This is a genomic window from uncultured Cellulomonas sp. (assembly GCF_947494015.1).
GTDB lineage: Bacteria > Actinomycetota > Actinomycetes > Actinomycetales > Cellulomonadaceae > Pengzhenrongella.
On record NZ_CANLTL010000021.1, the window covers coordinates 1 to 51,205 of the forward strand.

Genomic DNA, 51,205 nt, shown 5'->3' on the forward strand with positions numbered 1-51,205 from the left:
GTCACCAACACCACCAACACCTTCACCGACGGCACCGGCGTCACCATCTCCCGCGGCTGGTGACCACCCCGCCACCGCCTGCTGGCACGGACCCCGGGTGGGCGACCTGTCCCGTCGGCTCGCACCCACCACGCAGCAGGGCCGGGACGCTCGTCGAGCGTCCCGGCCCTGCCGGCCGTCCGGGGCCGATGGCCCCGGGGGTGATCAGTACGCCCCGGATCCCGCGAACACCGCACGACCCGTCTTCCACAGGATCATCAGGTCCATCGCGACCGACCAGTTGTCCACGTAGCGCAGGTCGAGGCGCACGGCCTCGTCCCAGCTCAGGTCGGAGCGGCCGCTGACCTGCCACAGGCCGGTCAGGCCGGGCTTGACGTGCAGGCGGCGCTGCACCATGTCGGGGTACGCCTCGACCTCGGCGACGAGCGGCGGACGCGGGCCGACGAGCGACATGTCGCCGCGCACCACGTTGAACAGCTGGGGCAGCTCGTCGATGGAGTACCGGCGCAGCACGCGACCGACCGGGGTCACGCGGGGGTCGTGACGCATCTTGAACAGCAGGCCCTGGCCCTCGTTCTGCTCGAGCAGCAGGTCGCGCCGCGCGTCGGCGTCCAGGTACATGCTGCGCAGCTTCCAGATGGTGAACGTCGAGCCGTCGACGCCCACCCGGGTCTGGCGGTAGAACGCGGGTCCCTCGGAGGTCAACCGGACCGCCAGGGCAGCGGCCCCGATCAGCGGCGACAGCGCGAGCAGGCCGAGCGTGGCCACCGTCCGGTCCAGGACCGTCTTGGCGACCAGCCTGCGGCGCGGGGCGCCGATCTCGACCTCGAGCAGCGACAGGCCCGCCGTCGGGCGGACGGACAGGCGCGGGCCGGTGACCTCGATGAGGTCCGGCGCGACGACGAGCTGGGCCGGGGTGCGGCCGAGCGCCCAGGACAGCCGCCGCAGGGCGCCACCGCTGAGGTAGTGCCCGGCCACGATGACGACGTCGATCGCGTTGTCGACGACCACCTGCGGGACCTCGGAGATCGCGCCGAGCACCGGCTGACCGCCCATGGGCGCCTTGTTGTCCAGCGACGGCAGGCACACACCGGTGACCTGGTAGCCGTGGTGCGGGGCGAGCGACAGCTCCCCGACGACCTGCTCGACGGCGCTCGGCTCGCCGACCACGACCGTGCGCATCATGGCCTCGCCGGCGGCGCGACGGTGGTGCAGGTGGTGGCGGTGACCGTGCCGGGCCAGGCTCGCGGCGACCACGAGCGCGGGCACGCCGGCGAAGACGGCCAGCCGCGGGATGTCGATCTCGAAGGTGAACGCCGCGGCCATCAGCCCGACCGCGACCAGCGAGCCGCCGCGCAGCACGGCCTGGAACTCGGCCGGGCCGTCACCCATGCCGTCCGCGTCGTAGCCGCGGAACACCGCGACCATCAGCACGAACAGGGCGGCGGCTCCGAGCGTCCAGGCCACCGAGGTGACGGTCACGCCCATCAGCGGCACGAGCAGCGCGGCACCGACGAGCAGCGCCACGACGGCGTCCAGCACGATCGTGGTGCGGACGTAGCCGCGCGCCACGATCCGCCACCGTCGCTCGTTGGCGTCCCGCGGGAGCTCGCGGCTCTCGTCTGCGGGCGGGTCGAACGGCTGAGCGGAGGCCCAGGATCGGCGGACGCCTGCGGCCCGACCACGACGGTCGCCCGAAGAATCGATCCACTCGACATCCCGGCCTACGGTCAACGTCACGACAGATACCCATCCCTACATCGTCTTCGTGGGGCCTTTGGGAGCGTAACGGGGGTGCGGCGCCCTCGTCCGGCCACCGGGTGAGTTTTCACCCTCCCGGCGCGGGGGCGTCGGGCGAACTTCACCCGTTCGAACGCTCAGGCCTTCGGTTCCCGCGTGTGCAACACGAGCTGGGCGGCGTGCAGTCCCTGTGTGAGCAGCATCTCCACGGCGTCGGCCGCCGCATCCACCAGGAACGGCAGCTCCTTGCGCTCCGTGCCACCGAAGTCCTTGAGCACAAAGTCGGCCGCGTCCATCCGTCCCGGCGGGCGGCCGACGCCGACGCGCACCCGGACGTAGTCCTTGGTCCCCAGCGCCTTGGTGATGTCCCGCAGCCCGTTGTGCCCGCCCTCGCCGCCGCCCTTCTTCAGCCGGACGTCGGCGAACGGGATGTCCAGCTCGTCGTGCACGACGACGACCTGCTCGGGCGTGAGCCCGAAGTACTGCACCAGGCCGGCGACCGGCCCGCCGGACACGTTCATGTACGTCGACGGCTTGGCCAGCACCACGCGCGGCCCGGGCACACCACCGGGGCCGACGCCGAGCCGGGCCTCGGCCGTGGCCGCGCGCGCACCGCCGATGGAGCGGCTGGAGAAGCCTGCCCCGGCGCGGGTCGCGAGCTCGTCGAGCACCATCTGACCGACGTTGTGGCGGTTGCCCGCGTACGCCGGCCCGGGGTTGCCCAGACCGACCACGAGCCACAGGCCGTCGGTCATGTCACTCCTCGCGGGGACGTCGTGCGCTGGTGCGCGGATCGGGTCGGTCACGGTCGACCGGTGGTGTCACGCCGCAGCGCCCGGACCGGCGGCCGGTCCGGGCGCTGCGCGCGTCAGCCGGCGGGAGCCGCCGGTACCCTGCGGACGATCAGGACTCGTCGCCCGCGGCGGACTCGCCGGTCTCGCCCTCGCCGGCGGACGCGGCGGACTGCTCGGCGGCCAGCTCGGCGTCGGCGGCCGCGGCCGCCTCGTCCTCGGCGGTGGCGCGCGGCTCGGACACGGTCACGACGACCGTCTCCGGCGCGAGTGCGAGGGTCGCGTCGCCGGGCAGGGTGAGCTCACCGGCGGTGATCTGCGTGCCGTCGGTCAGGCCTTCGACGGAGACCTCGATGTACTCGGGCAGGTTGGTGGCGTCGGCCTCGAGGCTGATCTGCTGCGTCTCGACGACGTGGATGGTGCCCGCGGCGGACTCGCCGGTGACGTGCACCGGGACGTCCACGGAGATCTTCTCGCCGCGGTTCACGACCAGCAGGTCGAGGTGCTCGATGGCCTCGTTGCGCATGGGGTCGCGCTGCACGTCCTTGGCGATGGCGAGCTGGACGCCGCCGTCGAGCTGGATCTCGAACAGCGCGTTCGCCGAGTGCTTGAGCGCGAGGAACGTCTCGTGGCCCGGCAGCGAGACGTGCACGGGGTCGGTCCCGTGCCCGTACAGGACGGCGGGGATGAGGCCGGCGCGACGGGTGCGGCGGGCCGCACCCTTGCCGAAGTCGGTGCGGGCGATGGCGACCAGCTTGGTCTCGGACACGAAGATCTCCTCGAGGGCGATGGGGGACGGCACGGGCGGTGGCCTCGACGCGGGGCGCAGGACGGGCACGCGCGAGGGCGACCGCCAGGTCGATCACGGAGTCGTGGCCGGATGGACGCCCTGCGTCCGCCCGGTCGCGGCGGTCCGCACCTCACCGCTCACGCGGTGGGGGGCCCGTCCGACGTCCCTCGCCGAGGCAACCTGATGAGTCTACCCGGCGGGCGGGCGGGTGGGAAACGCCGGCCCGCCACGACGCGCGACGGCGGCCTCGGCACGGTGCCGCCGGCCGCCGTCGGGCGTCGCGGTGAGCGGAGCGGCCGGGTCGGGCCGACGCTCAGGCGTTGCCGTCGAAGAGCGAGGTCACCGAGCCGTCGTCGAACACCTGGCGGATGGCGCGGGCGATCAGCGGGGCGATCGACAGCGTCGTCAGCTGCGGGAACTGGCGGTCGTCCGGGATCGGCAGGGTGTCGGAGACGACGACCTCGGAGATCCGGGAGTTCTTGAGCCGGTCGACCGCGGGGCCGGAGAGGATCGCGTGCGTCGACGCCACGATGACGTCGGCCGCGCCGTGCTCGAACAGCGCCTCGGCCGCCTGCACGATCGTGCCGCCGGTGTCGATCATGTCGTCCACCAGCACGCAGGTGCGGCCGGTGACGTCACCGACGAGCTCGTGGACCTTGACCTGGTTCGGGACGCTGGGGTCGCGGCGCTTGTGGATGATCGCGAGCGGGGCGCCGAGGCGGTCCGACCACTGGTCGGCCAGCCGCACCCGGCCGGCGTCCGGCGAGACGACGGTCAGCTTGCTGACGTCCACCCGGCTGCGCACGTAGGACGCGAGCAGGGGCAGCGCCATGAGGTGGTCGACGGGGCCGTTGAAGAACCCCTGGATCTGCGAGGTGTGCAGGTCCACGCTCATCAGCCGGTCAGCGCCTGCGGTCTTGAACAGGTCGGCCATCAGCCGGGCCGAGATCGGCTCCCGGCCGCGGTGCTTCTTGTCCTGCCGGGAGTAGCCGTAGAACGGCATGATCACGGTGATCGTCTTGGCCGAGGCCCGCTTGAGCGCGTCGACCATGAGCAGCTGCTCCATGATCCACTCGTTGATCGGGGCGGTGTGGCTCTGCAGGACGAACGCGTCGGACCCGCGCACCGACTCACCGAACCGGACGTAGATCTCGCCGTTGGCGAAGTCGTACGCCGTCGTGGGCACGAGGTCGGTGCCCAGCTCGCGGGACACCGCGGCGGCGAGCGTGGGGTGGGCCCGGCCGGAGACGAGCACCAGCCGCTTCTCCCCGTCCATGCCGCTGGTCGTGCTGGTCGCTAGGGCGGTCATCGTGCGCTGTCCTTGCTGTCGGCGGGCGTGTGCGGAGCGGAAGCCGGGTGCGAGGTGTCGGCGGCCGCCGGCAGGGTGGGCGGCGCGCCGGGCACGGTGGCCTGCGCGGCCGCGCCGGCCCGGGCCCGCTCGGCACGCGCCTGCGGCGACAGCTCCTCGTCGTCACCCCGGTCGGCCAGGGCGCGGGCGGCGGCGTCGGCGGCGGGCGTGCCGGCACGGCTGCGCGTCACCCAGCCCTCGATGTTGCGCTGCGAGCCCGCGCTGACGGCGAGGGCGCCGGGCGGCACGTCGCGGCGGATCACGGATCCGGCGCCGGTGTAGGCGCCGTCGCCGACGGTGACCGGCGCGACGAACATGTTGTCCGAGCCGGTGCGGGCGTACGAGCCGATGGTCGTGTGGTGCTTGGCCACGCCGTCGTAGTTGACGAACACGCTGGCCGCGCCGATGTTGGTCTGCTCGCCGATGGTCGCGTCGCCGACGTAGGACAGGTGCGGGACCTTCGAGCCGCTGCCGATCCGCGCGTTCTTGGTCTCGACGAAGGTGCCGATCTTGGCGTCGTCGCCCAGCACGGTGCCCGGGCGCAGGTAGGCGAACGGGCCCACGGTCGCGCCGGCGCCGATCACCGCGTCCGACCCGTGCGTGCGGACCACGGAGGCGTGCTCGCCCACCGTGACGTCGGTCAGCGTGGTGTCCGGGCCGACCGTCGCGGCCGAGCCGACCACGGTGTGCCCGTGCAGCTGCGTGCCGGGCAGCAGGGTGACGTCCTGCTCGAGCACGACGTCGACGTCGACCCAGGTGGTGGCGGGGTCGACGACGGTCACCCCGGCGCGCATCCACCCGTCCAGCACCCGCCGGTTCAGCTCGGCACGCAGCACGGCGAGCTGGGCCCGGTCGTTGACGCCCTCGACGAGCTGCGGGTCGTCGGTCTGCACCGCGCGGACGGCGCCGCCGTCGGCGTGCGCGAGCGCGAGCACGTCGGTCAGGTACACCTCGCCCTGCGCGTTGTCCCGACCCAGCCGGCCGAGTGCGCCGCGCAGCACCCCGGAGTCGAAGACGTAGACCGAGGAGTTGATCTCGGTGATGGCGAGCTGGTCGGCGTCGGCGTCTTTCTGCTCGACGACGGCGACGACCTGGCCGGTCGCCGGGTCGCGCACGACGCGCCCGTAGCCGGTCGGGTCCGGCACCTGGGTGGTCAGGACCGTGACGGCGTTGCCGTCGGCCGCGTGCGCGGCGAGGAGCTGGTCGAGGGTCGCGCCGTCGAGCAGCGGGACGTCCCCGGCGACGACGACGACGGGGCCCTCGAGCTGGGGGGCGGACGCCGGCTCGGCGAGCCGCTGCTCGCGGTCGGCCTCGACGGCCAGACCGGCGTGGGCGGCGGCGTCCAGGGTGGACAGCGCGCACTGGACCGCACGGCCGGTGCCCGGGACGTCGTCCTGGTCGGCGATCAGGACGCCGGACTGCAGCTCGCGGGCGTGCGCGACCACCTGGTCGCGCGCGTGCCGGACGACGACCACGACGCGGCCGGGGCTGAGCTCGGCGGCCGCGGTCATGGCGTGCCCGAGCATCGAGCGCCCACCGAGCGTGTGCAGAACCTTGGGGGTGGCGGATCGCATGCGGGTGCCCTCACCAGCGGCGAGGACGATGACGGCGGCGGGCCGGGGGTGGGTCACGAGGTGAGACTCCGGTCGTCAGGTGCCCGAGGGGACCCGGGGTGCGGCGGGTGTGACGCGCGGCCACTCTACCGGGGCGCGGGTGCTGGCCCGGTCGGGCGGCCGGCGGCTCCGCCCCCAGGATTCGAACCCGGACTGCAAGGCACCAAAGGCCTGCGTGCTGCCGTTACACCAGGGCGGACCGGCCCCCGCGCGGCGGGGCGACCGTCGCCAAGTCTGCCAGCCGGCGCACCGCCGGCCGTCCGGCGCCGGCGGGGCACGGCATGATGGCCGGGTGGCCCCGGACAGCAAGCGCGCCCCGCGCGCCCGCATGACGGGCACCGAGCGCCGGGAGCAGCTGCTCGACGTGTCCCGGTCCCTGTTCGCCCAGAAGGGCTTCGAGGGGACCAGCGTCGAGGAGGTCGCCGCCCGCGCGAAGGTGTCCAAGCCCGTGGTGTACGAGCACTTCGGCGGCAAGGAGGGCATCTACGCCGTCGTCGTGGACCGGGAGATCCGTGCGCTGACCGGCGCGCTGACCGACGCCCTGACCGCCGGAGGTCACCCGAAGGCGTTGCTCGAGCGGACGACGCTGGCCCTGCTGACGTACATCGAGCAGAACACCGACGGCTTCCGGATCCTGGTGCGCGACTCCCCCGTGGCGCAGGCGACGGGCACCTTCTCCAGCCTGATCGGGGACGTCGCGACCCAGGTCGAGCACCTGCTCGCCGACCAGTTCACCAAGCAGGGCCTGGACCCGCGCACCGCACCCATCTACGCGCGGATGCTGGTCGGCATGGTTGCGCTGACCGGGCAGCACTGGCTCGACTCGCGCAGCCCCGCCAAGGCCGACGTCGCCGCGCACCTGGTGAACCTCGCCTGGAACGGCCTGAGCAGCCTCGAGCGGCGCCCCACGCTCACCCCGGTCACCGCGGCGGCCGCCGCCACGGCAGCACCGACGCACGGCTGACCACGCGGCCGGAGCACCGGCGGCGGTATCTCGACATCAAGGTAATGTCGCGGCATGGCACCGCCCAGCGACCGCGAGGACGAGGTCGACCGCATCGTGGCCGCCTGGCGGCGCGAGCGTCCGGACCTGGACGTGGAGCCGCTCACGGTGCTGTCCCGGGTGACCCGGCTGGCCCGGCACCTGGACCTGGCCCGGCGCGCGTCGTTCGCCCGGCACGACCTGGAGCCGTGGGAGTTCGACGTGCTGTCCGCGCTGCGTCGCGACGGCGCGCCGTACCAGCTGTCCCCCGGTGCCCTGCTGACCCAGACCCTGGTCACGTCCGGCACGATGACGAACCGCATCGACCGGCTCGCCGAGCGTGGGCTGGTGCGGCGCGAGCCGTCCCCGGCGGACCGGCGCGGGGTGCTGGTCCGGCTGACCGACGAGGGCCGGGCGCGCGTGGACGCGGCCATGTCCGACCTGCTCGACGTCGAGAGCTCGCTGCTGGCCGGGCTGGGCACCCCGGGCCGCGCCCAGCTCGCCGACCTGCTGCGCGACGTGGTCGCACCGTTCGACGCGGAGTAGCGCCCCGCGGGGCACGGCTCGCCGGCGGGCGTCAGCCCGCGGTCTCGGCGGCCTCGAGCCAGGCGTCCTCGAGCTCGGCGCGCTCGGTCGCGAGCGCGCGCAGCTCGGTGTCCAGGGCCAGCACGGCGCCGTGGTCCGTGGCCTGCTCGGCCATCGTCGTGTGCAGGCGGGCCTCGAGGTCGGCGATCTTCGTCAGCCGGCGCTCGATCCGGGTGACCTCCTTGCGGGCCGCGCGGGCGTCCGCCGCGCTCGGGGCGCCGTCGTCCGCGCCGGCCGACGCCCGGGACGTGGCCGACGACGACGCCCCGCCGCCGCCGTCGTCGGCGGCGGCGGCGGTGGGACGCCCCCCGACGTCGGCGCGGCGCAGCTCGAGGTACTGCTCGACGCCGCCGGGCAGGTCGCGGATCCGGGCGTCGCCGAGGAGCGCGACCTGCCGGTCGCAGACCCGCTCGAGCAGGTACCGGTCGTGCGAGACGACGACCAGGGTGCCGGGCCAGCCGTCGAGCAGGTCCTCCAGCGCGGCCAGCGTGTCGGTGTCCAGGTCGTTGGTGGGCTCGTCGAGCAGCAGCACGTTGGGCTCGCCGACCAGCAGCCGGAGCAGCTGCAACCGGCGCCGCTCGCCGCCGGACAGGTCCCGCACGAGCGTGCGGGCGCGTTCGTTGGTGAACCCGAGCCGCTCGACCAGCTGCGAGGCGGTGAGCTCCTTGCCGCCGACGCTGACCGTGCGCTTCTCGGACTCGATGAGCTCGACCACCCGCAGCCCGCCGACCTCGTCGAGGTCCTCGACGTCCTGGGTGAGCTCGGCGACCTGGATCGTCTTGCCGCGCTTGACCCGGCCGGACGTCGGCTCCAGACGGCCGGCCAGCAGCCGCAGCACCGAGGTCTTGCCGGCGCCGTTGACGCCGACGACGCCGTACCGGTCCCCCGGGCCCAGCCGCCACGTCACGTCGTCGAGCAGCACCGTGCGGTCCGCGCCCGCACCGAACGACAGCGAGACGTCCTCCAGGTCGAGCACGTCCTTGCCCAGCCGTGACGTGGCCATCCGGGTCAGCTCGAGCCCGTCACGCGGCGGCGGCTCGTCGGCGATCAGCGCGGCCGCGGCGTCGAGCCGGAACTTGGGCTTGGAGGTCCGCGCCGGCGCGCCGCGGCGCAGCCAGGCGAGCTCCTTGCGGAGCAGGTTGTTGCGCACGTCGGCGGCGCGAGCCGCCTGGCGCCACCGCTCGGCACGGGCGAGCACGTAGGCCGCGTACCCGCCCTCGTAGCCGTCGACGACGCCGTCGTGCACCTCCCACATGCGGGTGCACACGGCGTCCAGGAACCAGCGGTCGTGGGTGACGACGAGCAGCGCGCCCTTGGAGCCGCCGCGCGACCCGCGGCCGAACCGCTCGGCCAGGTGCTCGGCGAGCCACGCGACCCCCTCCACGTCGAGGTGGTTGGTCGGCTCGTCCAGCGCGATGACGTCGTGGTCGCCGACCAGCAGCGCGGCCAGGGCGGTGCGGCGGCGCTGCCCGCCGGACAGGGTCGCGACGTCGGCCTCGAGGTCGAGGTCGCCCAGCAGGCCCTCGTGCACGGAGCGCGACCGGGCGTCGGAGGCCCAGGTGTGGTCCGCCGCGGTGCCGTGCACGAGCTCACGGACGGTGGTGCCGGCGGGCAGCTCGTCGCGCTGGTCCAGCAGGGCCACCCGCGAGCCGCCGGCGCTGGTCACCCGGCCGGAGTCGGCGGTGGCGCGCCCTGCCAGCACCCGCAGCAGGGTCGACTTGCCGGCGCCGTTGGGGCCGACGATCCCGATCCGGTCGCCGTCGTCGACGCCGAGGCTCACCGCGTCGAGCAGGGTGCGGGTCCCCAGGGTGAGCGAGACGGAGTCGGCTCCGAGCAGGTGGGCCATCGGTACGTCCTCGTGGGTCGGTCGGTCGGTCGCGGCACCCCGCGCGGGCGGCGGGCCGCCGAGCAAGGGTAGGCGCCGCACCGGGCCGGGTCGCACCGGCCGGTCCGGGCCGGTCCGGTCCCGGCCGGTGCGACCCGCGCGCCCCACCGGGTCCGGCCGACCGTCGGCGCCCGACGCCGGGCGGTCGGACCGTGGGGTCAGACCGTGCGGTCCAGCCCCTCCGGGCCGGTCCCGCCCGGCACGCCCGGGCTCGGCACCCCGGGGCTGCCGGCCGGCACGAAGCGCGCGCCGGGCACGGGCCCGACGGCGGTCGCGACGTCGTCGGCGACCCCCGCGGCGGTGATCGCGGCGGCGATGACGACGGCGTGCTGGCGGCTGCGCGCCAGGGCGGCGACCGTCGGCCCGGAGCCGGACACCAGGACACCGAGCGCGCCTGCGTCCTCGGCGACGGCCAGCGGCTCGGCCAGTGACGGCGCGAGCTCGAGGGCGGCGTGCTGCAGGTCGTTGTGCAGGGCGCGGCCCAGCGCGGGCGCGTCGCCCGCGCGCAGCGCGTGCATGAGCGCGCGGTCGGCCTCCGCGTCGAGCCGGGTCCCGCCCGCGATGAGCTCGTCGAAGGTGGCGAACACGCGCGCGGTCGACAGCCCCTCGGCGCGGACCGCGAACGCCCAGTGGTACTCGCCGCGCACCATCGCCGGCGTGAGCAGGTGCCCGCGGCCGGTGCCCACGGCGGTGTGCCCGGCCAGCGGGAACGGCACGTCGGAGCCGAGCTCCGCGGCCAGGCCGCTGAGCTCCTCGCGGGACAGCCCGGTGCGCCACAGCGCGTCGCACGCCAGCAGGGCGGCGGCCGCGTCGGCCGAGCCACCGGCCATGCCGCCGGCGACGGGCACGCCCTTGTGCAGGTGCAGGTGCACCCCGGCGTCGACCCCGGTGCGCGCGGCGAGCAGCCGGGCCGCGAGCAGGGCCAGGTTGCTGTCGTCGGTCGGCACCCGGTCCGCCTGCGCACCGGACACGGTCAGGGTGAGCTCGTCCGACGGCCGGGCGGTGACGTCCTCGTACAGCGACACGGCCTGGAACACGGTCGCCAGCGGGTGGTACCCGTCGGGCTCACGGGCGCCGACGCGCAGGGACAGGTTGACCTTCCCCGGTGCGCGCACGCGGATCTCGCGGTCGGTGCGCAGGGATCCGGGCGAGGTCACACCCTCACCATGCCAGGTCTCAGCGGTCGGCGAGCGCCTGGGCCACGCGCGCGAAGTCGGTGATGTCCAGCCGCTCGCCCCGGGCCTGCGGGTCGACGCCCGCGGCCGCCAGCGCGCGGGCGGCGGCGTCGGGCGACCCGGCCACGCCCGCGAGCGCGGACCGCAGCATCTTGCGCCGCTGGGCGAAGGCGGCGTCGACCACGGCGAACACCTGCTCCCGCGACGCCGTGGTGGCCGGGGGGTCGCGGCGCTCGAGGGCGACCAGGGCGGAGTCCACGTTCGGCACCGGCCAGAACACCGACCGGGCGACCGTGGAGGTGCGCCGGGCGGCGGCGTACCAGGCGACCTTGGCGGACGGCACGCCGTAGGTGCGGCTGCCGGGCGGCGCGGCGAGCCGGTCGGCGACCTCGGCCTGCACCATGACGAGCACCCGCTCGAGGCTGCCGAACCGCTGCAGGAAGGTGAGCAGGACCGGCACCGAGACGTTGTAGGGCAGGTTCGCCACCAGCGCCGTCGGCGGCGGCCCGGGCAGCTCGGTGACCTCGAGCGCATCGGCGCCCACCACGGTGAGCCGGGCCGGTCCGTCCGCGGGGAAGGTGCCCGGCAGGTGCGCCGCGACGGTCTCGGGCAGCAGGCGGGCCAGTACCGGATCGATCTCGACCGCGACGACGGACGCCCCCGCGTCGAGCAGACCGAGCGTCAACGACCCCAGCCCCGGGCCGACCTCGACGACGCGCTCGCCGTCGCGCACCCCGGCGGACCGGACGATCTTGCGGACCGTGCCGCCGTCGATGACGAAGTTCTGGCCGAGGGTCTTGGTCGGGCGGATGCCGAGGCGCCCCGCCAGGTCCCGGATCTCGGCCGGTCCCAGCAGGGCGCCTGACGTCTCGCTCATGGGGTGGAGCCTAGGGCGCGGGGACGGCCATGCCGTGCTGCGGCCGCCACCGTGCCCCGGTCGCGCCTCAGCTGAACAGGCGCGGGCCGCAGTGCGGCCACTGGCCGGCCCCGGAGCGGTTGTAGAGCATCTGGGCACGCTGGGTCTGCTCGGCGGCCGAGGCCTGGGACGGCAGGCCGGACCCGCCGACGGCGTTCCAGGTGCTCACCGAGAACTGGTACAGGCCGTGATACCTGCCGGTCGCCGAGACGGCGTCCGCCCGGCCGCCGGACTCGCACGCGGCCAGCGCGGCCCAGTTCAGCCCGCTCGCGGCGCCGCCACCGGTGGCCGGGGTGCCCGAGCCACCGGAGCTGCCCGAGGAGCTCGCGGCCGGCGCCGGCCTGGGGGCGACCGGTCGCTTCTTGGTGCCGACGGCGACCACCTTGGTGACCGGCTCGGCGGTGACGGTGTCCGAGACCAGCTCGCGGGCGGTCTCCGCGCCGTCGACCGTGGTGACCCGGTGGACCAGGGTGCGCTGCCCCTCGGCGCCCGCGGTCACGACGTCGCTGGTGCCGACGTAGCGCTCGGGGTCGTCCTGCTCGACCGTCTCGAAGGCGATCGGCTGCACCTCGGTGACGTCCTGGACCAGCACGCGGGTGACCACGACGGTCACCGCGCCGGTGTCGGAGTGGCGCACCGAGACCCGGTCGAGCTCGTTCAGCGTGATGCCCAGGCCGTCCAGGACGGCCGCGACGCCACCGGACGCGTCCTGCACCGGGTGCACGGCGCCGTCGACGGCGACCTCTACCGGGCCCTGGAGGTCCAGGTCGATCTCGGCGCGACCGTTCGAGCGCGAGGCGACCAGCCGCACGTCGCCGCCGCGGGTGGCCAGCGTGGCCAGCGCCTCGTCGGCGCTCAGCGCGGTGGTCCACACCTGCGTCTCGGCGCCGTCGACGGTCACGGTGACCTGCCGCGCGTGCCGGACGACGATCTCCGCGCCGTCGGTCAGCGCCGCCGCCTCGGCGGGCGCCACGGTGTCGCGGCTGCCCAGGTCGACCCCCTGGTCGGTCAGCACGCCGTCGACCGAGCCGGCGAAGGTCGAGACCTCGGTGACCTCGCCGTCGACGTCGAGCGTCACGGTCTTGTGGGCGGCGCCGACGGCGGCCGTCCCGGCGGCCAGCACGGCCACGGTCGCGCCGGCCACGACGCGGGTGGTGCGGCGGCGGGGACGGTCCTCGGCGCCGGCGGGGCCGGTCCCGGTGGGGGCGGTGCCGATGGGGGCGGTGCCGTCGGTGCGGCGCAGGCGGGCGATCAGGCGGGAGGCGTTGAGCACGGAGTTCCAGACGTCGGTCGATCCGGGCACGGGGGCGACTGCGCCCGCGACGTCGACCCGGGCCGGCGGCGCCGAGCGCCGCGCAGCACCGTGACGCCAGGTGCGGGCTGTGGCGGATCCCCGATCCGGCCGTCGTGGTCGTCGGCAGCGAGCCGTCGACCCGTCGCACCGCCTCCCTGCGGCCGGATCAGATCCGGGCCGGGGCGGCTCGAGCGACACGCGACCGTAACCGACCTGTGACCTCCGATCCAAGGGGTCGTGAGGCGACTCACAGGGCGCGGGTCAGTACCAGTGCTTGGCCTGGGAGTGGCTCCAGGCACCGCACGGGGTGCCGTAGCGGCCGGCGATGTACCCCAGCCCCCAGGTGATCTGGGTGGCGGGGTTGGTGCGCCAGTCCGCGCCCGCGCTGGCCATCTTGGAGCCCGGCAGCGCCTGCGGGATGCCGTAGGCGCTGCTGCGCGGGTTGGCGGCGTCGACCCGCCAGCCGCTCTCCTTCTTCCACAGCTTGACCAGGCAGGAGAACTGGTCGTCGCCCCAGCCGCGCGCGAGCAGCATGTCGCGGGCGATGGCCTGGGCGCTGCCCGGGTCGACCGAGATGGGTGCGGAGGAGCCGGCCGAGCCTGCGGACCCCGACGAGCCCGAGCGAGCCGGAGCGGGCGGTGGGGCGACCGGGGCGGGCTTGGTCCCGACGTGGACCACCTGCTCGACCGGCTCGCCGACCAGGACCTCGGCGAGCACGGTCCGGCTCACCTCGACCCCGCCGACCGTCGAGACGGCGTAGGTCGTCCGGCGCTCGCCGGCCCTGCCCTGGGTCTGGACGACCCGCCGGCCCTCGAGCAGGGTCGGGTCCTGCACGACCGTCTCGGTGAACGGCAGCTCCTCGACGACCGTCGTGGTGGCGTGCACCGCGCGGGTCACCGCGACCGTCAGCCCGTCGACGACGGCGTCGTCCAGCGGCACGGACACCTGGTCGCCCTCGGCCAGGACGACGCCCGCCTCCTGCAGGACGTCGCGGACGGTCCGCGCGGTGGTGACGCTGTCCACGACCCGGTCGTCGACGGTGACCTGCACGGCCTTGCGGGTGGAGACCCGCAGGACGTCGCGGCCCAGCGCCGCGGAGCGGGACGCGGAGACCTGGGCGCCGTCGCCGCGGGTGCCGAGGTCCGCCATCGCCTCGCCGACGGTCAGGGCGGTCGTCCACACGGTGCGCTGCTCGCCGTCGACCTCGAAGGTCACCTCGCGGCCGTGGCGGACCACGATCTCGCCGCCGTCGCCGACGCGGGCGTCCAGCGCCGGGGCGACCAGGTCCCGCGGACCGGCCTCGATGCCCGCGTCGTCGAGCACGTCGCCGACCGTGGTGCCGAACGCGGTGACCTGGACCGGGGTGCCGTCGACGTCGACGGTCACGGACGTGTGCAGGACCGCGAAGGCCGTGGTGCCGCCCGCGACCAGCGCGAGGACGACTCCCTGGGCGCCGAGGCGGGCGACGCGCGCTCGGCCGAGCCGGGACGGACGCAGCACGGGCACGCCTCCTCGCATGATCGTTCGGCTGCTCGACACCGTGGACGTCGAGCCGGACGGCGCCGGTGCGCGGACCCCGCGCTCCCCTGCCGGCGCTCGACCGTAACCGATCCGTGACCGGGCCGTCACCCTCGCGTGGCCCCGGTGGACGACGCGCACCGTGGTTTCACCCGCCCCGGCGACGGGCTCGTGACGGCTCGTGGGGGCCCGTGGAGGCCCGTGGAGGCCCCGCGCGGCTCACCAGGGGCCGTACACGTCCTGCGAGGTCGCGGCGACGGTCCGGCAGGCGTCGGCCAGGTCGACCGCGTGCACGTCGGCGATGGTGCGCATCGTGAGCGGTACGAGGTAGGGGGCGTTGGGCCGGCCGCGGTACGGGTGCGGCGTCAGGTAGGGGGCGTCGGTCTCGACCAGCACCCGGCTCAGGGGCACGGCCGCGAGCGCCTCGCGCAGCCCGGCGTTCGCCGGGAAGGTCACCGGTCCCGCGAAGGACAGGTACCACCCGCGGTCCGCGCACAGCCGGGCCATCTCGGCGTCGCCGGAGAAGCAGTGGAACACCGTGCGCTCGGGGGCGCCGTCCTGCTCCAGGACGGCGATCACCTCGGCGTGCGCGTCCCGGTCGTGGATCTGCAGCGCGAGCCCGAGCTCCTTCGCGAGCGCGACGTGCGCCCGGAAGGAGTCGACCTGGGCCGCGCGACCGTCCTCCCCGGAGCGGAAGTGGTCCAGCCCGGTCTCCCCGACGACGCGGATCCGGTCGTTGCCGCGGGCCAGGTCGGCGATCTCGGTGATCGCGGCGTCCAGCCCGACGGCGTGCTCGGGGCGCGGGCGCGGCGTCAGGCCGTCCGGTCCGGGATCGGTCGCCCCGGCGAACAGGGTCGCCTCGTTGGGGTGGATCGCGACGCCGCCGAGCAGCTCGGGGTGCTCGCGGACGACCCGGTCCGTCCATCGGGCGGCGGGCAGGTCGCAGCCGATCTGCACCAGGCGCGGCACCCCCGCGGCGACCGCCCGGGCGATCTGCTCGGCGACGGGCGGGGGCGCGGCGCCCTCGTCGAGCTCGGCCGGGGTGTCCAGGTGCGTGTGGTTGTCCACGACGGCGACCGGCAGCGGCTCGGGCGCCGGCGGCCAGCTGCGGTCGCGGGGCCGGCGGCGGCTCACCGGCCGGTCACGGCGTCGCGTCCGCGGGGTCCTCCAGGCGCGGGAACAGCGACGCGCCCTTGGTGATGCGGGTGCCCGCGGGCAGGCCGCCGAGCGTCGCGGCGCTGGCGACCGGCTGCGCGGCCAGCTGCCCGAGGGGCACCTCCGCGCCCAGGGAGTCCCACAGCGCCTGCGCGGCGCGCGGGGTGACCGGGTGCAGCAGGACGGCGAGCGCCCGCAGGGCCTCGGCCGACGTGACGAGGATGGTGGCCAGGCGGCCACCGGACCGGTACACCCCGTCCTGCGACTCGGACGGGTCCTTCGCGACCTGCCACGGCGCCTGCTCGGTGAGGTAGCCGTTGGTGGCCTCGACCAGCGTCCACACCGCACCGATCGCCTCGTGCAGCGCGAGCCGGTCGATCGCCGCCTCGGCGTCCGCGACGGCCCGCGCGGCGACGTCGGCCAGGGCGAGCTCGGCCGGGCCGGGCTCGCCGGCCTCGGGCAGCAAGCCGTCGAAGTACTTGCCGACCATCGCCGCGACCCGTGAGGCGAGGTTCCCGAAGCCGTTGGCCAGCTCGGCGTTGTAGCGGGCGGACAGGTCCTCCCAGGAGAACGACCCGTCCTGGCCGAACGGGATCGCGCGCAGGAAGTAGTAGCGGAAGGCGTCGGACCCGAAGTGGTCGATGATCTGGCTCGGCGCGATCCCGGTGAGCTTGGACTTGCTCATCTTCTCCCCGCCCACGAGCAGCCACCCGTGCGCGAACACCTGCTTGGGCAGGTCCAGTCCCGCGGCCATCAGCATGGCGGGCCAGATGACGGCGTGGAACCGCAGGATGTCCTTGCCGACCAGGTGCACGTCCGCGGGCCAGGTCCGCTCGAAGCGTGCCTTGTCCTCCGGGTCGTCCGACCCGTAGCCGATCGCCGTGGCGTAGTTGAGCAGCGCGTCGATCCACACGTACAGCACGTGCTGGGGGTTCCACGGGATCGGGATGCCCCAGTCGAAGGTGCTGCGCGAGATCGACAGGTCCTGCAGGCCCTGCCGGACGAACGCGATGACCTCGTTGCGGGCGCTCTCGGGCTGCACGAAGGTCGGGTTGGCCTCGTAGTGCTCCAGCAGCCGGTCGGTGTAGGCGCTCATCCGGAAGAAGTAGTTCTGCTCGGTGAGCATCTCGACCGGGCGGCCGTGGATGGGGCACAGCTTCTGGCCCTCGAACTCGCCGGTGCCGTCCACGAGCTCGCCGGGGACCTTGTACTCCTCGCAGCCCACGCAGTACGGGCCCTCGTAGCCCCCCTCGTAGACCTCGCCGCGGTCGTGCAGCCCCTGCCAGAAGCGCTGGACCCGGGTGGTGTGGCGCTCCTCGGTGGTCCGGATGAAGTCGTCGTTGGCCGCGTCGATGGTGCCGAGCACCGGCTTCCAGGAGTCCTCGACGAGCCGGTCCGCCCACGCCTGCGGGCTGACCCCGTTGGCCTCGGCGGTGCGCAGCACCTTCTGACCGTGCTCGTCGGTGCCGGTGAGGAACCAGACGGGCTCCTGGCGCTGCCGGTGCCACCGGGTGACCATGTCGCCGGCCACCGTCGTGTACGCGTGCCCGATGTGCGGGGCGTCGTTCACGTAGTAGATCGGCGTGGTCAGGTAGAACGAGGTGGGCTCCGGCATGCCCACATCGTAGGACCGGCCGCTCGGGGCGCTGCTCAGGGCGCTGCCCGGGGCGGTGCTCAGCGCACGGCGACCCGCACGATCCGGTCGTCCCCCGCGCGCGGGTCGCCGCGGCCGTCGGTGTTGTTGGTGACGACCCAGAGCCGGCCCTGCTCGTCGGGCAGCACCGCGCGCAGCCGGCCGAGCTCGCCCTCGAGCAGCGCCTGCGGTGGTCCGACGACGGGTGGGTCGCCCGGGCCGCCGAGCGGCACGCGCCACAGCCGCGCCCCGCGCAGCCCGGCCAGGTACACGGCCTCGGCGGTGACGGCCAGGCCGCTCGGCGAGGCGTCCGCCGTCGGCCAGGTGGCGACCGGGGCGACGAGGTCGGCCGCGTCCCGGTCGACCCCGGGGGCGGCCCCCGCGGCACCCTCGTCGGTGCCCTCCACCAGCGGCCAGCCGTAGTTGCCACCGGCCTCGATCACGTTGAGCTCGTCCCAGGTGTTCTGACCGAACTCGCTGGCGAACATGGTGCCGTCCGGTCCCCACCCGAGACCCTGGACGTTGCGGTGACCCAGGCTCCACACCGGCGAGTCCGGGTCGGGGTTGCCGGGGGCGGGGTCGCCGTCGGGGGTCACGCGCAGGATCTTGCCGCCCAGGTCGTCGGGGTCCTGCGCCCGGGACGGCAGCCCGGCGTCGCCGGTGGCGATGTAGAGCATGCCGTCGGGGCCGAAGGCGATCCGGCCGCCGTTGTGGTTGCCCGAGGCGGGGATGCCGTCCAGGACGACGTCGAGCCCGGACAGCTCACCGTCCACCAGGCGGGCGCTGACCACCTCGTTGCCGCGCGGCGTCGTCCGGTAGAGGTGGACCGTCGGCGGGCCGGCGGGGTCCGGCGCGAGGGCGATGCCGAGCAGTCCGCCCTCGCCGCGCGAGCGGGTGCCCTCGACCAGCTCACGCGCGCCGGCGCCGCCGACCGGGGTCGCCGTGCCGTCACTGACCCGCACCACCTGGGCGCTGTCGCGCAGGGTGACCAGGGCGTCGCCGTCGGGCAGCAGGGCGACGCCCCACGGCGCGTCCAGGCCGGTGACCACGTCGGACATGCCCGTGACCTCGACCTCGGGGACCACCTCGCGCGCGTCGGTCGTGCCGGCTCCGGGGTCGGGGCTGCCGGTGGAGCTGGGGCGGGGCGGGACGACCGGCCCGCTGGTCGACGACGGAGCGGGCTCCGTGCAGGCCGCGAGCGCGAGCAGCACCGCGACGGTCAGGGCGTGCGGGGGTGCGGTGCGCATCCGGGGGTGCATGGGCCTCCGCCGTCGTGGGTGCCGGAGGTCCAGCATGCGCTGCTGGTGCGGTCGGGGCCAGTGGGGTGCCGGGGCGGCCGGCGGGGTGCGTGGGGCGCCGGAGGGCGCCCGCGCGGGTGGCGCGGTGGGCGGGCCGGGTGACTGCGCACGGTCCGGCGCGGCCTGCCAGGCTGAGGTCCGGGCGGTCCGTCGCCCACCGCACGGGGACCACCGGGAGGACGCCATGAGCACCAGCACCGCACCGATCAGCGAGCCGACCCACCGGGCGCTGCTCATCGTCGACGTGCAGCCGACGTTCTGCGAGGGCGGGTCGCTGCCGGTCGAGGGCGGCAACGACGTCGCGCACGCGGTCGCGTCGTTCGCGAGCGTGCACCGCGACAGCTACGACACGCTGGTCACGACCCAGGACTGGCACGTCGACCCGGGCGACCACTTCTCCGACCAGCCGGACTTCGTCGACAGCTGGCCGCCGCACGCGGTGGCCGGGTCGGCGGAGGCCGAGCTGCACCCGGCCCTGTCCGAGCTGTACCCCGAGGTCACGGTCAAGAAGGGTGAGAACCAGGCCGCGTACTCGGGGTTCGAGGGCCTGGACGGCGAGGGCCGCCCGCTCGCGTCGATCCTGGCCGACCTGCAGATCACCGACGTCGACGTCGTGGGCCTCGCGGAGTCGCACTGCGTCAAGGCGACCGCCCTGGACGCCGTCCGGGCCGGCCTGCGGGTGCGCGTGCTGACCGACCTGACCGCACCGGTGACCCCGGAGCAGGGTGAGGCGGCCCGGCGCGAGATGGCCGACGCCGGCGTCGAGCTCATCCCCTCCACCGCCCTCTGAATGCTGCCGAGCGCGACGTTGTGGACGGTTCGCGACTCCTGGACGGTCCGAGACGTCGCACTGGACGGGCTCGGCGAGCTGAGCGGGTCCGAGTCACCAGCCGAGTGAGACGTTGTGGACCCTTGGCGGCACCGGAACGGTCCGGAACGTCACGCTGAGCGGGCCGAGCGGGCCGAGCGGGCCGAGCGAGCCGAGCGAGCCGAGCGAGCCGAGCGAGCCGAGCGAGCCGAGCGGGCCGAGCGGGCCGAATGAGACGTTGTGGACCGTACGCGGGAGCTGAAGCGTCCCGAACGTCGCACTCCGCGGTGCGGGTCAGGGGGTGGGCGGCGGCGCGGGGGTGGGGCTGGAGCGCTGAGCGACGGCGGCGGCGTAGAGGTCACGCTTGGACGCGCCACCCGCCGCGGCGACGTCGGCGACGGCGTCCTTGAGCCGCTCACCGGCACCCACCCGGGTGAGCACCTCGCCGACGAGGTCCTCGACGGCGGTCGCCTCCCGCGGCGGGGCACCGGCGACGACGACGGAGATCTCCCCGCGGACCTCGCTCTCGCCGGCCCACCGGGCGAGCTCGCCGAGCGGCCGCCGGACGACCTCCTCGTAGGTCTTGGTCAGCTCCCGGCAGACCGCGGCCGCGCGGTCGGCGCCGAAGGCCTGGGCCATGTCGGCCAGGGTCGCGGCGATCCGGTGCGGTGACTCGAAGAACACCATCGTCCGGCGCTCGTCGGCGAGCTCGGTGAACCCGCGCAGCCGCTCGCCGCCCTTGCGGGGCGGGAAGCCCTCGAAGCAGAACCGGTCGGTCGGCAGCCCGGAGAGCGCGAGCGCGGTCAGCACCGCGCTCGGCCCGGGGGCCGCCGTGACGGGCAGCCCGGCCTCGACCGCGGCCGCGACGACCCGGAAGCCCGGGTCGGAGACGGCCGGCATGCCGGCGTCGGTGACGACCAGCACCGTGCCGCCGCCCGCGACGACGTCGAGCAGCTCCTGCGCCCGGTCGGCCTCGTTGTGCTCGTGGTAGCTGACGACGCGCCCGCCGATGTCGACGCCCATCCGCGCGGCCAGCGAGCGCAGCCGCCGGGTGTCCTCCGCAGCGACGACCTCGGCCTCGGTGATCAGGCGACGCAGCCGCGGCGAGGCGTCCTCGACGTCGCCGATGGGGGTGGCGGCGAGGACGAGGCGACCGGCAGTCATCCCCCGAGCCTGCCACGGGGTCACCCCTACGATGACCGCGTGACGCCCTCCCCCCCGGCCGGCGACCCGCACGGGTCCCGTCCCGCGGGGACCCCGCACTGGCCGCCGCTCGATCCGGACGGCCCGCAGCCGGCGGCGCACGTCGACGTCGACACCCGACCCGACACCGCGGCCGCCGCGGACGCCGGCCCCGCGGCCCGCACTCCCGACGCCGACCTGCGGCGTCGGCTGCTCGGACCCGCCGCGCTCCGGCTCGGCGTGACCCGGCGCGACCGCGTGCTGGGCTGGCTCGGACCGCTGCTGGTCACCGCGCTGGCCGCGGTGCTACGGCTGGTGCACCTGGACCGGCCACCGACGCTCGTGTTCGACGAGACCTACTACGTCAAGCAGGCGTACACGCTGCTGCGGGTCGGCTACGAGGCGCAGTGGCCGGAGGACCCGAACCCGGCCTTCGAGGCCGGTGACGTGGACACGTACCTGCCCGTGGCCGACTACGCCGTCCATCCTCAGGTCGGCAAGTGGCTGATCGCCCTGGGGATGCGGCTGGCGGGCACCGAGCCGGTCGGCTGGCGGCTGGCGTCGGCGGTGGCCGGCACGCTGACGGTCCTGCTGCTGGCCCGGATCGCGCGCCGGCTGTTCGCGTCCACCGCGCTCGGCACCCTCGCCGGTGGGCTGCTCGCGATCGACGGCCAGGCCATCGTCCACTCGCGCACCGGCCTGCTCGACGGCTTCCTCACGCTGTTCGTGGTCGCCGCCTTCGGCGCGCTCCTGCTGGACCGCGACCAGGCCCGACGACGCCTTGCCCACCGCTGCGCGCCGGTCGGCGCCGCTGCGCCGGGTGTCCGCGGCCTCGGGCCGCCGCTCGGCGCACGACCGTGGCGGATCGTGGCGGGCGTGCTGCTCGGCCTCGCCATCGGCACGAAGTGGTCGGGCCTGTACTTCCTCGCGGTGTTCGGCCTGCTCACCGTGGCGTGGGACCTCGCGGCGCGCCGGGCGGCCGGTGTGCGGCGCTGGCTCGCCGGCGGCGTCCTGCGCGACGGCGCCCCGGCGTTCGTGGCCATGGTGCCGGTGGCGGCGGTCACCTACCTCGCGTCCTGGGCGAGCTGGTTCCGCACGCCCGGGGCGTACGGGCGTGACTGGGCGGCCACCCACCCCGGCGAGGGCGTGAGCTGGCTGCCCGCGGACCTGCGCTCGTGGTGGCACTACCACCAGGACATGTGGACCTTCCACCGCGGCCTGACCGCCGAGCACTCCTACGCGGCGAACCCTTGGGGCTGGCCGGTGCAGTGGCGTCCGACGTCGTTCTTCTACGAGGCGCCGGTCCCGGCGCGGGCCGCGTGCGGGGCCGACCGCTGCTCGGCCGCCGTGACCGCCATCGGCAACCCCGTGCTGTGGTGGGCCGCGTCGCTCGCGGTCCTGGCAGCGGTCTGGTGGCTGGTGCGGCACCGTGACTGGCGCGCCGGAGCGGCCCTGTCCGGCGTCGTCGCCGGCTGGGTGCCGTGGCTCGGGTACGCCCACCGCACGGTGTTCACCTTCTACTCGATCGCCTTCGCGCCGTGGATGGTGCTCACCCTCACGTGGGCGGTCGGCCGCCTCCTGCGCGTGCCGGACGACGGCCCCGCCCCCCGCACCGGCGTCGTGCCCCGGAGCCGCGTCCCCGGTCTGACGCTCGCGGTGGCGCTGGTCACGGTGGTGGTCCTGGTGAGCGCGTTCTTCCTGCCGATGTGGACCGCGCAGACGGTGCCGTTCTGGTTCTGGCAGCTGCACATCTGGCTGCCGACCTGGGTCTGAGCCGGCGCAGGACGGCGGAGCAGGCGGCGGGTACGGGGGCGGACCGCGCCCCGCCGCCGGTCACCAGTCGACCTGCGGGCTCGGGTAGAACGGGTACCCCGCGCGGTCCCAGCCCGGGGCGAGCCCGGCGACCCGGACGCGGAAGCCCTCCCAGCCGCGCCGGTCCTGCGCGGACCAGGCGACCTCCGCGACCGCGGCCAGCCGCGGCAGCAGCATCACGAACAGGTCCTCCGCGGTCGGCAGGGTCTCGGTCCACACCGCGGCCTCGACGCCCACGACGGCGTCGGCGGGCAGTCCGGGGACGGTGCGGTCGGGGTCCCAGTCGTAGGAGTCGCGCAGCTCGACGTACCCGGCCCAGGCGAGGCCGAGCTCGGAGTCGGCGTCGTACTTCATGTCCAGGTACACCCGCGACCCGGGTGACATCAGCAGCCGCGCGCCGGCCGCCGCCGCGGCGACGAAGGGCTCCGGGTCGGCCCGCGGGTCCCAGTACTGCACGACGGTGCCGGGGTCGACGTCGGCGTGGGCGATCTCCTGCCAGCCCACCGGCGTCTTGCCGGCGGCGCGCACGACGTCCCGCGCCGTGCGGACGAACCACCGGTACTCCTCCGCTGCCATCGTCAGCACCTCGTCGCCGCCGATGTGCACGTACGGCCCGGGGGTCATCGCCGCCACGTCGCCCAGGACGTCCTGCAGGAAGGCGCGGGTCGCGGGGACGTCCCGGTGCAGCCGGCTGAACCCGACCTCGATGCCGGTGTACGTCGGCGGGGCGACGCCGTCGGGCGTGAGCTCCGGCAGGGCGTGCAGCGCGGCGTTGACGTGCCCGGGCAGGTCGATCTCCGGGACGACGGTGATGTGCCGGGCGGCGGCGAACGCGACGATGCGCGCGTAGTCGTCGGCGGAGTAGCACCCGCCCGCTCCCCCGCCGACGGCCGTCGAGGAGGACCGCAGCGCGAGCGGGGGACGTGACGGCACGTCCAGCCGCCAGCCCTGGTCGTCGGTGAGGTGCAGGTGCAGCACGTTGAGCTTCAGCTGCGCCATGACCCCGAGCACCGCGGCGACCTCCTCCACGGTGAAGAAGTGCCGCGCGACGTCCAGGCTCAGGCCGCGCCAGGCGTACCGCGGCGCGTCCTGCACGACGACGGCGGGCGCGCTCACGCGGCCGTCGCCGTCCCGGCCGAACAGCTGGCACAGCGTCGCGACGCCGCGCAGCAGCCCGGCGGGCCGCGGGGCGCGCAGGTCGACGCCGTCGGCGGTGACGGTCAGCGTGTAGCGCTCCGCAGGATCGGCATCCGCCGGGCCGGCGTCGTCGTGCAGGCCGAGCCGGACGGCGCCCGGGCCGACGTCGGGCCCGGTGACCAGGCCCAGCGGCACGTCCAGCAGGGCGCCGACGACCTCGGCCGTGAGCACGCCGGCGCTGATCTCGTCCGGGGTGTCGCCGACGACGACCCGCAGGTCGCCGTCCGGCACGAACGGCAGCCCCCCGGTGCGTCGCACGCTCAGCGGCGCCGGGACGAGGGGCAGCGGTCCGGGCGCGCCCGTGCCGGGCTCTCGTCGTCGAGTCACCTCGCCACGCTAGCGCCGCGTCGGGCGGCCGATGGTCCGGTTTCACCCGCTCGGCGCAGCCCGGTCGCTGCGGGTCCCGTCACCGCGGGGACGGCCCCGCCCACGACGAAGGCCCCGGCCCGGCGAACCGGGACGGGGCCTCTCGGGGTGGAGCTGAGGGGATTCGAACCCCTGACCTTCTCATTGCGAACGAGACGCGCTACCAACTGCGCCACAGCCCCTCGAGCGGGTTGAACTCTAGCACCGCACCCCGGGCAACCGAGAAATCGAGCGCCGCGCTGCGGTGCGCGTCACTCGCCGGCGGCGCGGCGGCGGGCGAGGATCGCGTCGAGGTCCAGCGGCGGCACGGCCGGGGCGTCGGCGTCCTCGGCGGAGGTGCGCGCGCTGACGTCGTCGGCGGCGACGGCGGCGGCCGGGGCGACCTCCTCGACCACGAGCGGCAGCGGCTCACGACGGGGCGCGGTCGCCTTGGTCGTGTAGGTGGGCCGGGGCACGGGCACCGGGGACCAGCCCGCGCCCGACTCGGACGACGTGGCGGCGTCGTCGCCGGCCTCGGCCTGGGAGGTCTCGGCGGGAGCGTCGGTGTCCGTCGCGGTGTCGGTCGGCCCGCCGGTCGGCCTGCCGGTCGGGGTGTCGGTGGCCGGCGTGGGAGCGGCGTCGGCCACCGGGGAGGCGACGGCCCTGGACCGGTCGGCGTCGTCGACGGCGGTGGCCGTGGGCGCCGCCTCGGCCGACGGCGCAGCGGCGGTGCGCGCCGTCCGGCTCCCGGCCGCCACCTGGGCGATGACCTCGGTGTGGCTGTCGGACGGGTGCTGGGCGCGGCCGGTGACCCGGGCGACCCGGGCACCCGGGGTGCGGCGGCGGGCCGCGGCGCGCTGCGCGCGCTCCCAGGCGGCGTCGGCGGCACGGCCCTGGACGGCGGCGCGGCGGCCGAGCACGAGCACCCCGGCCAGCAGCACCGTCGGCACGACGGCCGCGACGACGGCGAGCGCCGTCAGCCCCACCACGACCCACGCGACGACGGTCGCGACGAGCAGCACCGCGGTCAGCAGCGCCCGCCGCCGGGCCGCGGCGCCGCGGCGCGCGAGGGCCGCGGCGCGGCGGGCGCGCAGCTGGGCGGCACGCCGGGCGTCCTCCGCGCTGATTCTGTCCTGGGTCCCGTACGGTCGCTCCACGACGCCGCCTCTTCCTTCCGTCGTCACCGGCCGTCCCACCGGGACGCCCCTGGCCGGGCTGAGCAGTCCGGACCGCTTGGGGCTGTCCGGGCCGCACTCCGCTCGAGCGTCGGCGGTCCGCACGTCGCGGCGACGAGCATCCGCGACGACGAGCACACGCAACCCGCCGGAGAACCTGTCCTCCGCGCGGGACTCGAGCAGCTGCTGCCGGTACCGCAGCCGGTGCGGCACCAGGTACGCGATCCACAGGCCCATGACCGCGAGTGCGACCAGCCCTGCGATGTCGTGCACCCCCCGACGGTAGGTGAGGCACCGGGGTCGTCCGGGCACCGCGCGCGGCGTGTCGGCGGGAGAACTACAGCGGTGTGATTCTCGTGGGTCAGTCCCCCGGTGCGGGGCGGGAGGCGCGGGCGGCGTGCCAGCGCGCCAGCAGCCCGTCCGGGACGTCCTCCGTGGTCAGGGCGAAGGTCCGGTGGTCGCGCCAGTGCCCGCCGATGTGCAGGTACCGCTCGCGCAGTCCCTCGTCGCGGAAGCCGAGCTTGTCGACCACCCGCAGGCTCGGGGCGTTCTCGGGCCGGATGTTGACCTCGACCCGGTGCAGCCCCAGCTCGCCGAAGCAGTGGTCCGTGGCCAGCGCGACGGCGGTCGGGATGACCCCCCGGCCGGCCACGTGCTGGGACACCCAGTACCCGATCGACGCCGACCGCAGCGAGCCCAGGGTGATGCTGGAGACGGTGAGCTGGCCGACCAGTCGCTCGTCGAGGTCGACGGCGAACGGCAGCGCGGTCCCCTGCCGCGCCTGGGACGACAGCATCCGGACGAACTCCGCGAACGTCGGGGCCGGTCCCTCGACCGGCACCGGGGACGACGCCTCCCACGGCTCGAGCCAGCGCGCGTTCACCGCCCGCAGCGCGAGCCAGGTCTTGCCGTCGCGCCGGCGCAGCGGGCGCAGCCGGACGTCGCCATCGGTCAGCACCGCCGGCCATCCCGTCGCCACCGGTCAGCCCTCCAGCACGAGGCAGTGGACGTGGTCGCCGGCGCGCACCGAGGTGACGCCCTCGGGGACGACCGCCAGCGCGTTCGCCCGGGACAGCGCCGAGAGCGACACCTCGCCGGGGGCCCCGAGCGGCGTGACCTCGTACCCGGCCTCGGGGCTGCCCACCAGGAGCGCGGGGACGAACTGGCGGATACCGGCCGGTGACGCCCAGCCGTGCGTGGCAGCGGCCGGGACGGACGGCCGGAACAGCTCCGCCCGGCCGGCGATGGCGCGCAGCGCCGGCCGGACGAACACCTCGAACGACACGTGCGCGGCCACCGGGTGCCCGGGCAGGGCGAAGATCGGCACCGCGCCGCTGCCGTGCTCCAGCCCACCGACGGCTCCGAACCCCTGCCGCCGTCCGGGGGTCATGGCCACGTGGTCGAAGCGCACCGTGCCCAGCGGCGCCAGGACGTCCTTGACGGTGTCCCGGTCGGTGTCGCTCAGACCGCCCGTGGTCAGCAGCAGGTCGGCCCGCACGAGCTGGTCCTCGATGGTCTCCCGCAGCCCCGCGCGGTCGTCGCCCACGACGCCGACCCGGATCGCGGACGCGCCGACGTCCCGGACCGCGGTGGCCAGCGCGTGGCTGTTGGCGTCGTGCACCACCCCGGGCGACGCGGGCGACCCCGGCTCGACCAGCTCGTCGCCGACCGACAGGATCACCACCCGCGGCGTGGGGTGCACCCGCACCCGGGCGCGGCCGACGGCAGCGGCCATCGACAGCTGGCGTGCGCCCAGCCGGGTGCCGGCCGGGATCAGCACCTCGCCCGCGGCCGCGTCCACGCCCGCGCGCCGGACGTGCTCGCCGGGTCGCACGGGTCGCGGCACGAGCACCCGCACGGTGCCCCGGTCGGTCTCCTCCAGGGGCAGCACGGCGTCGGCGCCGACCGGCAGGGGCGCACCGGAGGCGACCCGCACCGCCTGCCCGGGGACCAGGCGCAGCGGCGCCGGCGCACCCGCGTGGGCGTCGTGCGCGACCGGCAGGTGCAGCGGCTCGTCCCCCTCGGCGCTGCGCGCAGCGTCGGTGTCCGCGGACGCGACCGCGTACCCGTCGCGCGCCGCCAGCGCGTGCAGCGGCAGGTCCGCGCCCGCGACGACGTCGGCGGCGAGGATGCAGCCGACGGCGTCGTGCAGGGCGACGTCCAGCGGCGCGACCTGCGCGACGGCGTCGAGCACGGCGCCGAGCTGCTCCTGGACCGTCCTCACGCGAAGGCCCCGGCGATGCCCTCGGACGCCGCCGACGCCGGGGAGCGGACGCCGGGGACGGGTCGCGGGCACGGCCGGGGGTCGCCCGGGCCGGCGACCGCGGTGTGGTTCGCCATGGGACCGAAGGCTAGTGGGCGGCGCTGCGGCGCACCGTTCCAGGGTGTGAACCTTCTCGCACCGGCCCCGCCGTGGCGCGGACATGGGCGAGACTGGAGACATGAGCACCGCTGCCCAGCCCTATCCGCTGCCCGCCGGAGGGGGGTACCCGCCGCACGGCGGGGACACGGAGCTCACCCAGGACGCCAAGGAGGCGCTGCGGGCCGCGATCCGGGCTGCGCGCCTGTCCCGGTCCGACCGGCGACGGCAGGAGGCGGCGCTCGCGTTCGCCGACGTGCTCGACACGTTCCCGGGCCTGAGCGACGCCCGGTGCGTCGCCGTCTACGCGTCCCGGCCGACCGAGCCGGACACCGGTCCGCTCCTCGAGCGGCTCGCCGGCCGCGGGGTGCGGGTGCTGCTGCCCGTGCTGGGCGAGGGGTTGCAGCGCGACTGGGCGCCGTACGCCGGGGCGGACGACCTGCTGCAGCGCGCGCCGGGACGGCCGCCCGAGCCGAGCACGCCGGCCCTCGGACCGCTGGCCCTGGCCGAGGCCGACGTCGTGGTGGCGCCGGCCCTGGCCGTGGACACCGGCGGAGCGCGGCTCGGGCAGGGCGGCGGCTGGTACGACCGCGCGCTCGAGCACGCCGCGGCGGACGTCCCCGTGGTCGCGGTCGTGTACGCGGAGGAGGTCTACGACGCGGTCGAGCGCCCGCTGCCGCGCGAGCCGCACGACCGGCTGGTGGACGCCGTCGCCACCCCCGACGGGTGGTCGTGGCTCAGGGCCGCAGGGTGAGCGTCTGGTCCGCGCCGGCCTCGATCGCCTCGGCGGTGAACGGCCACGGGAACGTCCTGCCGGCCGCCCAGTCGTCGAACTGGTCGTCGTAGTGGGTGCTCAGCGGGTGCCCTGAGGCGCCCGTGAGGTTCACCCAGGTCGACCCGTCCAGGTCGGCGAGGTCCACGACCATCCGCATGGACGGCGCCGCGGTCACCTCGTAGGACCCCGAGCCGGCGTCCCAGCTGGTCGCGTTGACGACCGACGACCCGCCGCCCACACCGATCGGGTCGGGGTTGACCAGGTCCCGGACGATCGACGGCACCCCCTCACCGCCGATGACGCCGTGCCGCGGTGCGGCGAGGTGGACCTTGCCCCACTCCCAGTCCGTGGCGTCCTTGCCCATCTCGACCGCCAGCTCCAGCCGGGCCGAGGTCAGCGCCCGCGACAGGATCTCGTCGCGCCCCTCGACCAGGCCGACGGTCGTGCGGTCGTCCCACCACGGGTCGTCGGGCCGCTCGAGCAGCCCGGCGACGACCTGCAGCCACCGGGACCCGCCGGTCGGCTGGGCGGACTCGGGCAGCTCGTCCCAGAACATGAGCTCGAGCAGGGTGGACCACACCGCGGCGAAGTACGCGGCACCCGCTGACCCCTCGCGGGCGACGCCGTCCCAGTCGCGCAGCAGGTCCTGGCCGGCCGCGTCGAACTCCGAGCCCAGCTCGATGCCGAGCAGCGTGTCGACCAGCATGGCCGCGTACGGGTTCGCCTCGTCGAGCTGCAGGGCGTTCATGTCGGCGACGCTGATCTTCTCCCCGGCGGCGATCGCCGCCTCCAGCAGCGTCCGGATCCGCTGGGCGCGGTACCCGTAGTCCCAGTCGCGGGTCAGGAACGGCCCGACGCCTACGGGCTCGACCGCCTGGTTGGCCGCGACGATGAAGCCCTGCGGCGGGTCCTGGACCGCGGGCATCTGGGCGGGCTCGACGTACCCCTGCCACTCGTACCGGCTGTCCCAGCCGGGGCGGGGCCACGAGCCGTCCGCCGGGACCGGCGTCCCCGGGACCGTCTGCCGGATCGGGATGCGCCCGGGAGCCTGGTAGCCGATGTGCCCGTCGGTGGTCGCGTACACGATGTTCTGGGACGGCACGTCGAACAGCCGGGCCGCCTCGGCGATGTCCTGCGCGCCGGCCGCGGTGTTGAAGGCGAACACCGCGTCCGCCGTCCGGCCCGGGGTCAGCGCCGTCCAGCCGAGCGCCACCTCGTAGCTGCCGACGCCGCGCTCCTCGGCCAACGGGCCCACCCGGGCCGCGTACACCTCGGGCAGCACCCCGGAGATGATCGGCCCGTGGGCGGTCGAGCGGACCTCGAGCTCGACGTCCGCCGCGCCGTTGACCTCGATGACCTCGGTGCGGGTCGTGATGGGCTCGCGGACCCCGTCGCGCAGGTAGTCGTCCGCGCCGGTGCGCTCGATGAAGAAGTCGGTGACGTCCGCGCCGAGGTTGGTCAGCCCCCAGGCGAGCTGGGCGTTGTGGCCGATGACCACGCCGGGGAACCCCGCGAAGGAGAACCCCGCGACGTCGAACGGGCACTGGTCGGACACGGTCGCGCAGCGCAGGCCGACCTGCGTCCAGATGCCCGGCGCGGAGATGCTCAGGTGCGGGTCGTTGGCCAGCATCGGCATCCCGGTCGTGGTGTGCTCGCCCGCCACGACCCAGGAGTTCGAGCCGATCCCCTCGCCCTCGCCCACCAGGTGCGGGACGGCCGCCAGCGCGTCGCCCGCCGAGGCCAGGGCGGCCTGCAGCTCCGCCGACGCCAGCTCGGGGGTCGGCGGACCCGCCGGGGCGACGTCGGCCACCGCGGCACCGGTCGAGGCGACCGTGGCCGCGTCCTGCCCGACCGGGGTCAGGATCGGGGCGTTGACGTCGTACGGGTACGACGGGAACAGCTCGTTGACGCGGGCCACGTCGGGCACCGACGCGTACGTGGTCGCGCGGGCGAGCTCCTCGTCGTAGTTGCCGCGAAGGTCCCACGCCATCGCCTTGAGCCACGCGAGGGAGTCGATCGGGTCCCAGGCCTCCGGCCGCTCGACGTCGACCTGCAGACCCAGGACGGTGTACTCGACCGCCAGGGACTCGGGCCGCTTGCCCGCGAGGTAGGCGTTGACGCCCTCGGCGTAGGCGGTCAGGTGGTCCCGGGTGCTCGGGTCGAGGATCTCCCACTCCTGCTCGGCGACGTCGCGCCAGCCGAACGTGCGGATGACCCGGTCCGCCGCGAGCGCGTCGCGGTTGGCACCCACGAGCTCCGACAGCCGGCCGGCCGTGACGTGCCGGCGGTAGTCCATCTCGAAGAACCGGTCCTGCGCGTGGACGAAGCCCTGCGCCCGGAACAGGTCCCGGGTCGACCGGGCGGTGATGGTGGGGACGCCCTGGGCGTCGCGCACGACGGTGACGGCGTCGTCGAGCACGGGCAGGTCCAGCTCGCCGGAGGTCTGCGGCAGTGGCCGGCGCACGACGAGGACGACCGCGATCGACGCGGCCACCAGGGCGAGCACGACGACCGAGGCGACGACGACGGCGAGGCGGGCGGCGCGGCGGCGGGTCACGCTCGGAGACTAACCCGGACCACCGACGCCGGGCGGACCGCCGTCCGCGTCGCGGAGGTCACAGCGCGCCGGGGCGGACGCCCGGTATCGTTGGCACTCGCTTGTCATGAGTGCCAGCCTGTGCTGGTGTCGGCAGAGGAGACGGAACCGTGCCTACCTACCCCTACGCGTGCACGGCGTGCGGCCACGCGTTCGAGGTTCACCAGTCCTTCAGCGACCCCTCGCTCACCGAGTGCCCGGAGTGCTCGGGGCGGCTGCGCAAGGTGTTCTCGAGCGTGGGCGTCGTGTTCAAGGGCTCGGGGTTCTACCGCACCGACTCGCGGTCCGGGTCGAGCTCGACGGTGAAGTCCGGCGGCTCCGACAGTGGGTCGGGCACGTCGGGCGCGGGCGGCTCCGGCAGCACGGGCACGGACACCAAGCCCGCCGCGTCGTCCGGCTCCAACGACTCCTCGTCCACCTCGCCGTCGACGGCGAAGCCGTCCACGCCGGCCGCCGCCAGCAGCTGACCGGTCCCGGCGCGCCGACGCAGCCCGGCGGATGACCGGGGCGCAGGTGGCCCCGGCCGGCAGGCCCGTCCCCGGACGGCCGCGCCGCGCGGCCGTCCACCGTCGGGCGGCGGGTGCGGCCGGGCCGGTCGGTCGCGCCGCCTAGCGTCCGGGCATGAGCGTTCCGCCCGTGCGGCCACCCCGCGGCTTCGGTGACCGGAGCGTGTCGCCGCCTTGGCGCCGCGGTCCGGCGCCGGGCCGGCGCCGGACCGGCGCGCGCGGACCCGGCCGGTGGCGGGTGGTGCTGTGGCGGCTGCGGTTCCCGTTCGCGGCCGCGCTGCTCGGCTGCGCGGTTGCGCTCGCCGTCGCCGAGGTCCGGCCGCCCCCGCCGGTGCGGGTCGCGGTCGTGGTCGCCGCCCGCGCCCTCGAGGCCGGGGTGCCGCTGACCGCGGACGACGTCCGGGTCGCGCGGCTGCCGCCGGAGGCCGCCGCCGACGGCACCCATGCCTCGACCGACGCCGTCCTGGGGCGGGCGCCGGTGCTGGGCCTGCCGGCGGGGCTGCCCGTCGCGGACGCCCTGCTGCACGACGACGACCTGGTCACCGCCGGACCACCCGGCACCGTGGTCGTGCCCGTGCGGCTCGCCGACCCGGGGGTGGCGGCCCTGCTGCGTCCCGGGGACCACGTCGACCTGTTCGCCGCGGCGACCACCGGCGCCGGCGCCCCCGTGGCGGACCGGCTGGCGTCCCGCGCGCTGGTGCTGCCTCAGCCGGCGTCCGACCCTGGATCCGGCGACGACGGCGGCGGGCTGCTCGGCGGGCCGGCGGGCGGATCCGAGGCGGGACCGCTCACCCTGGTCGCGGTCCCGGCGGCCGACGCCTCCGCGCTGGCCGGCGCGTCGGCATGGGCGGGGATCAGCGCGGTCCTGGTGGAATGATCGGCCACCGTCCGACGCCGCCCACCACCAGGAGCCCACCGTGCAGTCGCTGTTCACCGGCTTCAAGGACTTCATCACGCGCGGCAACGTGCTCGAGCTCGCCGTCGCGGTGGTGATCGGGACCGCCTTCACCGCCCTGGTCAACGGCATCGTCGAGGGGCTGCTCAACCCGCTGGTCGCGCTGGTCGCCGGCCGCACCGACATGACCCGCGTCGGTGAGTTCACGGTCAACGACACCACCTTCCAGCCCGGCCTGGCCCTGGACGCGCTGCTGACCTTCCTGCTGGTCTCGGCCGCCGTCTACTTCTTCATCGTGCTGCCGCTCAACCGGCTCGCCGCCGCCCGGGCCCGGGACGACGCCGCCGCACCTCCGGCCCCGACCCCGCCGGACGTCGTCCTGCTGCAGGAGATCCGCGACCTGCTCGCCACCGGTGCCACCCCGCCGGACCCGACGGCGCCCAGCACCGCGGACCACCGGGCGGACGGTCCCGCCGACGGCCCCGCTCACCGACGCTGAGACACGGGGGGACGCCCCCCCACCCCCACCCGGACACCGCGCGTGCCGACCCCGGACCGCTGACCCGGCAGCGCGTCGCCGAGCCCCGCTGCTGACCCGGTCGCACGGCGATCACCACGCCGCGGGGTCACCAGTGGGGCGGGACGTCCCGGCGCAGGCGATCGTCGTTGCTGTCGCCGCCGGGCGGCTGCCGCCACCCGACGTCGGAGTCGTCGGCGGACCGGAGGTCGACCAGCGCGTCGGGCTGGCCGGCGCCCACCCGCACCGCCCGGCGCCGGCCCCGGCCGACCGGCGGCCGGACCGGGGGCGCGGCGCCGCGGTCGACCCCCGCCGCCGGAGCCGGCACGCCGACTGCTCCCTCGTCGCTGCCCCCGGCACCCACCGCGTCGCCCGGCGCGTCGCCCGGCGCAGGAGCGTCGCCCGGCGCGGGAGCGGCGTCATCGGTGGTCACGACAGGGCCCGGCGTGCCGCCCCGGTGACCGCGGCGTCGACGCGCGCGCTGCGTCGGACCAGGCCCAGGTCGGCGCGCAGGGCTGCCGCGAGCTCGGCCTCGTCGCGCTCGACGCCGTCGGACAGGATCCAGGCGGCGAGCTCGTCGAGCTCGTTGTCGCCGTAGGCGGTGATGGGCAGTCCGCGCTCGACCGCCGGACGGGGACCGGCCGGGACGGCGAGCGTCGGCTGCACCGGCGGCGCGGGAGTCCCGACACCCCGCGGCGGGGTCCCGACACCCCGCGGCGGGGTCGCCCCGGCGGCGGGCGACTCGCGTGGACGTCGCCGGCGCAGGCGGTCCGCGCGCATCGCCGCGGCCGGGTCGGCGGGGGCGTCGACCCGGGCGGCGGCGCCCGTGTCGCCGGCCGCCGGCTGCCCGGATCCCGGTCCGGTACCGGTGCGCGGCGCCGGCTTCGCCCACGTGGGCGCGACCGGCGGGGTGACGCCGACCGTCCCCGGCGACTCGTGCAGCAGCGCCCCGCGGTCCGTCGGAGCGGGAACCGGACGCGGGGACGGCTCGCCGTCGTCCCCCGAGGCCGCGCCGGCGGGCAGGGTCCCGCCGGCGACGCCGCGGACGGTCTCCTGCTGGTCGCCCTCGCGCCCTGCGGGCGACCCGGCGCTCGCCTGCGCACCGGGCGGCTCGATCGCCGACGAGGCCGCCGGGTCGCGATCGTCGTCGAGGTGCGGCCGGCCACCGATCGGCTCGGCAGCGGTGTCGGCGGGCGTCACCACGTCGCCCGACGCCGCGGTTGCACCGGCTGCTGGTACCCCTCGGCTCGGCGTGGCGACCGTCTCGTCGTCGGTCTCGCTGCCGAGCTCGACCGCGACCTCGTCGGCGGGCAGGGACGGCTCCGTGCGGCCGGCGGCCGCCGCCACCACCTCGGCCGCGGGCACCCCGGCCACCGGAGCGTCGGCGGTCGGCACCTCTGCGGTCGGCACCTCTGCTGTCGGCACCTCTGCGGTCGGTGCCTCGGCCGGCGGCACGTCGACCACCGGCGCCACGTGCGGCGTCGACCCGGAGTCCACGTCGATCGCCGTCGCGACCCGCAGCGGGCCGCGGGGGGCGGGCGCTCGCTCGGCGAGCCGGGCGCGCACGGCCCGCTCGATCCCGTCGGCCTCGGCCTGCGGGTCGAGGAAGGCCGCCGCCGACCAGACCTGGACGACGGTCCAGCCGAGCCGCTCGAGCCGCTGCGGCACCTGCCGGTCGCGGACCCGGACGCTCGGCTCGGCGACGTACGCCTCGTCGTCGGTCAGGACGGCCACCAGCATCTCGTCGGGCAGGTCCGGGTGGCCGACCGCCAGCGGGATCCGCGTGCTGCCGGCCACGCCGTAGCCGACCTGGACGGTCAGCCCGGCCCGCCACAGCCGCTCGGCCAGGTCGGTGACGAGGCGGTCACCGGTGCCGGACTCCACCGGCCCGGGGCGGCCGGCGACCTCGGGGCTCGCGGCTGCACCGCGCTCCGCGGCGAAGGCGAGCAGGTCGCCGAGCAGCCGCGCACCGGGCCCCCGCAGTCGCTCCGGGTCCAGGTCGGCCACCCGGAAGCAGCTCACCACGGCGAGCCGGTGCCGGGTGGCGCCGAGCGCGTCGAGCAGCATCGCCTCACCACCGGGACCGCTCAGCGGGCCGAAGCGGTGCAGGACGCGCCCGTGCGGGGTGCGGCCGTAGCCCAGCGAGAGGATGACCGCCTCCCGGCGCAGCCCGGCCACGCCGGCGAGGTCGGTCGCGACGAACGGCTCGGGGCGCCGGGCGTCGAAGAACGGCGCCAACGCGGGGTTCGCGCGGACCTCGGCGAGGACGGCCTCACGCACCCGGGCGGCGTGCGCGGCGGACGGGCTGACCACGGCGAGCGACTCCTCGGGCCGGGTCAGCGCGTGCGTGATGACGAGCTCGACGACGTGCTCCACCTCGGCCCGGGTCGACTCGACCGCCCCGGTGACCGGGTCCGGCATGCCCGACCCGTCCACGACGTCCAGGTGGACCAGCGGCGTGGCGTGCGGCAGCGGGGTCGCCTCGAGCACCCCGGCGTACCCGTGGTCGACCAGGAACGCCGTCAGGTACGGGTCCCGCCGGGTCGCGGCCGCGCGCAGGCCGACCCGCGGGAGCACCTCGGCGAGCTCGCGCACCGCCGTCCCGGACGCGCACCGCGGGTCGCCGACGACGACGACCTGGCGCGCCCGGGCGAGCGCGGCCAGCGCCACCTCGAGCGGCAGGTGCTGGACCGCGTCCAGGACCACGACGTCGACCGTGCGGGTCGCGGGCAGCAGCTGCGGGACCAGCATGGGCGAGGCGGCCAGCACGGGCCGCAGGCGGCGGACGAGGTCCGGGTACCGCTCGGTGGTCTCCCGCAGGCTGGTCAGCCGCTCCTCGGCGAGCTCGACGAAGAGCGCGTGCGCCTGCTCACGGTCCGCGCCCAGGGTCTCGGTCATCGCCCGCACCACGCGGCTGCGCACGGGCGCGGACAGGCTCGCGACGTGCTCGCTGTCGAGGCGGCGGAACTCGGCCGCCAGCGCCGTCAGCGCCGCGCCGTCGTACCCGGCCAGCGCCCGGTCGGTGCGCAGCAGCTCGTCGAACACGGTGCTCCACCAGGCGAGCTCGAGCTCGGCGCCCACCAGCCCGGGTGCGACCCGGCGGTGCGCGAGGTCCTCGAGCAGGTCGCCCAGGCCCGCCTCGCGCAGGTGCCGGACCACGGCGGTGCGCTCGGGCAGGGACTCCAGGCTGCGGCGGTCCACCAGCAGCCGCCGCAGCCGGTCGGCGAGGTCGACGAACGGCAGGGTCAGCAGGGCTCCACCGGCGGGCGTGGTCGCCAGCACGCGCGCCACGTGCTCGACGTCGTCGCGCACGACGGCGTACTCGTCCTCGATCTCGGCGAGCCCGTCCGGCAGCCGCGGCCATCCCCCGGCGGGGCAGTGCGCCTGCCAGATCTCACGCTGCTCCTGCACCTGGACCAGGGCGGCGTGCAGGTCCGCGACCGGCCGGCCGGGGCGGACCATGTCCTTGGCCTGCTTGCGCAGCCGACGCCGGTGCAGCCGGCTCATGGTGACCCCGTGCTCGGTGCGCCACGCGCGCGACGCCGTCGCCGCCACGAGGTCCGCCGCCGTCCGCTCGAAGATCATCGGCTGGAACACGTCCAGTGCGCCGCGGATGCCGCTGAGCATCCGCAGCTGCAGGCCCCACTCGGCGACCGACGCCGCCGGGGTGAGGCCCGTCGCCGCGGCGACGTCGCGCACCCGCTCGACGACCGACGCGAGCCCCCCGCCGACGAGGCGCTCGATCCGGGCGACCGTGTCCTGCGCGGCACCCGCCGTGACGAGGTCGGCGTCGAACCATGGGGTTTCGCTGGGGCGCAGGGTGAAGGCGCCCAGCCGCGCGGCCCGGACCAGGTCCACCGCGAGCCGCTCGCGCCGGTCGGCGCCCGCGAGGTCCCGGACCGCCGCCGAGGTGAGCCGGACGGTGGTCTGCGGGGCGGGCCGCGTGGAGGTGAGCCGGGCGAGCGCCTGCAGCGCGTCGTACGGCGAGGCGCCCCACGGCTCACGGACCTCGTGCAGCGCGGACACGTACGCCCGCAGGCGCTCGCGGTGACCCACCAGCTCCCGGCGGACCCCGGCGACGTGCTCGGCGTCGACGGCAGCCGGCTCGAGGTTCATCCCGCTGAGCAGGCGCCGGGTGGTCGCGGTGCGCCAGCCCGGCTCCGGCGCGACGTCCAGCAGCAGATCCTCCACACCGAGGTCGCGCAGGCGCGCACCGAGGGCCGCGGCGGCGCGGCGGTGGCCCGGCACGTAGAGCACGCTGCGGCCGGCCGCAGCGGCGTCGGCCACCACGGCCGCGACGGTGCCCCGCACGTCGCTGCCGGCGGGCGCGTCGATGAACAGGTGGCTGCCGGTCGCCAGCACGTCGAGCACGTGCTGCTGGGCGGGGTCCAGGTCACCGACGCCGCGCTCGTGGTCGGGGTGGCGGTCGCCCACCACGGGGGCCGGCACGGGCCTGGCGACGGCGCGGCGCGCGGCGGCGTCCCCGGCGAGCGCAGCCACCACCTCGTGCCGGTCCAGGGTCGCCGAGTGCTCGTCGAGGTCCTCGACCAGCACGTGCCCGGGATGGACGAACGTGCCCACCAGGAGCCGCTCGCGCAGGCTGAAGTCCTCCAGCACCGCGCCGCCGAGCGCGGCGAGCCGGTCCAGCGCGGGCCGCGGGTCGAACCCCGAGCCCGTGAACGCCCCCCGGGCCAGCGCGGCGGGGTCCAGCAGCGCCCCCCGGGACCGCAGCGCGCGGGCGAGCACGGGGTTGACCTCGAGCGACGGCTCCAGCGTCAGGTCGAGGTCGCTCTCGCCGCTGCCGCGGGGCCGCAGCGCGACGGGTCGCAGCAGGACCGGGGCCCGGACCGTCCGCGGCTCCGGGGACGACGCCGCCGCATCTCCGCTGCCGGCCCCGTCCCCTCCGCCGGTCCCGTCCCCGCCCCCGGTCGCGTCCCCGCCGCCGGCAGCGGTCCCGTCCCCGGCACCCTCGGCGCCGGGCGCACCGGGCGCCTCCACCGCACGGTCGACCGACCCCCCGCGCACGGTGCGCCCGTCCGCGCCCGCGCCACCGGCGGCGGCGTCGTCGTCGGGCCCGAGGTACGGCTCGTCGACCGAGCGTCCCCGGATGACCGAGGCGAGCGCGGCGACGTCGTCGGTGGCGACGTCGGGCGAGGTCCGCTCGGTCCAGGTCGCGACACCGATGGACAGGTACGTCGGGGCGATGCCGTAGCGCTGGGCGTACTCGTCCGCGCGGGACCCGACCGCACGGGCGCGCCGCTTCGCCGTCGAGAGCGCGGCGCCCTCCCGGACGAGGTTGGACAGCCGGGTGTCGCGCCCGGCGAACAGCTGGGCGATGCCCGACGGGTGCGCCGCCGACAGGTCCAGCGGGCCGTCACCGAGGAGGTCGACGTCCGCCAGCGCGGACCCACCCGCCGCCTCGACCAGCGCCGCACGCCAGGCGGCGACCGTGGAGGCGACCAGCTCGGCCGTCGACGGCGGCTCGACCACGACGGGCGTCGCCCCGGTCGGGCTCTCGCCGGGCTGGGGGTCGCTCGGGGCCACGTCGGGTCCCGTGCCGGAGGCGCGCGCGGGAGGGATCACCCGGCAACGCTACCCGTCGCCCGTGGAGCGCCGGTACGGCCCACGCCGGGCCCCCGCGGCCACGCCCGGGTGACGTCGCCGGCCGCCCGGCACGGGGCCGCGGCACGGGGCCGACGCCCGGCAGCGGTCAGCAGGTCGACGCCCGGCGGCGGTCAGCAGGGCGGCGCGCCGGCCGGCGCCGGTCCGGGGGGGCGACACCGCCGGGACCGCCGGCCCCGGGGATCGGGCGCCGGGCCGGACAGAGGAACAGTGCGCACCGCGCAGGGGGCAGGCGGTGCGCACTGTCAGGGACGAGTCTGCGCCGCGAAGGCCACCGGGTCAAACCTCTGGGCCTACACGTTCGGGTGATCGGGCGCACGACACCCGGATGGCGCAGCGGTGAACGGCCGGCGACGGTGACGACCGCCACGGCACGGGTGATGACGGCCGGGCGCCAACTGTCGTGACGCAGGTCAACTGCCGGTATTGACTTCACCCACCCCACCGGCTCAGATGACGGGGCGACCGTCCGGTCGTCCTCTCCGCCTCCTGGGGGATCACCCGTGATTCGAAGGTTTCTCGTCGCGGCTTCTGCCGCCGCCCTGACCCTGGGCCTCGCGCCCGGGGCGTACGCCGCCCTTCCCACCGTGTCGCCCGACGGCGGCGGCGCCGCTCGCAGCGACGCGCTCCTGCGCCTGGCCGACGACGGGGAGCCCGCGCTCTACATCGTCCGGCTCGACGCTCCCGCCGTCGCCACCTACGACGGCGGCATCGCCGGCCTCGCGCCGACCCGCGTGGCCGACGGCGAGCAGCTCGACGCGCAGTCCGCTCCCGTCCGCAGGTACGAGGACTACCTGCTGGCCCAGCAGGCCGAGGTCGTCGAAGCCGCCCAGCAGGAGATCGGACGCGCGCCCCGGGTCGCCTACCAGTACACCCACGCGCTCAACGGGTTCGCGACCGAGCTGACGGTCGACGAGGCCAAGGCCGTCGCCCAGCTGCCCGACGTCGCAGCGGTCACCGTCGACCAGCTGCGCCAGCTGCAGACCGACGTCGGCCCCGAGTGGATCGGCGCACCGGCCCTTTGGGGCCAGCCGACCGACGGCATCCCGGCGGAGATCGACGGGTCGGTGTACGTGGCCGCGGAGCGCCAGCGCGTGCTCGGCGGGACCACCGGCCCGAGCGGCCAGGCGATCGGCGCCAGCCAGACGTACCGCCTGGACCTCGCCGCCGCGGGCGCCACGGTGCCCGCCGGCGCGACCGCCGTCGTGCTCAACGTGACCGCCGCGGGCGCCACCAGCCCGACCTACCTGTCGGTGTGCCCGGCCGGCACCGCCGCGACCGAGTGCGACGACCAGTCCAACCTCAACCCGTACCCGGCCCAGGACATCGCCGCCCAGGTGATCGTCGAGCTGGGCACCGGTGACCTCGCCAACGCAGTGGACATCTACAACGACCGCGGCACGGTCGGGGTCTTCGCCGACCTGGCCGGCTGGTTCGTCGACGCCGGCTCGGCGACCGACGGCGCGCTGCTCGACCCGATCGACCCCACGCGCGTCGTGCAGTTCGAGCCGGTCGGCGCCGGCGAGCTCGTCACCGTGGACCTCGACGACGTCACCACGGTCCCCGAGGGCGCTCGCGCGGTCGCGATGAACCTGACCGGTGCGGCGGTGCAGGGCGACACCTACGTCTCGGCCTGCTCGGGCGGCACGTCGCTCGACGAGTGCCGCCAGACGTCCGTGCTGAACCTCTACCGGGGCACCGACGCGGCGAACTCCACCATCCTGGAGCTCTCCGCGGACAACACGGTCTCCTTCTACAGCGACCGGGCCGCCATCCAGCTCGTGGGCGACGCCCAGGGCTGGTTCGTGGACAGCACGCTCGGCGGCTCCGCGTTCCACCCGACCGCGCCCGTCCGCGTGCTCGACCGCGTCGTCGTCGGCCGCCAGGGCGTGACGACGCTGGACCTGGACGAGCTCGGTGAGGGCGTCGTCGTGCCCGAGGGCACGACCGCCGTCGCGCTGAACCTGACCGCCGCGGGCGGCACGCAGCAGACCTTCCTGTCGGCCTGCCCGGGCGGCACCGCGGTGGCGGTCTGCCGCCAGTCCTCCGTGGTCAACCCCCGCGCCGGCGAGGACCGCGCCAACATGGTGATCGCGCGGGTCAACACCGACGAGAACACCGTCGACTTCTACAACAACGTCGGTGACGTGCTGCTCTACGCCGACCTCGCCGGCTTCTTCACCGCGGTGCCCGGCGGCGAGATCGTCACCACCGGCACCCAGGGCGAGGGCATGATCGCCGGGATCATCGACAGCGGCATCGTCCCGGAGAACCCGTCCTTCGCCGACCGCGTGACCATCGCCGAGGGTGGCGACGGCTACGACCACTCCAACCCGTTCGGCGCCGGCAACTACGTCGGGGTCTGCGACCCGGACAGCGGCGTCTACCTCGAGTCGTTCCCCTGCAACGACAAGCTGATCGGCGCGTGGGACTTCACCACCGACCAGGCGCAGGGCGGCGACTCGCCGCGCGACGACAACGGGCACGGCACCCACACCGCCAGCACGACCGCAGGCAACCGGATCCGGGTGACCACCGAGAGCCTCGAGGAGCCGGCCTTCGTCGCGACCGAGAACATCAAGGGCGTGGCGCCGCACGCGAACGTCATCGCGTACGACGTCTGCGGCATCCCCACCCCGCAGGGCTTCAACCCCGGCTGCTCCACCGCCGCCATCGTCGCCGCCATCAACCAGGCGATCGAGGACGAGGTGCACGTCATCAACTACTCCATCGGCGGCGGCAGCTCCGACCCGTGGGGCGACCCGGACGCGCTGGCGTTCCTCAGCGCCCGCACCGCCGGGATCTTCGTGGCCACCTCGGCCGGGAACTCCGGCCCGGGCGCCTCGACGGTCGGCTCGCCCGGTGAGGCCCCGTGGATGACGTCGGTGGGCGCGACCACGCACAACCGCGAGTGGCAGAACACCGTCCAGGACATCACCGCCGCCGACGGCGAGTCGCTCGACCCCATCCAGGGCAAGGGCTTCAGCTCGGGCACCGAGGTGCTGCCCCTGGTCTACGCCGGTGACGCACCGTGGGAGAACCCGCTGTGCATCGCCGACCAGTTCGACGAGGGCACCTCGTTCGAGGGTCAGATCGTGGTCTGCGACCGCGGGACGACCGGCCGGGTCGAGAAGGGCCAGGTCGTGGCCGCCCTCGACGCGGCGGGCATGATCCTCGCCAACGACGAGGCCAGCGGGGCATCCGTCAACGGCGACCCGCACGCCCTGCCGGCGGTCAACATCTCCTACGAGGCCGGGGTCGAGCTCAAGACCTGGATGGCCGAGGTGGAGGGCGAGACCGCCGCCATCTCGGGCGCCGTGCGGGTCGTGGCCGACGAGCTGGGTGACCGGCAGGCCGGGTTCTCCAGCCGCGGCCCGAACCTGCGGTCGGACACGCTCGTCCCGAGCCTGTCCGCTCCCGGCGTCGACATCCTCGCCGCCAACGGCAGCGGGGACGACGTGCAGTGGGGCTTCATCTCCGGCACGTCCATGGCTAGCCCGCACGTTGCCGGGGCCGGTCTGCTGATGAAGGACCTGCACCCGGGCTGGGAGCCGGCGGAGATCGAGTCCGCCCTCATGACGACGGCCGACACGACCGTCATCGACATCGACCGGACCCCTGCCGACTGGTTCGACATGGGGGCCGGCCGGGTGGACCTGACCCGGGCCCGCGACGCGGGTGTCGTGCTCAACGAGAACACCACCGACTACCTGGCGGCGGACCCGCTGGCCGGGGGTGACTCCTCGACGCTGAACCTGGCGAGCATGACGCAGGGCGCGTGCGTGGTGACCTGCACCTGGGAGCGGATCCTGACCGCGACCGAGACCGGGGTCGGCACCTGGACGGCCGAGGGCGTGGCCGTGTCCGAGGGCATCGACATCACGGTCGAGCCGGCCACCTTCACCTTCGACCGGCCCGACCGGACCCAGGTGATCACGGTGACGGCGAACGTCGCCGACGCCGAGCTGGGCGCGTACGCGTTCGGCGCGGTGGTCCTGACCCCGCCGCAGGGGTCGATCGCCCCGGCGGCGCACCTGCCGGTGTCGGCGTTCTCGTCCAACGTGGCCCTGTCGGACGAGCTCGTGGTGCCGGACGCCGAGGAGTCGGGCACGGCGATGACCGACCCGATCCGCAGCGCCTTCGACGTCACCGACCTGCAGGCCGAGGTGACCGGGCTCGTCCGGGGCACCGAGACCGAGCTGAGCATCGAGCAGGACCCGACGACCGACGACGCGTTCGACAGCGACGCCGGCACCGAGGTCACGCTGGTCGACGTACCGGAGGGGGCGACGCGCTTCGTCGCGTCGCTGCAGGACCCGACCGCTCCGGACTTCGACCTGTACGTCGGGACCGGGACGGAGCCCAGCGAGGACACCACCGTGTGCGTCAGCGCGGCCGGTGGGTCCCTGGAGGAGTGCGACTTCGTCCCGGAGGAGGGCGGCCAGTACTGGGTCCTGGTCCAGAACTGGGAGGCCAGCGAGGCCGGTGAGGACACCGTCACGCTGATCACCGCCACGACCGTCGAGGACGAGGGCAACCTCACCGTCGGCGACCCCGTGCCGGCTGAGCCGGTGGAGGCCGGGACCGAGTTCACCGTGCCGGTGACCTGGACCGGCCTGACCGAGCCGGGGCAGTGGTACGCCACGGTGACCCTCGGCACCAACGCGGACGACCCGGACGACATCGGGACGTTCTTCGTGACGATCGACCGCCAGGAGGACGACCCCGCGGGGAGCTGAGTCCTCCCGCACCACCAGCAGGCGAGGGGCGCCGGTCACCGACCGGCGCCCCTCGGCGCGTCCGGGGGGCGGCCGGGCGGGCGGGCCGGGCGGGCCGGGCGGGCGGGCCGGGTGTGGGCGTGCGCCCTACGATCGGGTCCCATGAGCGCAGACGGACTGGCCCGTGCCCGGCACAAGATGCAGAGCGCGGGGGTGGCGCCGACCGCGATCGACGTCTTCGCACGCTTCTACGGGCTGCTCGAGTCCGGGGAGACCGGGACCATCGCGGAGTCCGACGTCACCCCGCTGACCGAGGCGCCGCGGCTGGCCGACCTCGACGTCGACGAGGACGCCGGACGCCAGGCCCTCGCGCAGACGGCCGTGATCAAGCTCAACGGCGGCCTGGGCACCTCGATGGGGATGGACCGGGCGAAGTCGCTGCTGAGGGTGCGCGGCGACCGGACCTTCCTCGACGTCATCGCCCAGGGCGTCCTCGCGGCCCGCGCCGCGACCGGGGCCCGGCTGCCGCTGGTCCTGATGAACAGCTTCCGCACCCAGGACGACACCCTCGCGGCGCTGGCCGCCTACCCCGGGCTGGCGACCGACGGGCTGCCGCTGGACTTCCTGCAGAACCGTGAGCCCAAGCTCCGCGCGGATGATCTGACCCCAGTCGAGTGGCCGGCCGATCCGGGACTGGAATGGTGCCCGCCCGGACACGGGGACCTCTACACGGCGCTGCACGCCTCCGGGACGCTCGGGCGCCTGCTGGACGCGGGGTTCCGCTACGCGTCGGTGTCCAACTCCGACAACCTCGGCGCGACGCCGGACGCCCGGATCGCCGGGTGGTTCGCCGGGACGGGCGCCCCGTTCGCGGCGGAGGTCGCGCGCCGCACCCCCGCCGACCGCAAGGGCGGGCACCTCGTGCGCCGTGCCACCGACGGCCGGATCGTCCTGCGCGAGACCGCGCAGACCCTGCCCCAGGACGCCGACGCCGCGGCCGACATCACCAAGCACCCCTACTTCAACACCAACAACCTGTGGCTGGACCTGCGCGCGCTCGCCGACGAGCTGGACCGCACCGGCGGCGTGCTGCACCTGCCGCTGATCCGCAACGACAAGACCGTGGACCCCACGGACGCGTCCTCGACGCCCGTGGTGCAGATCGAGTCCGCGATGGGCGCCGCCATCGAGGTGTTCGACGGCGCCGCGGTGCTCGAGGTGGACCGCTCCCGCTTCCTGCCGGTCAAGACCACCAGCGACCTGCTGCTGCTGCGGTCCGACGTCTACCGGTCCACGCCGGAGCACCGGCTGGTCGCCGAGGTCCCGGCGCCGCTGGTGACGCTGTCCGGGGCGTACAAGACGGTGGCCGCGTTCGACGCACGCCTGCCGCACACCCCGTCCCTGCGCGAGGCGACCTCGTTCACGGTCGACGGCGACTGGACCTTCGGCCGCGACGTCACGGTCACCGGCGACGCCCGGCTGGCCGACGCCTCGGGCACCGCCCGGGTGCCCGACGGCGCCCGGGTCGGCCCCGACGGCGTGGCCTGACCTCCGCGCCCGGACGTCTCGCCCGGGCGTCGCGCGGGGTCAGCTCGGCGCGCCGGTGGGCACCGGACCGGGACCTGCCGGGTGCCGCTGCGCACGTGGCACGTCGAGCTCGGCCGCGAGCGCCGACACGATCGGCGACACCACGGCGAGCTCGGCGGCGGCGGCGTCCAGCACCGCCGGCAGGCCGGCGGTGGTGCCGCGGCGCCCGTGGCCCTCGACCGTCTCGCACAGCGCGGCCAGCCGGTCGACGCCGAGGTTGAGGGCGGCGCCCTTGAGGCTGTGCGCCACCCGCTCGAGGGTGTCGCGGTCCCCGGTCGCGGCCGCCGCGCGCAGGTCGGTCAGGTGCTGGGGGGCGCGGCGCAGGAACGAGCGCAGCAGCGTCGCGAGCAGCGCGTCGTCGTCCGGGAAGTCGGGATGCCCCAGGTCGGCCAGGCGGACCCGGACCGCCTGCTCCCGCTCGGCACGGCCGTCCGCGGGCGACGGGGCCGGGCCGGCCGGGCCGGCCGGATCGACCGGATCGACCGGATCGACCAGGTCGGCCGGTGGCCGCGGCGACGGGACGGCGGTGACCACCGGGAGGTCGGCACCGGCCCGCCGCCCGGCCTCGGCGACGACGGCGTGCAGGTCCTGGCGACGCACGGGCTTGGCGAGGAAGCCGTCCATGCCGGCCTCGCGGCAGGCGGTGCGGTCCTCGACCATCGCGTTGGCGGTCATCGCCGCGATGTACGGGCGACGTCCTGCCGGCGACTGCTCGCGGATCCGGCGGGTCGCCTCGAGGCCGTCCATGCGGGGCATCTGCATGTCCATGAGCACCAGGTCGTACGCGGTGCGGCGCGCGGCCCGGACCGCCGCGGCGCCGTCGGCGACGATGTCGACCGCCAGGCCCATCCCGGCCAGCATGAGCTGGGCGACCCGCTGGTTGGTCGGGTTGTCCTCCGCCAGCAGGATCCGCACCCCCGCGCCCGGGGTGCGGGGCGTGCGGTCGGCGTCCGGGCCGGGTCCGCCGGCGGCCAGGCCCCGGACGGCGTGGGCGGTGGCGCCCAGGGCCAGCGCCAGCTCGCGGCGCAGCGCGTCGCTGCGGACCGGCTTGAGCAGCGCCCCGGCGAACAGGTCGCGGTGCCCGGGGTCCGGACGCCACGCCAGGCTGGTCAGCAGCACGAGCGGCATGCGCCGCGCACCGGGCAGCACGTGCAGCGCGACGCCGAGCTGCTCGCCGTCCATGACCGGCATGTGCAGGTCGAGCACCGCGATGTCGAACGTCGCCCCGGACGCCACCAGCGCCAGCGCCCGCTGCGGCGAGTCGACGGAGGTGCACCGCATGCCCCACCGCTCGAGCTGCGACTGCAGCACCCGACGGTTGTGGGAGTTGTCGTCGACGACGAGCACCGAGCGTCCCTCGAGCGCGCGCTGCTGGGTCGCGGCGTCCGCCTCCTGCGGACCGTCGGCCGCGGGCCCGAGCGGGCCCAGCGACGCGACGTGCACCCGGGCGGTGACCGTGAAGGTCGACCCGGCGCCGGGTGCGCTGACGACCGTGACGTCGCCCCCCATCGCCCGGGCGAGCCGGCGGCTGATCGCCAGGCCCAGACCGGTCCCGCCGTAGCGGCGGGTCGTGGAGGTGTCCGCCTGGGTGAAGGGCCGGAACAGCCGCGGCAGGGCCTGCGGTGCGATGCCGATCCCCGTGTCCTGCACGTCCACCCGCAGCACCAGGGCGCCCGGGTCCGCCGGCGCCGCGGCGAGGGCCGACCCGGCGTCGGGCCCGGCGTCGGACTCGCCGCCCGACGCCGCGTCGCACGTCCGGCCACCGGCCGGGGCGTCGGGGGTGTCGTCCGGCGCCGGCACGACACCCACGGTCACGACGACCTCGCCGTCGGGGGTGAACTTCACGGCGTTGTTGAGCAGGTTGACGAAGATCTGCCGGAGCCGGGTGACGTCGCCACGCAGCACCACGGGGACGTCGGCGGCCACGTCCAGGACGAGCTCGAGCCCCTTCTCGCCGGCCGGCATCGCGACGAGCCCGAGCGCACCCTCGAGGCAGCTGCGCACGTCGAACGGCTCGTCGTCGAGCTCGAGCGCGCCGGACTCGATCTTCGAGAAGTCGAGGATGTCGTTGATGATCGACATCAGGCCGTCGCCGCTGTCGTGCACGATGCGGGTGTAGTCGCGCTGCTCCGCGGTCAGGTCCGTCTCCAGGAGCAGCTCGGTCATCCCGATGACGGCGTTCATCGGGGTGCGGATCTCGTGGCTCATCGCGGCGAGGAACGACGACTTCGCCGCGGTGGCGGACACCGCCTGGTCCCGGGCGTGCGCGATCGTCTCCACCGACCGGTTCACCGCGGCCGCCATCTGCGCGAGCTCGCGCGGGCCGCGCACCCGCGCGGGCCGGCTGAGGTCGCCCTGGTCGATGCGCAGCGCGGCGGCCGTCACCCGGCGCACCGGCACGATGAGCGCGCGGCTGACCGCGAACCCCACGGACACCACCAGCGCGGCACCGCCGAGCACGAGCCCGGCGATCAGCAGCCGGGTGCGGGCGGCGGTCGCGGCGCTGGCGGCGAGCCGCTGGTCGAGGAGCCGCTGCTCCTCCTCCTGCATTGCGCGCAGGTGCCCGCGGACCGTGTCCATGTCGCGCGCGCCCTGCCCGGTCTCCACAGAGGCGACGGCGGCGTCCAGCCCGTGCAGCCGCCGGGCGTCGATCGTGAGGTCGAGCAGCCGCAGCCGGTCCTGCAGGGGGGCGCCCATGGCCACCAGCGTGCGCGCCTGGCGGGGGTTGTCGCTGGTCAGCTCGGCGAGTCGCGCGAGCCGGAGCGGGATGGCGGGGACGGCGGCGTCGTAGGGGGTCAGGTAGGAGGGGTCGCCGGTGAGCAGGTACCCGCGCTGGCTGGTCTCGGCGGCGTACAGCAGCTCCTGGACGGCACCGATCTCGGCGAGCACCTCGTAGGTGTGCAGCACGGGCCTGTACTCGTCGGTGAGGTCGCCGATCTGGGTGAAGGCGATGCTGCCGACCGCGAGCAGGCCTGCCAGGGCGAGCGAGAAGCCGGCGGCCAGCACGTGCCGGACCGTCCAGCGGGTGGTGCCGGTCGCCGGTGCCGGTGGACCGGTCACGACGTCGCCGGAGAGCGCGTCGGGCATGTCCGTCCTCTCGGTCTGCGGCGCGCGGGCAGTTCGCCTCCCCTATCGGCACCGCGGCCGGGACACTGAGGCGGCACGACCCGCCCGTGCCGAACCCGACACCCGAGAGGTGCCCATGGCCGCCGCCGACCCGGACCCCGCCCCGTCGCGACCACCGGCGCACCCCGTGCTGCCGGCGCCGCCGGGACGACGACGCCGACGTCCCGGCGACCGGGTCCCGCACGCCCGGGTCGCGGTCGTGGTGGGCCTGGTGACGCTCGGCGTCGCGGGCTGCTCGGGGCCGTCGTCGCCCGCGGAGCCGTCCTCCCCCGGTGCCGTGACCGCCAGCCCCGGGGCGTCCGCCGTCGCGCTGCCGGACGACGCCGCCGGCCGCCAGGCGCGGTGGGTGCTGGACCAGCTGGCACCGGGCGCGCAGCCCTCGGAGGCCGACGTGAGCGAGCGGTTCGGCGCCGAGTTCGTGGCGAGCGTCCCACCGGCGCGGCTGCTGGAGATCGTCGACGGGCTGCGCGCCGCGGGACCGTGGACGGCGACCGAGGTGCGGTCGTCGTCGTCGGGGGTCGCGGTCCGGCTCGCGGGCCCGGACGGCGACCTGCTCATGGAGCTCGGTGTGGACGCGGCCGGCCGCGTCGCCGGGCTGCTGTTCTCCGAGCCCGCGCCGCCGCGCGACCCCGCCGCGTCCTGGGAGGACCTGCTCGAGGAGGTCCGCGAGCTCCCGGCGCAGACGTCGTTCCTGGTCGCCGCGGTCCAGGACGGCGCGTGCGTCCCCGTCGCCGGGACGCCCGCCGGGTCGGCGCCGGACGCCGCGCTGCCGATCGGCTCGATGGTGAAGCTGTACGTCCTGGGCGCCGTCGTGGACGCCGTCGGCCGTGGGGACCTGACATGGGACACCGAGCTCACCGTGACCCACGCCGTCCGGTCGCTGCCGTCCGGCGAGCTGCAGGACGCACCGACCGGCACCGTCGTGACCGTGCGGGAGTCGGCCGAGAAGATGATCGCGATCAGCGACAACACGGCCACGGACCTGCTGGTGCAGGCCGTCGGCCGGGACCGGGTGGAGGCCGCCGTCGCCGACATGGGGCACAGCGACCCCGGTGCGCTCGTGCCGCTGCCGACCACCCGCGAGCTGTTCTGGCTCGGGTGGGGCGGTGGCGCGCAGCTGCGCGAGCGGTGGCGGGAGGCCGACACCGCCGGCCGACGGGCGATCCTCTCCGAGCTGCCCGAGGGTCCGCTGCGGGTGGACACCGCGGCGCTGCCGTCCACCGCGGTGTGGCCGGACGGCGTCGACTGGACGGCGACGGCGACGGACCTGTGCGCGGCGCACGTGGCGCTGGCCGAGCGCGCCGGCACCCCGCACGGGGCTCCGGTGACCGACGTCCTCACCGCGAACCCCGGCATCGAGGTCGACCCGGCACGGTGGCCGTCGGTGGCGTTCAAGGGCGGCAGCTCGACCGGGACCATGGGCGGCTCGTGGGCCGCGCGGGACGCCGACGGAGACCTGACCGTCGTCGTCCTGCAGACCGCCGCCGAGGAGGTCGCCGACGCGGTCGCAGCCGGGACGATGGTGGGGATCGCGCAGGACGCGTTCCGGCTCGTGGACTGACGGCGACGCGCACCGCGCACCCGGGCGCCCCGGGCGGCGCCCGCACGCCCGCGCCGCCGAGCGCCGCGGACGGCGCACTTGCGCGGGCGCCGATGTGCGCGACCGTGGACCCCTCGTCCCGCCGACCCCGGAGGTCCCCGTGCCCGTCCCGCCCCTGCCCGACGACGTCGCCGCCCTGCTCGCCCGCCCGAACCCGGCCGTGATGGCGACGGTCGCCGCCGACGGCCGACCGGTCACCGTCGCCACCTGGTACCTGCTCGAGGACGACGGCACCGTGCTGCTCAACCTCGACGGCGGGCGGGCGCGCCTGGCCCACCTGCACCGGGACCCCCGGGTCTCGCTGACCGCACTGGCCGAGGGCGACTGGTACACCCACGTCAGCGTCCAGGGCACGGTCGTGTCGGTCACCGACGACGGCGACCTGGCCGACATCGACCGTCTGTCGATCCACTACACCGGCCACCCGTACCCCAACCGGGACCGGCCCCGGGTCAGCGTGCGGGTCCGCGTCGACCGCTGGCACGGCTGGGGCGCGGCTGCGCAGGGCTGACACCTCACCGCCGGCGACGGCCCGGAACACGGCGCCGTCGCGCCGGGTTGTCGTCGGACGTCACCCTGACTGTCCCGACCAGCACTGGAGCACCCATGCCGACGTACGCCGTCACCGGAGCCAGCGGCCACCTGGGCCGCCTCGTCATCGAGAGCCTGCTGGCCCGCGGGGTGGGGGCGGACGACGTCGTCGCCGTCGTCCGGACGCCCGCGAAGGTCGCCGACCTGGCCGACCGCGGCGTCGTCGTCCGCGAGGGCGACTACTCCCGCCCGGACACCCTCGGGCCGGCCCTGGACGGCGTGCGCCGCGTGCTGCTGATCTCGGGCGACGAGGTCGGGCAGCGGGTCGGGCAGCACAGCGCGGTCGTCGCGGCCGCCCGGGCGGCCGGCGTCGAGCGGATCGCGTACACGAGCATCCTGCGCGCGGACACCACCGAGAACCCGCTCGCACCGGACCACCGGGCCACCGAGGAGGTGCTGCGCTCGTCCGGCCTGCCGTTCACCGTGCTGCGCAACGGCTGGTACACCGAGAACTACACCGACCAGCTCCCCCGGTACCTCGAGCAGGGGGAGATCGTGGGGGCCGCCGGCTCCGGACGGGTCTCGGCGGCCCCCCGCGCCGACTACGCCGAGGCTGCGGCTGCGGCGCTGGTCGGCGACGCCGACGGTGACGTCGTCCTGGAGCTCGGCGGCCCGGCGTTCACCTTCGCCGAGCTGGCCGCGACCGTCAGCGAGGCCGGCGGGCGACCGGTCACCCACCGGGCGCTGGCGACCGACGAGTTCGCCGCGACGCTGGAGTCCGCCGGCCTGGACGCCGGCACGGCCGCGTTCGTGGCGTCGCTCGACGAGGCGATCGCGCGCGGGGACCTCGAGACGGACAGCGACGACCTCGCCCGCCTCCTGGGCCGGGCCCCGACGTCCCTCGAGCAGGCCGTCCGCGCCGCCCTCGCCTGATCCCCACCCCACCCAGCCACGTCCGTACGCGCCGAGTGCGGCGGGGTGAGGGCGGCCGTCCGGGGCCGAGTGCGACGTTGTCGACCGTTCGGCTCGCTCCAACGGTCCAGCACGTCGCACTCGGCGGGGTGAGGGCGGCCGTCCGGGGCCGAGTGCGACGTTGTCGACCGTTCGGCTCGCTCCAACGGTCCAGCACGT

The 51,205-nt window shown here is 75.9% G+C and carries 35 protein-coding genes and 2 tRNA genes; 13 read left to right on the forward strand and 24 right to left on the reverse strand.

The annotated features are described in order from the left end of the window. Positions 1-204: 204 nt before the first annotated feature. From Q0840_RS17830 to Q0840_RS17855, 6 genes are all read right to left on the reverse strand, one after another. The gene (locus Q0840_RS17830) at positions 205-1,572 is read right to left on the reverse strand and encodes a sugar transferase (RefSeq protein WP_298462122.1); all 1,368 of its coding nucleotides are present in this window, start codon (positions 1,570-1,572) and stop codon (positions 205-207) included. A gap of 305 nt (positions 1,573-1,877) precedes the next feature. Further along, positions 1,878-2,495 carry an aminoacyl-tRNA hydrolase gene (pth, locus tag Q0840_RS17835; protein ID WP_298462124.1) on the reverse strand — a complete coding sequence of 206 codons (618 nt, stop codon included), beginning with the start codon at positions 2,493-2,495 and terminating at the stop codon, positions 1,878-1,880. Between the two features lie 148 nt (positions 2,496-2,643). Then, on the reverse strand, positions 2,644-3,300 hold the full coding sequence (locus tag Q0840_RS17840; protein WP_298462215.1) for a 50S ribosomal protein L25/general stress protein Ctc: 657 nt from the start codon (positions 3,298-3,300) through the stop codon (positions 2,644-2,646). A gap of 334 nt (positions 3,301-3,634) precedes the next feature. After that, on the reverse strand, positions 3,635-4,630 hold the full coding sequence (locus Q0840_RS17845) for a ribose-phosphate diphosphokinase (RefSeq protein ID WP_298462127.1): 996 nt from the start codon (positions 4,628-4,630) through the stop codon (positions 3,635-3,637). Beyond that, on the reverse strand, positions 4,627-6,300 hold the full coding sequence (gene glmU, locus Q0840_RS17850; RefSeq protein ID WP_298462130.1) for a bifunctional UDP-N-acetylglucosamine diphosphorylase/glucosamine-1-phosphate N-acetyltransferase GlmU: 1,674 nt from the start codon (positions 6,298-6,300) through the stop codon (positions 4,627-4,629). Before glmU ends, Q0840_RS17845 begins: the two co-directional genes overlap by 4 nt. A 109-nt stretch (positions 6,301-6,409) precedes the next feature. Beyond that, positions 6,410-6,481, reverse strand: a tRNA-Gln gene (locus Q0840_RS17855). Between the two features lie 129 nt (positions 6,482-6,610). Between Q0840_RS17855 and Q0840_RS17860 the strand changes: the two genes are divergently transcribed. Together Q0840_RS17860 and Q0840_RS17865 are read left to right on the forward strand one after the other, a co-directional pair. Beyond that, the gene (locus tag Q0840_RS17860) at positions 6,611-7,246 is read left to right on the forward strand and encodes a TetR/AcrR family transcriptional regulator (protein WP_298462218.1); all 636 of its coding nucleotides are present in this window, start codon (positions 6,611-6,613) and stop codon (positions 7,244-7,246) included. A gap of 54 nt (positions 7,247-7,300) precedes the next feature. Continuing rightward, a complete protein-coding gene (locus Q0840_RS17865; protein WP_298462133.1) occupies positions 7,301-7,810 on the forward strand; it encodes a MarR family winged helix-turn-helix transcriptional regulator in 510 nt (169 codons plus the stop codon). A gap of 31 nt (positions 7,811-7,841) precedes the next feature. Here the strand turns inward: Q0840_RS17865 and Q0840_RS17870 are convergent, their stop codons facing one another. The 8 genes from Q0840_RS17870 to Q0840_RS17905 all read right to left on the reverse strand — a co-directional run bounded on the left by Q0840_RS17870 (position 7,842) and on the right by Q0840_RS17905 (position 18,672). After that, positions 7,842-9,695 carry an ABC-F family ATP-binding cassette domain-containing protein gene (locus Q0840_RS17870; RefSeq protein WP_298462136.1) on the reverse strand — a complete coding sequence of 618 codons (1,854 nt, stop codon included), beginning with the start codon at positions 9,693-9,695 and terminating at the stop codon, positions 7,842-7,844. A 197-nt stretch (positions 9,696-9,892) separates the two neighbouring features. Continuing rightward, a complete protein-coding gene (locus Q0840_RS17875; RefSeq protein WP_298462138.1) occupies positions 9,893-10,891 on the reverse strand; it encodes a 4-(cytidine 5'-diphospho)-2-C-methyl-D-erythritol kinase in 999 nt (332 codons plus the stop codon). Between the two features lie 19 nt (positions 10,892-10,910). After that, positions 10,911-11,786, reverse strand: coding sequence for a 16S rRNA (adenine(1518)-N(6)/adenine(1519)-N(6))-dimethyltransferase RsmA (gene rsmA / locus Q0840_RS17880; protein ID WP_298462141.1), 876 nt, complete (start codon positions 11,784-11,786; stop codon positions 10,911-10,913). 67 nt (positions 11,787-11,853) lie between these two features. Continuing rightward, complete coding sequence (locus tag Q0840_RS17885) at positions 11,854-13,128, reverse strand: resuscitation-promoting factor (RefSeq protein WP_298462144.1); 1,275 nt, start codon at positions 13,126-13,128, stop codon at positions 11,854-11,856. A 252-nt stretch (positions 13,129-13,380) separates the two neighbouring features. Next, positions 13,381-14,619 (reverse strand): ubiquitin-like domain-containing protein, encoded by a 1,239-nt coding sequence (locus tag Q0840_RS17890; RefSeq protein ID WP_298462147.1) that lies wholly within the window; start codon positions 14,617-14,619, stop codon positions 13,381-13,383. Positions 14,620-14,856: 237 nt separating this feature from the next. After that, positions 14,857-15,771: a TatD family hydrolase gene (locus tag Q0840_RS17895; protein ID WP_298462150.1), complete on the reverse strand. Its 915-nt coding sequence runs from the start codon at positions 15,769-15,771 to the stop codon at positions 14,857-14,859. A gap of 7 nt (positions 15,772-15,778) precedes the next feature. Beyond that, complete coding sequence (gene metG / locus Q0840_RS17900; RefSeq protein WP_298462153.1) at positions 15,779-17,407, reverse strand: methionine--tRNA ligase; 1,629 nt, start codon at positions 17,405-17,407, stop codon at positions 15,779-15,781. A gap of 59 nt (positions 17,408-17,466) precedes the next feature. After that, on the reverse strand, positions 17,467-18,672 hold the full coding sequence (locus tag Q0840_RS17905; protein ID WP_298462156.1) for a sorbosone dehydrogenase family protein: 1,206 nt from the start codon (positions 18,670-18,672) through the stop codon (positions 17,467-17,469). 235 nt (positions 18,673-18,907) lie between these two features. Here Q0840_RS17905 and Q0840_RS17910 point away from each other — a divergent pair, with 235 nt between their 5' ends. Then, on the forward strand, positions 18,908-19,513 hold the full coding sequence (locus Q0840_RS17910; RefSeq protein ID WP_298462159.1) for an isochorismatase family protein: 606 nt from the start codon (positions 18,908-18,910) through the stop codon (positions 19,511-19,513). Positions 19,514-19,825: 312 nt separating this feature from the next. On the opposite strand, the gene rsmI is transcribed toward Q0840_RS17910, so the two are convergent. After that, a complete protein-coding gene (rsmI, locus tag Q0840_RS17915) occupies positions 19,826-20,695 on the reverse strand; it encodes a 16S rRNA (cytidine(1402)-2'-O)-methyltransferase (protein ID WP_298462162.1) in 870 nt (289 codons plus the stop codon). Between the two features lie 39 nt (positions 20,696-20,734). Between rsmI and Q0840_RS17920 the strand changes: the two genes are divergently transcribed. Beyond that, positions 20,735-22,486, forward strand: a complete 1,752-nt coding sequence (locus tag Q0840_RS17920; protein WP_298462165.1) for a dolichyl-phosphate-mannose--protein mannosyltransferase — start codon at positions 20,735-20,737, stop codon at positions 22,484-22,486. 60 nt (positions 22,487-22,546) lie between these two features. On the opposite strand, the gene Q0840_RS17925 is transcribed toward Q0840_RS17920, so the two are convergent. The 5 genes from Q0840_RS17925 to glp form a co-directional block, all read right to left on the reverse strand. Beyond that, entirely contained in the window at positions 22,547-24,049 is a 1,503-nt protein-coding gene (locus tag Q0840_RS17925; protein WP_298462168.1) for a family 20 glycosylhydrolase, read from the reverse strand. Positions 24,050-24,197: 148 nt separating this feature from the next. Further along, positions 24,198-24,270, reverse strand: a tRNA-Ala gene (locus tag Q0840_RS17930). A 69-nt stretch (positions 24,271-24,339) separates the two neighbouring features. Then, the gene (locus Q0840_RS17935; RefSeq protein ID WP_298462171.1) at positions 24,340-25,515 is read right to left on the reverse strand and encodes a hypothetical protein; all 1,176 of its coding nucleotides are present in this window, start codon (positions 25,513-25,515) and stop codon (positions 24,340-24,342) included. Positions 25,516-25,603: 88 nt separating this feature from the next. Next, the gene (locus Q0840_RS17940) at positions 25,604-26,221 is read right to left on the reverse strand and encodes a GNAT family N-acetyltransferase (RefSeq protein ID WP_298462174.1); all 618 of its coding nucleotides are present in this window, start codon (positions 26,219-26,221) and stop codon (positions 25,604-25,606) included. 3 nt (positions 26,222-26,224) lie between these two features. After that, the gene (gene glp / locus Q0840_RS17945; protein WP_298462177.1) at positions 26,225-27,466 is read right to left on the reverse strand and encodes a gephyrin-like molybdotransferase Glp; all 1,242 of its coding nucleotides are present in this window, start codon (positions 27,464-27,466) and stop codon (positions 26,225-26,227) included. A gap of 217 nt (positions 27,467-27,683) precedes the next feature. Here glp and Q0840_RS17950 point away from each other — a divergent pair, with 217 nt between their 5' ends. After that, positions 27,684-28,355, forward strand: a complete 672-nt coding sequence (locus Q0840_RS17950; protein WP_298462180.1) for a 5-formyltetrahydrofolate cyclo-ligase — start codon at positions 27,684-27,686, stop codon at positions 28,353-28,355. Here the strand turns inward: Q0840_RS17950 and Q0840_RS17955 are convergent. Beyond that, complete coding sequence (locus Q0840_RS17955) at positions 28,339-30,933, reverse strand: penicillin acylase family protein (RefSeq protein WP_298462183.1); 2,595 nt, start codon at positions 30,931-30,933, stop codon at positions 28,339-28,341. The two genes, Q0840_RS17950 and Q0840_RS17955, sit on opposite strands and share 17 nt — an antisense overlap. Before the next feature lie 149 nt (positions 30,934-31,082). Between Q0840_RS17955 and Q0840_RS17960 the strand changes: the two genes are divergently transcribed. The 3 genes from Q0840_RS17960 (at position 31,083) to mscL (ending at position 32,872) form a co-directional block, all read left to right on the forward strand. Continuing rightward, positions 31,083-31,439 (forward strand): FmdB family zinc ribbon protein, encoded by a 357-nt coding sequence (locus Q0840_RS17960; protein WP_298462185.1) that lies wholly within the window; start codon positions 31,083-31,085, stop codon positions 31,437-31,439. Positions 31,440-31,593: 154 nt separating this feature from the next. After that, a complete protein-coding gene (locus Q0840_RS17965) occupies positions 31,594-32,355 on the forward strand; it encodes an SAF domain-containing protein (RefSeq protein WP_298462188.1) in 762 nt (253 codons plus the stop codon). Between the two features lie 40 nt (positions 32,356-32,395). Further along, positions 32,396-32,872, forward strand: a complete 477-nt coding sequence (gene mscL, locus Q0840_RS17970; protein ID WP_298462191.1) for a large conductance mechanosensitive channel protein MscL — start codon at positions 32,396-32,398, stop codon at positions 32,870-32,872. Between the two features lie 127 nt (positions 32,873-32,999). Here the strand turns inward: mscL and Q0840_RS17975 are convergent, their stop codons facing one another. After that, complete coding sequence (locus Q0840_RS17975; RefSeq protein WP_298462194.1) at positions 33,000-33,323, reverse strand: hypothetical protein; 324 nt, start codon at positions 33,321-33,323, stop codon at positions 33,000-33,002. Then, positions 33,320-38,470 (reverse strand): hypothetical protein, encoded by a 5,151-nt coding sequence (locus tag Q0840_RS17980; RefSeq protein ID WP_298462221.1) that lies wholly within the window; start codon positions 38,468-38,470, stop codon positions 33,320-33,322. Before Q0840_RS17980 ends, Q0840_RS17975 begins: the two co-directional genes overlap by 4 nt. Before the next feature lie 545 nt (positions 38,471-39,015). On the opposite strand from Q0840_RS17980, the gene Q0840_RS17985 reads away from it, so the two are divergent. Continuing rightward, entirely contained in the window at positions 39,016-43,251 is a 4,236-nt protein-coding gene (locus Q0840_RS17985; RefSeq protein ID WP_298462196.1) for a S8 family peptidase, read from the forward strand. Positions 43,252-43,392: 141 nt separating this feature from the next. Then, a complete protein-coding gene (locus Q0840_RS17990; RefSeq protein ID WP_298462200.1) occupies positions 43,393-44,778 on the forward strand; it encodes a UTP--glucose-1-phosphate uridylyltransferase in 1,386 nt (461 codons plus the stop codon). Between the two features lie 39 nt (positions 44,779-44,817). Here the strand turns inward: Q0840_RS17990 and Q0840_RS17995 are convergent, their stop codons facing one another. After that, positions 44,818-47,904, reverse strand: coding sequence for a response regulator (locus Q0840_RS17995; protein ID WP_298462203.1), 3,087 nt, complete (start codon positions 47,902-47,904; stop codon positions 44,818-44,820). A gap of 115 nt (positions 47,905-48,019) precedes the next feature. On the opposite strand from Q0840_RS17995, the gene Q0840_RS18000 reads away from it, so the two are divergent. The 3 genes from Q0840_RS18000 (at position 48,020) to Q0840_RS18010 (ending at position 51,007) form a co-directional block, all read left to right on the forward strand. Next, the gene (locus Q0840_RS18000) at positions 48,020-49,504 is read left to right on the forward strand and encodes a Cpe/LpqF family protein (RefSeq protein ID WP_298462206.1); all 1,485 of its coding nucleotides are present in this window, start codon (positions 48,020-48,022) and stop codon (positions 49,502-49,504) included. A gap of 139 nt (positions 49,505-49,643) precedes the next feature. After that, on the forward strand, positions 49,644-50,054 hold the full coding sequence (locus Q0840_RS18005) for a TIGR03618 family F420-dependent PPOX class oxidoreductase (RefSeq protein WP_298462209.1): 411 nt from the start codon (positions 49,644-49,646) through the stop codon (positions 50,052-50,054). A 95-nt stretch (positions 50,055-50,149) separates the two neighbouring features. Then, positions 50,150-51,007, forward strand: a complete 858-nt coding sequence (locus Q0840_RS18010; protein WP_298462212.1) for an NAD(P)H-binding protein — start codon at positions 50,150-50,152, stop codon at positions 51,005-51,007. The last annotated feature ends 198 nt before the right edge of the window (positions 51,008-51,205 follow it).

Excerpts from the sequence above, each read along its gene's own strand:
- pth (WP_298462124.1), bottom strand. The coding sequence starts at position 2,495 with ATGACCGACGGCCTGTGGCTCGTGGTCGGTCTGGGCAACCCCGGGCCG.
- Q0840_RS17845 (WP_298462127.1), bottom strand. The coding sequence starts at position 4,630 with ATGACCGCCCTAGCGACCAGCACGACCAGCGGCATGGACGGGGAGAAG.
- Q0840_RS17860 (WP_298462218.1), top strand. The coding sequence starts at position 6,611 with ATGACGGGCACCGAGCGCCGGGAGCAGCTGCTCGACGTGTCCCGGTCC.
- Q0840_RS17865 (WP_298462133.1), top strand. The coding sequence starts at position 7,301 with ATGGCACCGCCCAGCGACCGCGAGGACGAGGTCGACCGCATCGTGGCC.
- Q0840_RS17870 (WP_298462136.1), bottom strand. The coding sequence starts at position 9,695 with ATGGCCCACCTGCTCGGAGCCGACTCCGTCTCGCTCACCCTGGGGACC.
- rsmA (WP_298462141.1), bottom strand. The coding sequence starts at position 11,786 with ATGAGCGAGACGTCAGGCGCCCTGCTGGGACCGGCCGAGATCCGGGAC.
- metG (WP_298462153.1), bottom strand. The coding sequence starts at position 17,407 with ATGCCGGAGCCCACCTCGTTCTACCTGACCACGCCGATCTACTACGTG.
- Q0840_RS17905 (WP_298462156.1), bottom strand. The coding sequence starts at position 18,672 with ATGCGCACCGCACCCCCGCACGCCCTGACCGTCGCGGTGCTGCTCGCG.
- Q0840_RS17910 (WP_298462159.1), top strand. The coding sequence starts at position 18,908 with ATGAGCACCAGCACCGCACCGATCAGCGAGCCGACCCACCGGGCGCTG.
- rsmI (WP_298462162.1), bottom strand. The coding sequence starts at position 20,695 with ATGACTGCCGGTCGCCTCGTCCTCGCCGCCACCCCCATCGGCGACGTC.
- Q0840_RS17950 (WP_298462180.1), top strand. The coding sequence starts at position 27,684 with ATGAGCACCGCTGCCCAGCCCTATCCGCTGCCCGCCGGAGGGGGGTAC.
- Q0840_RS17965 (WP_298462188.1), top strand. The coding sequence starts at position 31,594 with ATGAGCGTTCCGCCCGTGCGGCCACCCCGCGGCTTCGGTGACCGGAGC.
- Q0840_RS17990 (WP_298462200.1), top strand. The coding sequence starts at position 43,393 with ATGAGCGCAGACGGACTGGCCCGTGCCCGGCACAAGATGCAGAGCGCG.
- Q0840_RS17995 (WP_298462203.1), bottom strand. The coding sequence starts at position 47,904 with ATGCCCGACGCGCTCTCCGGCGACGTCGTGACCGGTCCACCGGCACCG.
- Q0840_RS18000 (WP_298462206.1), top strand. The coding sequence starts at position 48,020 with ATGGCCGCCGCCGACCCGGACCCCGCCCCGTCGCGACCACCGGCGCAC.
- Q0840_RS18010 (WP_298462212.1), top strand. The coding sequence starts at position 50,150 with ATGCCGACGTACGCCGTCACCGGAGCCAGCGGCCACCTGGGCCGCCTC.